This is a genomic window from Pseudoalteromonas sp. Of7M-16 (genome assembly GCF_022347805.1).
Classification (GTDB): domain Bacteria; phylum Pseudomonadota; class Gammaproteobacteria; order Enterobacterales; family Alteromonadaceae; genus Pseudoalteromonas; species Pseudoalteromonas luteoviolacea_F.
Genome location: NZ_JAKRFY010000005.1, coordinates 1 through 57,671 on the forward strand (window position 1 = coordinate 1; position 57,671 = coordinate 57,671).

The following is a 57,671-nucleotide window of genomic DNA, read 5'->3' on the forward strand; positions in this document are numbered from 1 at the left end:
CCGATACGTAGTTATCTTATGCAAAACGACGCTCTTCACCTGCTTTGTAAGAAGAAACCAAGTTCAGTGACGTTTTTAGTATTTTCGTCCATAAACACTGGACCCTGAAACAAGTTCAGGGTGACAGAAGTGCTCAAAAAATGTACTCACTGCATTCGCCGTCACGACCCCATTGCACCATACCGTCATCCCGGACTGGCTCCGGGATCCATGTAAAGCTTATAACCGATACGTAGTTATCTTATGCAAAACGACGCTTTTCATCTTGCCTTGTAAGAAGAAACCAAGTTCAGTGACATTTTTTGGTATTTTCGTCCATAAACACTGGAGCCTGAAACAAGTTCAGGGTGACAGAGGTTCTCTAATGAACAATAAAATTTCCCCTGCGCAACACGTAAAACTCAGCGCCAGCTAAAACCGCTCACTTAACCTTGCGCAAAAGTAACATTGCTCCACAATGTTACTTTTGCGCCCTACTTGATAATTATCTGTTTTTAAAGCAAACTCATCTTACCTCTTTATAAATATAAGGAAAGAGTATGGATACTGAGTTGTTTTCCTTTGCATTTAACCTGTTTTTGTTTATTGGTGTTGTTATTGCACTCAAAGATCGCGGTCAGATCAAAGAGCTCATGAAAAAGGTCACACACCTTCAAAAAATTATCGACTTTCAAACAACACAAATTGATAAGCTTAAGCAGGCGTTGCATGAGTCTTCTTCAGCGCCTTCCTCCACTGTTCAGCAAACAACACAAATAGAATCAACAAAGCCTGATACAGTGCAAGAGCAAATTGGTGGGGTGGATCAGTCACAATTATCTAAACCTGCTAAACCAACGGTCAAAAACCAATTTACACTGCCCGAATTTAACTTAGATACCCTGCTAAAAGGCAATGGTATTTTTTGGTTGGGCGCACTTATTTTATCTATTGGCGGTGTATTTCTCGCTAACTATTCCATCGAAGCTGGTCTGTTACCACCGGGTGTTAGGGTTATTTTAGGTGCACTATTTGGCTGTGCCTTGGTGGCGGGCGCCGAAGTGCTCAACCGCTTTAAAACCAAACTTAACGTCAATACCCCGTATATTTCCGCGGCACTCGCAAGCGGTGGAGTGATCACCTGTTTTGCCATGGTGCTGGTATCGTTTAACCACTATGACTTTATTCCTGCCAATCTTGCATTTGTTTTTTTGGCCATCATTGCATTGGGTGCCACATATTTAGCGCTGCGCTTTGGCCCTGTATTGGCAGGAATTGGTATCATCGGAGCTTACGCTGTCCCCGCGCTTGTCTCTACTGGGTCTAATAACGTAGGAGCATTGTTGTTATACGTGTCTTTTGTATCATTATCTGCGGTTTGGGTTGCCGATTATGTAAAACAAAAATGGGTTTGGTGGCAAAGCTTCGTAGGTAATTCCATTTGGTTTATTGGAGCCATTTTTTTCGCCGATAAAAACGACTTTGCAGTTGTTTTGCTATTTACCGTGGCGTCGCTGTACTTGTACGTATTATCACACCTTTTAGGCTGGCGACTCAATTTGGGTATGCATACACCGCTTTCAATCAAAGCGCTACTTATGCCAAGACGAGAGCAAGTGGCGACTTTAATCACTCTATTCTTGTTCGCCATGTATCTCACCATCAACCCAGCTTTCAGCCACTTGACCATCGCAGCTTTAGTTGTGGCAGTCATCGCAATTGGCGCTGCTTATAAACACAGTGCACTAGATACTTGGCCTTATTTAGCATTGTTTTTTGCACTTTACATGTTTAGCTTGATGACCGACAAAATTGAGTATGACAATATTCTCTACCCTTTTACTGGCAAATATTTGTTCGTTCAACTTGCTGTTATATTGGGTGTGGCATTTAGCGTTGTCATGGTCAAGCGCGACACCCAACGTGTAGCGTATCTACTGCTACTTGTTTTGGTCCCCCTCAGTCTTTTTGGTGTTAGCTACATCGAGTTACCGCTGCAAAGTGATGCAATTTTGTATCCTTTGTGGGCGTTTGAACTACTGCTTATTGCCGCAGCTGCATCTTTGACAGCGATGAAATCGCCCATACCTTTACAAAGGGTCACCTACCTCATCTTGGCAAACACCATGTTGACATTATGTTTTACCATGTTGTTATCAGCCAGTACGCTTACGCTCGCCATTGCGGCGCAGGTAGCCTCTATGAGTTATTTGAGCTGGAAATACAAAGTAGAGATCCCTGATTGGCTGTATAAAGCAGCATTGTTAGTTGTTGTTACACGTTTGTCCGTGTCACCTTGGATTGCCGATTATAAAAATGAGGCGATATTGGGAGTTCATTGGACACTCATTGTATACCCAATAACTCTAGGACTAGTTTGGTTTGCCGCAAAATACAACCCTGCCAAGTCATTAAATGCGTGGTTTACCGGGGTATTTATTCATTTATGTGCACTGCTCGTGACCACTGAGACTAGCTATTTCTTGATTGGTGACTACCCTAACTTTGCGCACCTATCGTACCAAGAAGCAACCGTACTATCTCTTAATTGGTTGATTTTAGCAGGGGTTTATTTCTGGAGAAGCCAGCTCACTACGCGCTTACAAAAACTATATATCATAGGCGGTGCAGTGCTACTGGCTGGTAGCGCTCTGATCCACTTAAATATATCGTTATTCGAAAGTCCTTATTTTATTGCTGAGCACATTGGCCGCGGTGTTGTAAACTGGCTTTGGCTGCAGTGGCTTACGCCTGCGCTTTGTCTATATGGCTTTATTCATTTTAAGCTCATCGCAAAACAGTTTTATCGTGTTGTATATGTGATTATAGCGTTGCTTGGATTTATGTTTATCAACGGTGAAATCCGCACGCTCTTTGGTGATGGGTTTATATATTGGCAGCAAGGTATGTCTGAAACCGAGTTATATACTTATTCCATTGTATGGCTATTGATTTCAACTGCAACTATTTTTGTAGCCCAACATTTGGGTCACAAGCAACTCACCAGCATAGGATTCATTGGTCTAGCCATGGTAATTTTAAAGGCCTTTATGATCGATATGTCTAACCTTGAAGGTTTACTAAGAGCACTGTCGTTTATTGGTTTAGGTTTATGTTTGGTTGGGGTTGGCTGGCTTTTCCAAAAAATGCAGCGCAAACCTTCATTGTCAACGCAAAGCAAAGAGGCGTAATTCCTGTATATCAAGCGAGTGCCCACCACTCGCTTGTCCTTCACTATGGCAACTATGAGCCCCAATTATTGATACTTGGCAAGACTTCAGAAAAACCTTGGTCATACAAATCAACAACGCTCTCAAAGCCATATTTCGGCTCCCAGTCCAATAGTTTTTGTGCTAATGATGAGTCATAAACTCTATCTAACCCTTTGGGTAACAACCACCCACGCTGTTCAAACACCGACACCAATTTTGGTGATCGTACACGTAAAACGGCCTCGCAATCATTAAATAATTGCTCGCAGCAGCTGGGATCAAACGGTGTTTTGCCCGACACAATAAAACGATTAAAGCCTGGCAGTGCTTTTTCAATGGCGTTGTAGTGCGCTGAGGCCACATCTCGGTAATCAACTCCTCGGCTGAGTCGGTACAGCGCCATTTGCTCAACTGGCTCAGGAAAGCATCTCGACATTTGTAGCACTGTTACGGGGAAAGCAAGCTCATTGCTTATTGTTTCAAGTGCTTTTTCCGCGGCAATTTTAGTATGGTGATAGATGGTTTTAGGAAAAGGTTTTGTCTGCACTGTCACCCACCCAGCTCTGCCATTGGGCGTCGATGCATGGCCATATAACGCAGTTGTGCTGGTAAACACTAGTTGCTTGACGCCGTTGGCGATTGCAAACTTTGCTAACTTAATGGTCGCAGTAACATTCACCTCATTAAATATTTCATCGCTTACATGGCTAATATGCGGCGCGTGCAATGCCGCGGTATGCACAACCACATCAACACCTTTAAGCGCCTGCTGTAAAAGCGTTTCATTGCGAATATCACCAACGAAATCTGCAGTTGAACAAGGTGTGCAGTCTAAACCCACCACGTTATACTTGTGTGCTAGGTGAATATAAATGGCTCGACCAACGCGCCCTGCGGAGCCTGTAACTAAAACCTTCATATGCCGCTCAGTATTAATATCATTGTTTTTATTGTAACAAATGAAAAAGGGCCTTTAAATCAGCCCTTGGGAGTGACTCAACAAAGTAGCTTTGAAGATTAGTTTAAGTTCTTTTTCTTAGTGACTTTGTCCGTATGGCCAAGTATACGGATTGACCAATTAGTGAATGTGCCCGGTTTGGTATTATTCTCGATGGTGTAGCGGCTGCGTGGTTGGCCAAACGGGTCGGTGACAATCGTGCGCTGTTGATCATTCATATCCGTAATATGTAGCTTCCATGTGCCAACAGATCTTTCATCCCAGAATTTATAACTGAGTAGTTTATGATCATCATAACCAAGCAGGCTCTTTTCAGATGGCGCGATATAATCTGTGTTTTGTCCAACCAGATTATTATTTGGCGACATCAATATACTGCGAGTGCCACTTGGTGATTCTAGCTCAACTTTTAAATCAGTAATACGGCCATGCTCTGCACTTAAACGTACTTGCACACCCTCAATAAACATATCTTCAGTCACTTCAATTTCTGAGGTGGTTGTATGTGTAATATCTTCTAAAATGGGCTTGCTAAAGGTGTCGTGCTCGCCAAACCATTTGGTTTTTACAAAGTCTGCCGGTAGATTTTCAACGGCATAACGGCGAATAAGCTCTGCAGCTTTATCAACATCGACTAGGCCAAAGCCATAATAAGGCGAAAACTCAACCCCTGCGGCATTACTAGACCAGCCTTCCAATGCCACCACATTAGACAACTTAATGTCTTCCATATCTCGGTTTACTTTGGTTGCCGTATTGGCCAGTAAGTGCCTGATATCTCTTGCGGTCAGGTTGTGACCTTGCTGCTCAGCTGCCGACATGAGCAACGCCACTGCACCTGTTACATTTGCTGCCGCAGACGATGTGCCATTTACGCTAAAATAATAATCTTGCGGACCTGTACATGCCTGTTGTTGGCCTTGATATTTCTGGTGCCAATCACAGCTTAATGTCGTTGTTACCATACCTGGTGTGTTTCGATCTGCTCCCGCCGGCGCTGTAACAAAGATATTACTGCCCACAGTAGAGCTATTGGTTAACCTGCCATCAGCACTCACGCCACTGACATTAATTTTCCAAAAACTGGTTAAATGGCCGCTATTTGCATTGTGAAATGGGAGACCGCCATTATTTATTGCATGGTGATATCCCGGCGTATCTATGCCATTAGGACCATACGCATTTATTAATGTCTGGTAGTGGCCGTTGCCCGCAGCCTGAACAAAAAGTGCGGTGCGTTTGTCTTGCTCTGTTGATAATGTGATGCGCTCCATCACCTCGTCTCTGAGCCTAAAGTTAACCATCTGAATGGTTTCGCCAGTATCAGGATCCGTGGTTGTATAAGCATAGTTATACGGCGTGCTATGCACAGGAGTTACCCCAAAGCTGGTATTAAAAACACGAGAGTTTTGCGCAATCGAGGTTTTGCCATTTTGCAGCCCAATGCCACGATGATAAGCCCACTGCTCATGACGGCTCATGTATGAGCCCAATCTATTGTGCACAATGACGTCTGCTTCAGGGGCAACACCTCTGATCCCAACATCGTTTTGCACAGCTGCGATCAAGCCAGCCATGTATGTGCCATGTGCTGATGCCCAGGGTTCTGTTGAATCAATACTGGGGTCAAAAATTAAGTTGTCGATCAAATCCGTATGAAGCTCGTCTACACCTGTGTCAATTAGGGATATTTGCACGCCTTGGCCTTTATGCCCCCAAAGGTGCGATTGCCACAAGTTCAAGTCGTGCCCTGCAACTGTATTATCAAGACTACCATCGTTGAGTAAATTCCATTGTAGAGATAAGTAGGGATCTCCATTTGGGTCTAACCAGCGGTGTTCATAAAGGCGATCTGTTGCACTTGCATTGACTTGGCAGGATAGCAAAATTGCTAAACTAATTGGAGCAAACTTATATTTCATAGCATTTTCCTTTCTTTTACTGATAATGCTAGAAACGCCGTTAAGATATAAAGATAACGATGAAATTTATTATCTATTAGTTTAATAAGTAACAAAACATTTATTTATGATTGAATGTAAACTTTACTTTTTAAAATAATTAAATAGATGATTTTAAATCAACAAGTCGTAACTTAAATTTGATATTTGGCAGGGTTTTAATAAATAACCTTCATAAATATACATAAAAAATATGAAGGTTATTTATAAATATGTGTATTACACACCAAGTAAGCTGTTCAGTGCTGAGTGCACTTGCATCTTGGCTTTCTCTTCAGAATAAGGCGTGACAGCTAAAAGCGGAAAATCAAGACGTTGTTTTAACGTCTCTAGGTTCGCGTCATACTCTGCCATATTTGGGTCAATTTGATTGGCAATCCAGCCAACACATTTTGCCCCTGACGCCTCAATGGCTTGGGCTGTTAAAAAGGCATGGTTTAAGCAACCTAACTTCATACCAACCACAAGGATAACGGGTAGGTTTTGCTCTGCAACCCAAGTGTATAAAAAGTCTGTATCATTGATTGGCAATGCCCAACCACCTGCACCTTCAACCATGGTAAACTCAGCACCTAGCGTAGACACATCAGCCAGTTTGTTGGTTAAATCCTGTTTTGAAATATGCACATCTACGCGGCTCGCCGCGATATGCGGTGCAATCGGTGGCGCAAAGCAAAACGGATTTATTTGCTCATAGGTACCGTGCACATTAGCCGCTTCCATTAAGGTTAAGGCATCTTCGTTGACCAGCTCGCCAAACGCCTCTTCGGCACCGGCTGCTATAGGTTTAAAACCTAATGCCTTTTTCTCCTTAGATACCAAATATTTTAGTAATAAACTGGTGACATAGGTCTTGCCGACTTCTGTATCTGTTCCTGTGATAAAAAACTGGCTCATCGTTTTAATAACTCCAAAAATGCCACTTCATAACTAACATGGGCAAAACCGTCTACTAGCGGGTACGAAGCGAGCAAAGACTGATAGCTTTTTTTGCCAACTAAACCACGGCGTGCATCCGTGTTGTTGAGCTGGTTTGCACCAATACTCTTTACTGACTTTAACGCTTCTCGTGGTGTATCGTAAATATCCACTAAACAGCGTTTACTCATCGAACGGATCGAAAACCCAGCTTGCCTTGCAATCTGCAGTATGTCTTCAAATCGCGTGAATTGGTTTACATGGCAATGACCATCTACACCTTGCCAAGCTTTGGCAATTTCGCGCAAAGAACCATCAATGACAATGGATAAATGTGCACTACCACCAGCCTTTAACACGGTATTCAAACGGTTAAATAAAGTCGGCAAGTCACTGCTCCACTGCATCGCAAAATTACTAAACACACATTCCACAGATTCAGCTTGCAAAGGCAGTGCATCCATATCTGCGCACACTTTCATTGCAGATGCTGGCCCTTGCTTTAACATCCCTTCACTCAGATCCAAAGCCACTAAAGTATCGCACTTTTGAGATAGCACACCATGATGTTGCATTGGCCCGGCCCCCAAATCCAACATAGTATTGTAGCGGCGGTTTAAACTTGCAAACAGGATTTCGGCAGAGCGCTGTTGCACGTTGGCGTGCTTGATATATTGAGCAGACGCGCGTGAAAACTTATCTGCAATATTCAGTTTTAACATCGCACTCATATTACCTCCTTGAGGCATTCAACCAAGTATTCGATGTCAACTTGCTGGTGTGCTGCGGTGAGCGTCACTCGTAATCTAGCAGTATTGTGTGGCACCGTTGGCGGCCTAATTGCAGTCAGCCAAATACCTTTTTGTGCAAGGCTTTGCTGCGCATTCAATGTGCTCTGCGCATCGCCCAAAACAACGGGTTGAATTGCACTATTAGAAGCTTGAACAGGAATACCCGCTTCAGTACATAGCATTTTAAACTGGGCAATATGCTCGTGCAGTGTGTCCCGCGCGTCATAGCTGTCGCATAAACGCGACAACTGCGTCGATGCAATCTCTGCTAAGGCCGGTGACATAGCTGTTGAATAGGTATATTCACGGTTAAACTGCACCATGTAATCAATCACCCTCTCACTAGACAACACTGCAGCACCTTGACAGCCCATCGCTTTGCCGAACGTGATCACCAGTATGTCAGGCTTCACACCTGACTCGACAGAGCCCAAGCCATGTTCACCACACACTCCAAAGCTATGAGCGTCGTCGATCATTAACCAGGCGTTGTGGGTATCAGACAAAGATTTCAGCTCTTGTAAAGGTGCACCATCGCCATCCATAGAAAAAATGCCTTCACTGACAATTAGCTTATTTTGCACTCTCGTTTTTTCAAGCCGAGCGCGCAAATGGCTTGTATCGTTGTGGTTAAATCGCACCAATTTGGCACTACTATTTAAACCACCATCGATCAAACTGGCATGATTGAGCTTATCTTGGAAAATCGCACTGTCTTGGCCAACTTTGGCGTCATGAAATAAAGTGCTAAGCACACTAAAATTGGCGCCAAAGCCGCTGGCAAATAGCATGGCTCGCTCATAACCAAGCAAATTACATAATTTGGCTTCTAGCAGTCGGTGAGTACGCTGATATCCTGTAACTAGTGCAGAGCTTTTGCTGCCGCCGACAAAATCACCGGATACAGCTTGATCTGCAAGCGCTAAATAATCATTACTGGCAAAGTTTAAGTACTGCTGCCCATCAACTTGGATATGACGAGCAGACACTTTATCTATGCAAATACGGCGACGCTGCAGCGCGTCACGTGCTTTGTCTTCTAGCGCTTGATCTATAAATTCAAACGCCATTTATTTTGCTTCGTAGAATAGCTCTGACGTTGCTTTATCTGCAATTGCAGAGTTTAAAGACGCTTCGTACGCTTCATCGGAGTAATCTTCGCGCGTCTCTGGCTTCATACCTAACTTTTTCAGTAGGTTCATATCCGCATCTGCTTCTGGGTTTTCGGTCGTTAGTAGCTTATCACCATAGAAAATTGAGTTTGCGCCAGCAAAGAAACACATTGATTGCATTTGCTCATTCATTGCTGTACGACCAGCTGATAAACGCACATAGCTCTCTGGCATCATAATACGCGCCACAGCAATAGTACGGATAAACTCAAAATGATCTAAATCTTCCACATCTTCAAGTGGCGTACCTGCTACTTTTACTAGCATGTTGATTGGTACACTTTCAGGCTGTTTTGGTAAATTTGCTAACTGCATTAATAAACCGTAACGGTCAGCTGCTTGCTCACCCATGCCTACGATACCACCAGAACAAACCTTCATGCCTGCATCGCGTACATGATCTATGGTATTTAGTCGGTCTGCGTATGTACGTGTTGTGATAATCTGCTCGTAATATTCAGGCGAGGTATCTAGGTTATGATTGTAATAATCAAGACCAGCATTTCTTAATGCATGTGCTTTTTGGTTGTCTAGCTTACCTAACGTCATACAAGTTTCTAGACCAAGTGCGCTAACTTCTTTAACCATTTTTTCAATGTATGGCATGTCTCTGTCTTTAGGATCTGACCAAGCTGCGCCCATACAAAAACGGGTTGCGCCTTTTTCTTTAGCTAGTTTTGCCTGGTTAACAACCTTTTCAACTTCCATCAGTCTTTCTCTTTCTAGGTCTGTTTTGTAATGACCTGACTGCGGACAGTATTTACAATCTTCTGGACAAGCGCCTGTTTTGATCGACAGAAGAGTTGAGATCTGGACTTCATTTTGTTTGAAATTTTTGCGGTGTACACTCGCAGCATAAAAAAGTAAATCGTTGAAAGGCATTTCAAATAATGCTTTTACTTCTGCGTGTTTCCAATCGTGACGAACGATGCCATATTCCATAACTTAATCTCTTCTTTTTCTGGTTTTTTTCGCCAGATAATTTGACGGTGATTGGCTTAGTCTACTTCTTGCTTTAGTATTGTCAACGAGTGATGAGCAAACAAGGTTTACAAATGAACAAAAATCAACCGATCGATCTCGATTTTGACAAGCAGCATATTTGGCACCCCTACACATCGATGATTGATCCACTGCCAGTTTACCCAGTGACACACACAGACAAAAACCGAATCTTCCTAGAAACTGGCGAATCGTTGATCGATGGCATGGCATCATGGTGGAGCGCTTTACACGGATACAACCACCCCAAACTGGTAAAAGCTATGACTGAGCAAGCTAGCCAAATGAGCCATGTGATGTTTGGCGGTATTACCCATGCACCTGCTGTGAACCTTTGTAAAAAGCTCGTCGAAATCACACCTGAGCCTTTGCAGCGCGTGTTTTTAGCCGATAGCGGTTCTGTGAGCGTTGAAGTGGCTATTAAAATGGCTTTGCAGTACTGGCTGAGTCAAGGGCGACAGTCTAAAAACAAATTAATGACAGCTAAAAAAGGTTATCATGGTGATACCTTTGCTGCCATGAGTGTCTGCGATCCAGTCAACTCGATGCACAGCATGTATCAAGGTTTTTTGCCTGAGCATGTCTTTGTGGAAGCACCAAAGTCTAAATTCAATGCACATCAAGAAGAGGCAGAACTCGCCACCTTGGAACAAGCATTTGCAGAGCATCATACCGAACTGGCAGCATTTATAATCGAGCCGATTGTGCAAAACGCCGGTGGTATGAACTTTTACAATCCCGCGTATTTGAAAAAGCTTCGCGCACTGTGCGACCAATACGATGTGCTGCTGATCCTCGACGAAATAGCCACTGGATTTGGCCGAACAGGCAAAATGTTTGCCTGTGAACACGCAGATATCTCACCGGATATATTGTGTGTAGGTAAAGCACTCACCGGCGGTTGCATGACTTTATCCGCCACACTCACCACAGATAAAGTGGCATTGGGAATTAGCCAAGGCGAGGCAAAAGTGTTGATGCACGGCCCGACATTTATGGGCAACCCGCTAGCTTGTGCTACTGCAATTGCAAGTCTTGAGTTGCTTGAACAAACAGACTGGCAAGCAAATGTCGAAAGAGTATACCAAGCCATGCAAAGCTTGCATCGATGCGAGACACTTGATGCTGTAAAAGAAGTCCGGACTCTTGGTGCCATTGGTGTGGTCGAATTATTCGAAACCGTTGATGTGGCAAAAATCCAAAAGTTCTTCATTCAAAAAGGCTTGTGGATCCGTCCATTTGGAAAATTAATCTATATTATGCCTCCATATATCACGTCAGATGAAGACATTGGGCATCTAAGCAACGGTATTTACCAAGCTATCGAGCTAAAAGCGTATTAAAATCGTGCTGTACCAGCACACTTTGTTGGATGCGCTGGTACAAAATATTTGCTAGGTGATTATTGTTCAAGCAAGTCTGTATATATTCCAACCACATACGATGAAAAGTATCATTTTTTCAGAATGTTTGACGAATTGTACCTGAAATTACTTCAGCTTTTTGATACAATACGCCTCTTATTTTTAATAATCTAGCAAGCTGAGAAGTAGTAAGTATGCAACAATCCGTCCAATTGCAGCCGGCAGAGGCCTATCAGCCACCTCGCTTTACTGTGTATCAACACCGTCAAATTGATAAAATCGAACAGCTCGATAAGCTACCTGAGCATCTTCGTTTTCAAATGAAGGTCGTTGCTAACGTTTTCCCATTTCGTGTAAATAATTACGTTATTGACGAACTGATTGATTGGGACAAGGTACCTAATGATCCAGTATTCCAGCTCACATTCCCTCAGCGCGGCATGCTTGACGATGAGTCTTATGATGAAATGGCTGCTTTATTAAAGCGCGATCACACACCAGAAGAGGTGTTCGAGCTAGCAACCAAACTAAGACAAAAGCTTAATCCACATCCAGCAGGTCAAATGGACAAAAACGTACCGTCTTTTGAAGGCGAAAACGTCGCTGGTGTTCAACACAAGTATAAAGAAACTGTGTTGTTTTTCCCTGCGCAAGGCCAATACTGCCACTCATACTGTACTTTCTGTTTCCGTTGGGCACAATTTGTTGGTAAGGCAACGCGTTTCAACAATAACGATGAAGAGCTACTGCACAGATATCTTGAAGAGCACACTGAAGTTACCGACCTACTTATGACTGGTGGCGATCCTATGGTTATGCGTACTGTTAAATTACGTAAATACCTAGAGGCACTTAAAGAGCCAAGATTTGATCATGTCCGCACAATCCGCATTGGTACTAAGTCTTTAACTTTCTGGCCATTCAGATACGTAACTGACCCAGATGCAAAAGACTTACTCGCACTTATCAAAGAGCTTGTTGATGCGGGCAAGCATGTATCGTTCATGGCACACGTTAACCACAAACAAGAGCTACGCACTGATGTCGCCAAAGAAGCGATCAAGCTTATCCGTAAGACAGGTGCGCAAATCAGAACGCAAGCGCCTTTGCTTAACCACCTGAACACAGATCCAAATATGTGGGCAGAAATGTGGAAAGAGCAAACACAAATGGGCATGATCCCTTATTACATGTTCATTGAACGTGATACAGGTGCAAAACGCTACTTTGAACTACCACTTCACAAAACGTGGGAAATCTTCAAAGATGCATATAAGCAAGTATCAGGTGTAAGCCGCACGGTTCGAGGCCCTTCTATGAGTGCAGGCCCTGGTAAAGTTGAAATTTCAGGCGTTACTGAAATTAACGGCGAAAAAGTATTTGCACTGCGCTTTATCCAAGCACGTAATCCTGAGTGGGTACAACGTCCATTCTTTGCGAAGTTTGACGAGAACGCACACTGGCTAGATGACTTAAAACCAGCATTTGGCGAAGAAAAATTCTTCTGGCAAGAAGAATACGAAGCGATGTAACGCAGAAAAAAGCCGACTTTAAAGTCGGCTTTTTACCATTCAAACATATGTGCCATTTTACTTATGGTTTTTAATGCAACGCCATGTTGGTTTCGCTTGGCATATAGATGCTGCATTGATTTATCTTTAACCTCTCCCACGATCACCTCTTTAACTTGGTAACCCATTGCATGTGCAGCACTGACGTAAGCGATAAATTCCCACTTTTTAATGTTGGTATTATCAAGAATAACCAGAGGTATACCTTCAGCCATTGCATTTATAAAACGTGCAATGTTCAGGTTGTGAAACTGAGGTAGTTTGGCCTTATTAAACTCATAATGGCCTTGTTCGTCTGTGAAATAATCATCGGTAGAGCAAATGGTATACCTTGATTCATCACCCGAGACAAGTTCATCGGCCAATGTGTGTGCATAGTGTGTTTTGCCTGAGCCCGGCAACCCTCTAAGAATAAAAGCTTGTTTCATTTAGTGAAAATTCATTCCGACTATTTTTATTTATAACCGAGCTATAATGCCATAAAAATGTGCCGTCGCACAGTCTTCTATACCCCGTAAAACAAAGTGATAAGTCAAATATTGGTCGCAATCGTCAAATTTTTTTGAAATAGCGTCATTTGGTAGTTTTTTTATGTAGCCATCAGAGGTAAGATACCGATCACGTGACTCCAAACACAACAAGCAAATTGCGTTAAAAAACCGAGTCACAACAGAATTTGCGCTCAGTGCATTGAAATCTGCGCTGATGCGCATATATAGACAAAAACAAGCTGGGCACTTTTAGCCCTTTTTACAAATCATTTTGGAGTAAAGATGAGCCACATAGCGATAACGGAGCTACTAGCAGGCACCGTTGCGGTAGACAGCCAAGTTACAATCAAAGGCTGGATCCGTACACGACGCGATTCAAAAGCGGGTATTTCATTCCTTGCCGTCCACGACGGTTCTTGTTTCGACCCTATTCAAGCAGTAGTACCTAATTCGCTTAATAATTATGAAGAAGTAACGAGCCTAACTGCTGGTTGCTCTGTGGCTGTAACAGGTGTGCTTGTTGAATCACAAGGTAAAGGCCAAAGCTTCGAGCTACAGGCTAACTCTGTAGAAGTACTTGGTTGGGTAGAAAATCCAGACACATACCCTATGGCTGCAAAGCGCCACTCAATCGAATATCTTCGTGAGCATGCACACCTTCGTCCTCGTACGAATGTAATTGGCGCGGTAACACGTGTTCGCAACTGTTTATCACAAGCGATTCACAGATTCTTCCACGAGCAAGGTTACATGTGGATCAGTACACCTATTATCACTGCCAGTGACTGTGAAGGTGCAGGTGAAATGTTCCGTGTATCTACTTTGGATATGAACAACCTACCTCGTACGGACAAAGGCGACGTTGACTACAATGAAGACTTCTTCGGTAAAGAAGCCTTCCTTACTGTATCTGGTCAGCTAAACGGTGAAACTTACGCAAGTGCGATGTCAAAGATCTATACCTTTGGCCCAACATTCCGTGCTGAAAACTCAAATACATCACGTCACCTAGCTGAGTTCTGGATGGTAGAGCCAGAAGTTGCATTTGCTGATCTAGATGATGTTGCAAACTTAGCAGAGAGCATGTTGAAGTATGTGTTTAAAGCAGTATTAGAAGAGCGCCGTGATGACATGGAGTTCTTCGCTCAACGTATTAACAAAGAAGCAATTTCTCGCCTTGAAAACTTTGTAGATAAAGATTTTGCTCAAGTAGACTACACAGATGCAATCGACATCTTAAAAGCCTCTGGTAAAAAGTTCGAATTTGACGTTGAGTGGGGTGTAGACCTTCAGTCAGAGCATGAACGCTACCTAGCTGAAGAACACTTTAAAGCACCTGTGGTAATCAAGAACTACCCGCGTGATATTAAAGCATTCTACATGCGTCAAAACGAAGATGGCAAAACTGTCGCTGCAATGGACGTTGTTGCACCTGGTATCGGCGAAATTATCGGTGGTTCTCAGCGTGAAGAGCGTTTAGACGTACTTGATGCGCGTTTAGAAGAAATGGGCTTAGACAAAGAAGACTACAGCTGGTACAGAGACCTTCGTAAATACGGTACTGTGCCACACTCAGGCTTCGGTCTGGGCTTTGAGCGCCTAGTTGCATACGTTACTGGTATGGCAAACGTTCGTGACGTTATTGCATTCCCGCGTACAAAAGGCAGCGCAACTTACTAAACTAACCTAGTTTAAAAATGAAAGCCCCGTTTTTACGGGGCTTTTTTGTTTCCACGCTTTGCTCGTTGATGAACAATAGTTTGTTGTGATTTTTCTTTTGCTTGCACACAACTTAAAATGGATTCTGAGGCAAGCTCAGAATGACGGAGGTATGTATACAACAAACACATTGTGTTAAACCGCCAGCGGAGTTATCACCAGTTTCAAAATGAGCACAAAGACTATATGGATTCTGAAGCAAGCTCAGCATGACGGAGGTATGTATATAACAAACACATTGTGTTAAACCGCCAGCGGAGTTATCGCCAGTTTCAAAATGAGCACATAGACTATATGGATTCTGAGGCTAGCTTAGAATGACGAGGAATATATACGCCTGTAGCTCAGCGTTAAAACTCTCGCAAGGTTACCGCTAACTTCAAAATGAGCATAAAGACTATATGGATTCTGAGGCAAGCTCAGAATGACGGAGGTATGTATACAACAAACACATTGTGTTAAACCGCCAGCGGAGTTATCGCCAGTTTCGAAATGAGCATAAAGACTATATGGATTCTGAGGCAAGCTCAGAATGACGGAGGTATGTATACAACAAACACATTGTGTTAAACCGCCAGCGGAGTTATCACCAGTTTCAAAATTAGCACAAAGACTATATGGATTCTGAGGCAAGAATAGAATGACTGGCGTTTTAATGCACCAAAATGCTCAGAATGACGAAGAGGAATAAGCCCTCGTCACTCTGAACTTGATTCAGAGCCCAATTTCTTAGGTTAAACCACTAACGTTTACGTATTATGGCAAGAGTTCCAATTGTAAAACCTATTTTGCCTATTAATTGTTCAATACGTAAGTCTTACATGCACCAAGATCTGTATAGCGATGTGCATGGCCTAAAGTTTGAGGTGCCACACCGTGCAATGGGCCGCCATTTACCTTCCAGTTTTTCCCTTCAAAGCTCACTACATCACCAGCACTATAAACGCTCGGGTAAGGCTGCCACTGCTGTGCACATGGTTGACACTTCGGTAGCTCTTTGGCGATTACATCCAATAGCTTGTAGTCTTCGTCGCGTGAGTCTTGGTGTAGCTCCCAAATAAAAATTCCGGGATAACCGTTTTCTGATACAAAATCTGTTTTCGTCTTCAGTAACTCAGGTGTTTCCCAAAAATGCACATAGTTATCTAGCTCGTAAAAGCCTTGATTGTAATCAATGCCCTCTCCTTTAACGATAACATCGACTATTTCTCTGGCTGTAAGTGTTTTCACAGGTCCACTTACCACGGGGAAAGATTTATTGTAAAAAGGGATCCCAAGGCTCGTCTTCGCTACTTCATATTTCGTTATCATACTTTGACTCCAAGGTGCTGGATGCACCAGTCCACCATGGATATACTCCCATGCAGCATGGTGATTTTTAGGAGAACCGCCCCAACCGCCAGTGTAGTCATAAGCCATAAAACGAATAATATCTGCATATTCATCCAGATCTTTATGGAAGTTGATCCCTGACCAACCACCGGCCTGAACATCTACTGAGACCTCCAAATGCTGAGGTAACTTTTCACGTAGTTCTTTAACTAAGTTTAACAAGTAAGCACTCTCAATCGGGTTTGGCTGGTTATATGTACTCCAGTCTTCCCAATCAACATCAATACCATCTAGCTGATGCAGCTCAGCGTACGCAACTAAATTGTCAACCAGGTTGCTTCTGGCCTGCGCATCCATAGATAAGAAGTCTACCCCTGCTCCACCAACAGACAACATTACGCCTGTATTATTTGCATGCGCATGCTCCACGATATCATCAATATAACGATCAGCTTCAGTGGTATCCATGGTGCCATCAGAACGAGGATAGGCAAAAGCAACTATAATATGCGTAAGCTGTTCGGTCGCAAGATCACTTACGTCAAGCTCTCCACCTGCGGGGTAATCCCAAGTCGAGTAAAAACCTTCGACTCTAGGGCACGACTCTGCACTGACAGCACTTGTTGCTATGGAACCAATACATGCGACAGTCAATGCCGCGATGCAATTTCGTTTAAACATAACCTTCTCCATGTTGTTAAAATATGTATCCTTACTTTAAGTAACACGAATAACCTTTATAGAGTATTGAATATTTTTACGGTAAATATGTACCTTTTTTATTAGGCTTATATTGTTAAAAACAACATATAAAATGACTTAGTGCTGTCGCTTTTGAACCAAAAAAACCACAGTCATCTAGTGCTTTGTATTGAATGCATGATTTTTCATCACCGTTGCGACAACTTTAAACACATCGATCCAAGCTTGTCTCAACTCCGAGTTCCAATCGCTACCCAGCCCTTTTTTCAGGGTATAAAGCAATGCATTTCCAACAAGTGTGAAATGCTCTGGTTTAACGCCATAGTTGACGTGCCGCTCGGCCAGTTTTTGCAGCACAGGGACCAATGCGTCTAAATCGTCTAAAGAATTGACGGCAACTTTTAAAGTCGCCATTAACTTTTGACCTTGGCTTTTCATGCTATTTTTAAATAATGATTTAAGTGATGGATCATATTCGAACAGTGTTGTATAAAAAATATCAGCCGCTTGCTCTGAAATAGGCTCAACTTTTACAAAACTTGCTTGTACTAACTGTTTTTGTCTCTGTGATATGCTCATATTAACATCCGAGATTTATGGCTCTGTTAACAACTCTAGACCGTATAGCTCAATCTGGCTAATAATACGTATTATCACAATAAAATTGGTTATTCCCCCGCTTCAACAAACACTTTAAATCATGAAAAAAAATCAAGCTAATCATTAGTCATCGATGAGTTCATCGTTTTTCGATTAGACACAGTCCTCTGTAAGACATCAAGCCATGAACAAACAACAACAAAACGTTTCTATGAATTTACACAACAGCGCCGACAAATTCTAATTGTACATATAAATGTATGTAAATCAGCGTGATTACCACTCCTCTTTTTTTCACAGTTTTAATACCACAATCTGATTAAGTAGAATTTGAAGTCCAAAATTGAAACCAATCACTGCAGAGTAAAAATATACTCGCGAAGACATCAAACCAAATAACTCTGCTGTAGCGAACTTAGCGGCTAAACTCTTTTGTCTCTCTCGCAAGGCAATTACGTATGTGCCATATGAATCTGCAAACTTGCATATCGAAATTTATACTTTTTTACTTTTGTTGGACGTTTTTATTGTCTGTCTAAGAACAAAAAAATTTGTCATTCAGTAAAACAGGGATCAGCAGTCATTAGAGGTGGAAGTGATAGAGGCTGCGAAGAATTACATCACAGCCTGCGTAATTACATCACTATTTTTTTCTAGAATAAAAATTAGCGAATATGAAATCGCGCTCTTCAATGCTTGCATGACAGTTTGAACACATTTGCTTTATCATTGGTTCACTGCCTTTCCCAGCTAAAACAATATTGCCTTCTTTATCAAATTGAACGTATTCCCAATCCCCAAACCCTTTAGAATAGCCTTTTTCTCGCTTAATCATCATCGTAATAGTCAGGGCATCATGGGGCGCTCCAGAAACCGATGAAAAGTTCTCCTTCAAAACAATGGTGCCAGGGCTATAAACCTTAAAGTTTGGCTCAGCAATTTCGTCTTCATCCTCTTCTTCTTCATCATAATCTTGATAATATCTTAAATATTCTAGATAGTTTTGCTCATATACTTTCGCATCTTGATTAAGAAAAACGACAATAAACTGCTGCCAGTGAAGTCCTGAGTGCTCAAAACCCGTCATACGATGCCACTTGGTTCGGTAATTTTTTAAAGCAGCTTTGTATTTATCAGGTACTTTAAACGGGTACACGTTAAACGGATCTGCCGATACAGTAAAAGAATGTAAGCTGAGTAACACACACAGCAATTGTATAATACGTGTCATTGATGGCTCCCTAATTTAGAGCAAGCTTTAATGTCGCACGCTTTTTGCCTTTATACATCACATCAACGCTCGTTTCTTGTCCCTTTGCCAACTTTAGTTCGACGGGATCGTATTTTGGGATTTGGAGCACAAATTCAGTATGAGAACCAACGTCTAGTTTAATTGGGTATACTTTTTGTTTTTTGGTAAAAGGCAGCACCTGATAGGCATCAGAGTTTACATTTGCAATATAGCTGCGCATTTTAGGATGAATTTTACAACCAATTCTGGTTAGCGTATTTTCGGACCAATCAGCTGACACCTTTGTTGTCTGTCCATGGTTCATAAGCCCTACGTCAAATTTGACGCCTGAGTTCGGGTCATTAGCAAAAATATTATGTTGAAATTCATCGGAATTTTTAAACGTAATCTCTCCACTTTTTCCAATCACTACCGCTTTTTTATCGAACACTTTATTGGACTGATCCAACTCTGCAGAACTTGGTCCTTTGCCACCTTTAGCATAGACTAAACCGACAAATGAGGGGCGTTTAACAAACTCTAACTCCCCCGTTAATACCGCTGCTTCGGCAGAAAATATCGAACATAGCCCTATACTTATTAACATATATTTTTTCATGGCCACTCCTTAGTTTGGTAATTTGGGACGGGTGATAACAACCGGATCTGTTAAAGCCGCCATAAATGCAATGAGATCCGCTTTTTCCTGTGGATTTAAATTAAGCGGCACGATCAAAGGGCTAACATTTTTCACGTTTACCGCCCCTTTGTCATAGTGTTCAACAACTTCTTCTAGGCTGGCTAAAGAGCCATCGTGCATATATGGTGCACTCATGATGATGTTTCTAAGCCCTGGAGTTTTAAAAGCGCCTTTTAGCTTACTATTTGGGTCAACGGCAAATCGACCATCGTCATTGTCTTCAATGCCGATATTGTGAAAACTGTCATCAGTAAAGTTTGCGCCGTCATGACACTTGACACATCTTGCTTTACCGACAAACAGTTTGAGTCCTCTAATTGCTGAATGCGACATCGCCTCTCTTTGACCAGCGAGATATTTATCAAATGCCGAGTCGTCACTAATTATAGTCATTTCAAACGCGGCAATTGCGCGACCAATGTTTTCGAACGTTAAGGCTCCATATACCTCTTTAAATTCTTTTTTGTAAAACGGTACTTTTTCTAACCTTTGTAACGCTTCTTTAGGTGTCATTTGCATTTCAACATCAGAAACTATCGGCCCTAAAGCTTGTTCTTCAAGACTTTTTGCCCTACCGTCCCAGAAAAAGATAGCAGACCAAGCTAGGTTATATAGGTGTGGCGCGTTACGCCCCAAAATATCTCCTCCGCTTCCAATGCCTTTTGCTAAACCGTCACTAAAGCCCAACTCTGGGTTGTGACATGTCGCACATGACTGATTTTGATGTTTTGACAATCTGTTATCAAAAAATAGCATTTTACCGAGGTTTACTTCCCTCTCGCTGGGCTCTTCATCATCGATGTACTCTATGTCATCAATATCCGGCGTTGCCAAATTACCATATGCGGGTGAATCCACCGCCCACGCTCCCGAACAAAGCGTCAGAGCACAAGAGAATAAAAGCCATTTGTTACAATCCATTACCAGCCCCCAAGTAATCAATAATCATTTGTAAATATTTAGATATAAACTTTGACCTTACCGAAGGATTGACTATATTTTTCAATAAATCAAAAAATTAGTAGCTTTTAATAAAAGTTTTTAAATCCAAGGAATTAGGTACAAACACCAAAGTACCTTGCTACTAAAATAAATCAGAGCTCATAACAAAATATGAAAATTTCTCGTTTCGTTCCAGGCATTGCTGCGCAGATGTTACTGGCTTTTGGTGTGATTACATCACTGGGCATTTTTAGTAACTTTTTTGTTTACTTGAGCACAGGTACATTGGCCAGCAACTTCACTCAAGTATCCTCAGTGTCGATCCCACTGGTGAATGTCAATTCTGATCTAAAAATGAAAATCCTCGATTCATTAATCGCACTTGAAGAGCAAATTATTACAGGTAGTAACGTGCAAGCACGTAATAGTACAGTTGCGAGAAGAGAGAATGCATGGGAAGACATTGAGCGAAACTTTACACAATTGAGCCAACTCGCGAATCAGACTGGGTTTAGCGAGGATAAGCTACGCGTGATTCAATCTAATCTAAAGCGGCTCAAGCAAGAGCAACAAGTTACTTCCAACATCGCAAACACGCTTGAGAATGAGCCTGCGGTTAAACTACTGGTGACACAGGCTATCCCGCTTGCTGAGTCCATGGTGCAGTTACTAGCACAAATGATCGAAATTGAAAGTGAACAAGACTTGGATGAAGACCGCATTGAGCTGTTCAAATTGTTAGTCGATTCTGAAGTCAGTTTCGCCACTGCCATTTCAGAGTTACGGGCTTTTTTATTGACTCGCGAACAAAAGAACATCGATGGATTTGATCAAGCTTGGTTTAAAAATAGTGATGCATTTGTATCTATCCTAGATGACTTCGAAGACTTATTTACCGATGAGCAATTAGACTATTGGAGTTCGTACAGTGAAGAGCGGGAAAAACTCGCGCCTATCACTATACTAGCCTTTGAAAAACAAGCTAGTGAAGAAGCCAATTTTGCCACCCACCACCTCAGTACAACGATAAAGCCACTAACTGAAACTATTTTCAGTGAGTTGCAAGAAATGAACGAGCACGTTGAGTTTGTCACTAAGCAAGGGATTGATGACACCCAACATGCGCTCTCCAATATGCTAGTTGTCCTTGCGATCAGTTCTATCCTCACTATCTTAATAGCCAGTGTGATCAGCGTGATGTTCAGCAGCAAGCTCAAAAACCGAGTTAAGTCTTTGTTGACAAGAGCGAAAAATATCTCTGTGGGAGATTTTAAAACACAACAATCGTATTTTGTTATTCGTTCTGATGATGAGCTAAACCAACTGTCGGAAAGTTTTAACCACATGACGCTCTCTTTATCCTCAACCATTGCGACAGTGAGACGCCAATCTAGACAAGTTGGCCACTCAGCACACCAGGTGGCTGCAATTGCAACAGAAATAAGCACTGTTGCCAAAAATGAGAACGCAAGTTATTCAGAAGTAATGCGCGTAATAGAGTCCTTTATGGACTTGTTAGTTGAATCTGGACAAGCCATAGAACAAAGCCAAGTAGTGCTAGAGCAAGCCAAAACAGAAGCGGACACAGGTATACAAGCAGTCGAGAGTAACCTTAGTGAAATGGCAAAAACAGTTGAAGTCGTAACGCTTGCTTCCGAAGGTGTTGAAGAGCTCAAAGCTGCGAGCGAAGAAATCGAATCTGTGACTGACGCCATCTCTACTGTCGCAGATCAAACTGCACTGATAGCGCTCAATGCCGCAATTGAAGCTGCAAGAGCTGGTGAACAAGGCAGAGGTTTTGCCGTAGTTGCTGACGAAGTAAGAAATTTGGCACAGAGAACTGCCAACTCTACAGACGAAATTAGAACTGTGATCTCTCAGTTGACTAACAAAGTGGGCGATGTGATCAGGTTAATGTCGGATATAATTCATCAAGTTGATGTCAGTAAGATGCGTTCAGATGAAAGCGGCCAAGCACTTAGAGCGATGACAAGCACGATTGATTCTATTATTTCTGCCAATGACCAAATTGCTCAGCGATCTAATGAACAAAGTAATCAGATGCACGAAATGCAACACAAACTACAGCACCTATTCTCATCATTGCAGCAAAACGCTGAGAAAGCGCAGATGGTTTCCATGATTGGGGCCGATTTGTATCAGACATCTGAACTTGTGAACAACCTAATGGATAGTTTCCATTTTGACGAAGATAAAGATGCCATTAAAAAGCGCCATGAAAAAAGGCGTTCAGACAGATTGGAAGCAAAAATTAAGATCCAGCTCATCGCCCAAGACATATCGTACTCTACCATCACAAGGGAATTAAGCTGTGTTGGCTGTGGTGTCACACTTAGTAAACAATTGAATCAAGAGTTAGACATTGACGCAAATTTAACTTTGGTAATGTATCTCCCTAAAAAGAATTACAAAGAGTATATGGATCAAACTCCTATGAAGATATCAGCACGTGTGGTAAGGAAAGAGGAAAAGAACCAAGAATATACTTACTACGGTATGGAATTTATAGTTGAAAATGAAGAGAGACGTGGCACTTTGTCGGAACTATATGAGTTCTTTGACCAGTAATAATAGAATAAGTATGCTCAGTGGTTACTGAGCATACTGCTTTTCAAGACAACCTAACTTATAGGATCTCTAGAAGCTCAACATCAAAGATAAGTGTTGAGTAAGGTGCGATTGATGCGCCAGCACCACGCTCACCGTATGCTAGGTCGTGTGGAATGTATAGACGTAGTTTAGAGCCAGCAGTCATAAGCTGTAGTGCTTCAGTCCAGCCTTTGATCACGCCATTTACAGGGAATTCAGCAGGCTGACCACGGTCGTATGAGCTATCAAATACAGTGCCGTTGATTAAAGTACCGTGGTAATGAACACGTACTGTTGAATCGGCAGAAGGCTTGTCACCCTCACCTGTAGTGATAACTTCGTACTGAAGACCAGACTCAGTTACAGTTACTTCAGCGCGCTTTGCGTTTTCTTCTAAGAAAGTAGTGCCTTCAGCAGCTAGTACTTTTGCTTCTTCTTCACGACGAGCTTGGATTTCGCTATTGATCTTTTCGAAAGCAGCTTGGATCTCTGGGATCTCAACGCGGAACTCACCGCCAGTGTATGCGTCTTTCATACCTTCAAAAACTGCATTTAAGTCTAGACCTTCGAAAGGGTTAGCTTTCAATTGCTCGCCCATCTGTAGACCAATACCGTAGCTCGCTTTACCAGCGTCTGTGTTGAATAAATCTGACATATAAATTCACTTTATTTATCATTTTAAAAGGACGCGCAGTTTAGCACAGAGAAAGGATAACTTATAGGGCGCAAAGAAAATACACGCCCTATAAACTACTTATCATGAGTTAGTATCAAAATTTTTTGATTTTAGTTCTTTAACTAAGAATGTCGCAAATGGAAGAGATAACACTAAACCTATAACCAGCTCATTACTGTAACCGGCAAGTTTGTCGCCAAAAAAGATCCCAAAACCAATCACACCAAATAATGAAATAACAATTGATGCTAAAAATGGCCATAGCTTTTCATACTTCGTAATGAGATGTCCAATCAGGGCATTAAATAAAAAAGTATATAACAGTGTTTGCCAAAGTGTGGGTTCAGACTGGCCATCAATTGACATAATCACTGCCATTTGCAGACCACTTAAATAGAAAAAACTAAAGACAATCCATAACGAGCAATGTTTTACAACATCTTGGGCCATTGAACTCTCCTAACGAAAAAAACCGCCGTTAGGCGGTTTTGGGAATGAGGTGGCGGAGAGATAGGGATTTGAACCCTAGATACGCTATTAACGTATGCCGGTTTTCAAGACCGGTGCTTTCAACCACTCAGCCATCTCTCCGTTGTTGGCGCGCATCTTAAGGGCTATTCATAAATATGTAAAGTACTTTTTTGAACTTTTGACAATTATTATAAAATACCGAGCTTAATAATATTGTTTTGGACGTCGCGCCAAGAAAGCACAGACAATGCTTACAAAAACGATGCACAGAAACACAGCGCCAGAATCAATAGCAATATGGATCAGCTTTTCCCAACTGTTAAACTTTTCTGCCATTAACGGAATTACCGAAATAGATGCAACGACCATAAAAATCTTTAATGCTGCGAAAAAATCAAAACGCCGATTAAAGTTCATCCATGTGGTAATCAAAACAAGTAATAAAACAGGCGATGATAACGACACCCAAGCATTGCTAACATATATGAGCAAATAGTGGCAAATGATACACCCGAGTACACCCCATGTGATCCACACCCACCAATTTTCTCGTCGCTTTAGAAACAAATCTCCCATAACCTATCTTCTTATATTTATTCACAGGTAACAAACTAGGTACATCTATACTAAGAATTACTAGACTAACAAACACAGTTTAAAAAACAACCAGCATACGATGAATTATTTTGCTCATCAGTAGTAAGGTTTTTATTAGGGTTTAGTAATGAACATAGCTTTAAGAGAAATTACTTTTTGAACGGGAAAATACCTCGCTGATAATCATAGACTCCGCAAATAAAACAAAATTTAAGTAAAACCCCTCTATTCCATTAAAAACTTAATATATGGCAATTTTTCAAGTTGTTATATCTAAATCAGCTTGACTTCATAACGGCCATAACGATAATGCAAACCATTATCAGTTAACACCATATTTGGTACAAGCGTATGGACCGCATATTCCTTAACTGACTTCAGTTGCACCATTTATTGGTGTGGCATTCACTTGTTCTTCTGGATAGGATTTTATGGACAACTCAACTTTTCAATCTTCTATTAAGCGCCGTGGTACTCTCCGCTTGGCTCCTATTGCTATCGCGCTTGCTTCAGCTATAACGGGTACTCATGCCTTTGCCGAGACCGAATCAGATAGTAGTCAATCTGCAAATGAAATTGAACGCATCTATGTGACAGCGTCAACGGCAGGCAACTACTCTGACGCAGCGACCAAGTCTGCGACAAAGATGATTCTTTCTTTGAAAGAAACGCCGCAGTCGGTGTCGGTTATTACTCAGCAACAATTGGAAGACTGGAAATCAGTTAATATCAAGGACATTTTGCAACACACCACAGGGGTTTATGCCAGTACATCTCGCAGCCATGACCGTCCATTTTTCATGGCGCGTGGCGAGCGAGTCAACTTAGTTCAAGTTGATGGCGTTCAGCAATTTCCGGGTGGCCGCCGTTCAGATGTAAATGGTGACGCCATTGCCTACGAACGTGTCGAAATTTTGCGTGGTGCAAACGGTTTAATGACTGGTGTGGGCTCCCCTACAGCAACCATTAACTTAGTTCGCAAACGTGCTATTAGCAAAGAACTAGACGGTCATGTAGGTGTAACCACTGGACGCTGGAACAATAACCGTGTCGAGTTAGATGTTTCTACTCCACTTAGTAGTGACGGCAGTATTCGTGGCCGTGTTGCAGCAGCACACTATGATAGAGACTCTTTTGTAGACAGATATAGTCAGGAAAAAACTTCTGTTTATATGACAGCTGAAGCAGACTTAACAGAGTCTACACTTTTGCGTATCGGTTACGAGTATGCAGACACAGAGTCTTTGGGTGCAATGAATTCACACGCTGTTCCTTACTATTTCAGCGATGGCTCTTTGTTTAATGCTGACAGAAGTGATACGGGCCTTGCCGCGAAGTACAGCTCCTGGCCGCTTGAAGAAAATACTTATTTTGCAAGTATTAACCACGGTTTTGACAACGGGTGGCAGCTAAATACTATTGCAACGTATAACACCATTGAGATGGAAGGCGGCAACCTGTTCTTTGTGTGGACAGATGACTATTACAATCCAGACGGAACCAATACACTAGGGCACAGCTACAATTTTGTGATCAGTGACTCAAAAGACACGCAAAAGACATTTGATATTAACTTACAGGGTGGCTTCGAGTTTTTAGGTCGAGAGCATGACCTTATCGTCGGTTTTAATTTGTTTGATAGAGAGCGTGTTGGTTACAACAAAAAAGATGGTCAGCGCGATATCTCAATCGACAACATTAACTATTTCAAGTGGACAGGCGACGTACCGCGTTATTCATACACTAATTTAGGCACAGCTAACTACACCACAAATCATGATAGTAGCGGTATATATATAGCCACACGCCTTTCTCTTACTGATAATTTAAAGTCTATCATTGGTGTTCGACAAACCGATTGGGAAGTAGTTGAACATAGAACCAACCGCAAAACGGGTGAGTTTGCTCACAGCAAAGGCGGCAGCTATGAATTAAGCAACGAAATTACACCATATGCAGGCCTCATTTATGATGTGAACGACGAGTTCAGTATTTACGCAAGCTATACCGATGCATTCGAGCCTCAAAACAAATACGACAAAAATGATAACCTGCAAGATCCTGTAGTCGGCGACAGCATTGAAGCTGGTTTAAAGGCCGAAGTCGGGCTTTTAAACTTTTCTTTCGCAGTATTTGAAAGCAATAAAAACAATGTTGCACAAGATGACCCAACTCAAAAGCAGCTCACACCAAATGGTAATACAGCAACCATTCTTATCGATGGTGCCAGAACCAGAGGCTTTGAGTTAGAGCTCAGTGGTGAAATCTCTCCAGGGTTTAACATCTATTCAGGTTATTCATACGCTAAGACGGAAGATGAAACTGGTTACCCCCTGAATACCGAAGTACCAAAGCAACTATTTAACTTATACACAACATACGAACCAACTGAATTGATAGAAAATTTAACGGTTGGTTTAGGTGTCAACTGGAAAGACGGTTATTGGGTAAATAGTACCCGCCCTGCTGGCAATGGCGAATATTACGAAGCACCTTGGGGACCAATGCCTGTAGAGGTTAAAGAGCTTCGTACTCACGGCTCTATCGCATTATTTAATTTGATGGCCCGTTACGATGTAACCGACAACTTAAGCGTTTCACTTAATGTAGACAACCTGTTTGATAAGAAATACTACAACGCCATTTCTAAAAACCAAGGTTATGTCACGTGGGGTGAACCAAGGAATTGGAAGCTATCAGCAAGATATAACTTCTAAACCGTTCTCTCTTTCTCTCTAACAAGCGAGCTGATCGGCTCGCTTTTTCGCACACACTAAAGTTAACGCTAAAATCGCAACGCCGTCATGTAAATTTATTGTTACACCCAATTGTTTGTTATTAATACTTATATTAACAATCTGTTTTAGAAACAAAGTGGTCAAACCTCTGTTTATTTATCCGTCAAATCTTGAAATCTAGGTGTATCTCAGATTATTCCTATATTAGCTCAATTCCGAGCTATTAAAGGAAACGATACATCATGAAAAAGGTTAATTTACTCCTGTCAGCGCTCACAATAATGACAGCTAATGCGTATGCTTCTCCACCTACAGATGTCCAACCAAATGTGGTTGGTGGTATAGAAACGCCAGCTTACTCAAGACCATATCAAGTTGCTCTGCTTATGAATGGCCGCCAAGGGTGCGGCGGAACACTGATCAGCCCAAATTGGGTATTAACAGCCGCCCACTGCCTCGATAGCGCTTCGACTTCGAGCTTAACCGTACGTGTCGGCGCACACTCAATCAGTCGTGGTGATGGTCAATCCATCAGAGTATCTCAGATTATAAACCATGAGCGTTGGCGCGGTGCAAATGGTATCCGCTCGGGCTACGACATTGCTCTTCTAAAACTAGCCTCACCTGCATCGAATCAGTATACACCGGCAAAACTACCAACTGCCGCCATTGAATCTCAATATGCAAATGTCGGCGATTATGTCACTGTCTCTGGTTGGGGTCTTACCTCAAACCGAGGCAGACCGAGCGATGTATTGCGAGAAGCAGACCTACCGGTGATCAGCAATAGTAGCTGTAGCTCATTGCTAAACTTCTCTATTCCAGGTTCGGTGATTTGTGGTGGTGGCGAAAGCGGTCGCTCTGCCTGTAATGGCGACAGTGGCGGCCCGTATGCGGTGCGTGTAGGTAGTGACTTCTATAGCATTGGTACAGTCAGCTGGGGGATTGGTTGCCAAGGGGCAACTGCTTTTACGCGTACTACTAGCTATATAGACTGGATAAAACAAAAAACCGGGATTGGCGAAGACAACCCGCCAGTAGCAGATTTCTTATACGCAGTGAATGGAACTTCAGTCAACTTTACTAGCAAATCGACCGATGACAATGGCATCTCTGGTTTCGATTGGCAATTTGGTCAAGGAAACGCCTCTTCATCGTTAGAAAATCCAAGCCATGATTATAACTCAGAAGGTAGCTTTAACGTTACTTTGACAGTAACTGATACCAAGGGACAAACCGATAGTATTTCAAAACTCGTTACTGTAGGCAAACCGACTGATTGCGCCGCGCAATGGCAAGCAACACAGAATTACTCGCCTGGTGATAAAGTGACATTTAATGGTGTGGTCTATGAAGCTATTTGGTGGTCACAAGGTGCGCAGCCTGATCTATACAGCAATGTATGGAAATCCAGTGGCAAATGTGATGGTTCAACAGGCCCGCTGCCTGTTGCTGATTTTACCGTAGTAAAAAACAATCTTACCGTCTCGCTACAAAACCAAAGTACAGGGGCAGTTTCATACTCATGGGACTTCGGTGATGGCGCTACTAGTAGTCTACAATCACCAACACATACGTACGCAGTAAAAGGTCAGTACACTATCACTTTAGTTGCAAAAAATAACAAGGGTGAATCAGCAACGTCCAGCAAGCTTGTAACAGTTGGAGAAGTTACAGGTGGGTGTGGTGGTTTACCAACATGGTCTGCCGATGCTGTCTACCTAAAAGGTGACCGAGTTGCACACAATAATGCTATCTATGAAGCGAATTGGTGGGTACAAGGAGAAAACCCGGCTAATTCAGGTAACTGGGGTCCATGGACATATATCCAACCATGCAATTAACAAACTGATAGTAAAATGTAAATTTTACTTTTAAAGCCATTCAGTCCCATGTAATCTTGTAGGAAAAATTAGTCATACAGAGAGCATGGGACTTAATCAACAAGATAGAACAGAACTCACCCGGTTAGGTGAAAGGATCCAAAAAACCTTTAATGCAGTAAAAGATACGTTACCCGATCATGCACAAACAATTGGCGGATTTACAAAGCACCTAGATTATAACCGCTCAAATAGCCAACGGTTTTTCTCCGCATGTAAAGCCAACAGTGGTTTGCAAGTGCTCGTTGAGTTGCCTGGTATCCACGCTCTAAAACTGCTATCACAAAAGCTCTCCCCTGAAATATCCCACTCGCTAATGAGCCAAGTAAATCAAGTTGTCACTTTGTTTATTCAGTGCATTGAAAATAATGCGAAAAGTCATGCAGACTTAAAACGTCGTATTCTTGCGCCATTGCACCAAATAGATAACGGTGACGAAAACACTAACCACAAAGCCCAATTATATAAAGCGGCACAAGCACTTCTAAAATTTAGTGTTGAAGAAATATTTTGCGTCTATATTTTGCGTAAAAATCAGAACGATCCAAGATATTTACAAGAAGTCGCACTTATTAGTAAATCCGGTATAAACCGACAAGTTGGTGCAGTACCTTTCGTGCAATTTTACACCCACCCTCACCCAGAACACTTTAAAGGTCCCATCACCATTACGCGCTCTAGCACTTTGCAAACAAACGAGTTCACCCTTGGTGTCTCTAAAGAATATTCAAGCACTGGGTTTATAGAGGCTTTCAGTACTTATTCACCTAGCAATTCTGGACTGGTATTTGACCCTTTACCTAGCAATAATTGTAACGTCACATTTGTGTTTAATAACCCCGACGAAGTAGTCAACCCGTTACATCAAAACAGCCCTTGCAGTTCCACAAGTCTATCGATTAAAAACCCAGCGAAAAAGCTCACTATGCTTGTTTTACTTGAAAAGCAAATAGATAAATGCAGTACCGTAAACATTGGCTGCTATCACAGCAACCAAAAAGTAGAGGAAGGTAAACTCAAGGCCAGTGACTTATGGACAGAGCGCTTTCCTGAGTTTCCCGAGCTTAAAATTACGTCTTTAGAAGAGCGCTTCGCGCACAGTCAATTGCAACCGGCTCAAAAAGAGAAGCTGCGCTATTTGCTTGACGTCAGTGACACCAATACAAACGACTTTATCTGTTACGCAACAGAAGTAGATTATCCTATTTGGTCAAGCACCTATAGAATATACTTCGAACATCAGTGATCACAGCTTGTCCAAGTTGCATAGAAGGTCTGAAGCATGCTTCAATATTTCGGCCTGTTGCTCAGGTGACTTTTTACGCCATGTTGCGTAGACCATTCGGTTACGAGGATTAGCAGAAAACGGCTGTTCATGCTCGTTCATAAAGTGCCAATAGAGCGAGTTAAGTGGGCAAGCATTGTGCCCGGTAATAGATTTAATGTCGTAGTGGCAATTGGAACAGTAATCGCTCATTTTGTTGATGTAGTTACCGCTGGCTGCATATGCTTTAGAGCCAACAATTCCACCATCTGCAAACTGGCTCATACCACGAGTGTTTGGCATTTCTACCCATTCAATCGCATCAATATATACGCCCAGATACCACGCATCAACTTGAGATGGTTCGATACCAGCTATCAAACAAAAATTACCTGTCACCATTAAGCGCTGAATATGATGAGCATAGGCATAATCGAGGGACTGTTTAACAGCATGTTTTTGACAATTCATTTTGGTTTCTCCATGCCAAAACCAAACTGGTAAGTCTCGCTTTGCTTCAAGCGTATTTAATTGTCCATATCGCGGCATATTGAGCCAATAAATACCGCGTACAAACTCTCGCCAGCCAACAATTTGCCTAATAAAACCTTCCACTTGTGCAATATCTATTTCATCTTCATGTTGATGAAAATAAGCTATAGCAGTATCTACAACAAATTTTGGACTGATAATTTTGCTATTCATAGCAAATGACAGTCTAGAGTGGTACAGACTCCATTGTTTTTTTACATACATATCGTCAGCTTTGCACGTCATGGCATCTTGAAAAAAACCAAATTTACTTAATTGCGTTTCACAAAAAGAAACAAGAAGCGCCTTAGCTTGTTGTCTATTAATAGGCCACAGACATTTTGCTTCATAGGTACCAAAGGTGCTGACCTGATGCTTTTGTAATCTAGCAAACACATCACTCACATCATTTGCGAACACCAAAGGTTCTGGGATGTGGGATAAGTCTTTTTGCTTCAACTTATTACGGTTATTAGTATCAAAATTCCACTCTCCTCCCACAGGCTGTCCATTGTCCATGAGAATATTAAACCTAACCCGCATTTTTCGATAAAAAGCTTCTAACCGATGCTTTTTTCCAGCGCAGAAATAGGTCGCTAATTCACTATCGGATAAATAAAAGTGCTCTGTTTCATAACCTCGAGTACTCAATTTACTGTGTGCACAAAATTCACTAAGCTGTGTGCGGAGCCGATACTCATCAGGCAGCTGATATTCAAAAGTCTCTATCGCATATTTTTCAAAAAGTGTATCTAATAACGCAGGTAAATCCTCATGGGGCTGAGTGTCATCTAGTATTAAATGGACAACATGATGACCCGCTTTTTGAAGCGCAAGCGAGAATGCCTTCATTGCTGCAAAAAATGCACAAACTTTCTGGATATGGTGTTTTACATAATTTGTCTCTTGGTGCAACTCTGCTATCACGTACAAGGTGTTATCGTTTATACACTTGTACCATGAATGACAGGCATTGAGTTGATCGCCCAATATAAGTCGTAGCGTTTGGTAAGTTTTAGCCATGGTTTTTTAACTCTCTTTAACGCGGCTCAAAGCACAGCGTTTCGAACAATATTTCACATTCGGCCAATCCCTTGCCCACTTTTTGCGCCAGGAAAACGAGCGCTTGCATACAGGGCAGGTTTTTGTAGGTAAGTTCAGTTTTTTGTGCATCACCCTTCCCTTACATGCGTCGCCAAAATACGTTTTGACTCTCTTTTAACGTCTTCTCGATTTTTCCAGTGCCATAACAAGGCTTGTGCTTTGGTATAACTTTCTTGTAAATTTATTATCGGTAACGGGTAATCAACACCAACCTCAATGCCGTACATCAATTGCTCCATGTCCGTTAATCCCCAAGGCGAATGCACCAAAGGTGCTGGAATATTGTCAAGCTCCGGCACCCATTTTTTGACAAATATGCCCTCGGGATCTTTTTCTTCACCCTGTTTAACTGGGTTATAGATCCGTATCGTATTTATCCCGGTTACACCGGCTTGCATTTGAAACTGACTGTAGTGTATCCCCGGTTCAAAATCTAAAAATAACTTTGCCAAATGCGCGACCCCAGCTCGCCAATCTAGCTCTAAGTGGTGACATAAAAAACTCACTAACATGGCTCGCATTCTAAAGTTTAAGTATCCTGTTTTTATTAAGCATCGCATGCAAGCATCAACCATGGGTATGCCTGTAGTTCCTGTTTCCCAAGCACGAAGCCTCTCGGAGGCTTCATTACCATCAATCCTAGGCATGCATTCATATGCGCGGTTAACACATCTAAACTCCATCTCGCATTCACTCTCAAACTTCTGAATGAAGTGACAGTGCCAATGTAGCCTTGATGCAAAAGCCACAAGCGAGCGCCGCCATTGTGGCTTTTTCCAATTAGCCAAAACTGATTGGTATACCTGTTTCAAGCTCACATTTCCCCAAGCAAGGTGAGCTGAAAGCCTAGAACAATGTTTATGCGACTTCTCAGGGCTAGACAAAGAAAAAGCATACTCTTTTCCCCGACTGCCAAAAAAAGAGTCGATCATATGCCAAGCTTGAGTTTCTCCGCCGCTTTGAAAGTCAGCTGCACCGCTTTCATATTTAAAACGTGCTATGTCAACATGCCTATCGAATAGGTTGCTAGCTGAAAACCAGTTAACCTGGCTACAATTAACGTCGTAAAGCGGGCCACGCATGACTTGTTGCCAATGCTTGTCCCAGCAAGCTCGTGCTTTCAGTCCTCTGGTCACCGCCCCTTGAGGAAATTCGCGCCAAGTAATATCGCGTTCATCGCACCACTGTGAGACTTGCTTATCTCTATCATATGTAAAACCAACTCCAATCTCCTGATGAGAATACAAGCCATCTATACCCACCTCTTGGTTGATCTGCTCTAGCACTTCAAGGATCTCTCCATAAGCGCAATATAAACTTTCGGACGGGATATTGTGTGCGATGTCTTCCAAAGATTGTGCAATAAATCTAAGATGACGACGTGAGGTATGCTTATCTTTTACCGCGCTTGGCTCAAAGCAATAAAACAGTAGTATCGGGTTGCCCGATTGGCTGGCCTCATACAATGCTGCATGATCCTTAAGGCGCAAGTCTCTCTTTAACCACACTAGGTTAACGCCCATTTTCGGCTCTCATAACTGGCCAATCTACCATATCAACGCTTTCAAAACTTGGCTTTGATCCACAGAGCCATTTCTTTTGAAATGACCCGTCTTGATCATACATCTGAGTTTGTTTTTCGATATTGAAATGCCTACCGCCTCTGGGGTCATCGCCAACACCTGCAATGTACTGCCAATTCCCCCAATTTGAAGCAACATCATAGTCAATCAGTTGCTGTTGGAAATACGCTGCGCCATAACGCCAATCTACTTGAAGCTCGTTGACCAAACAGCTAGCAACTATTTGACGACCTCGATTAGACATGAACCCAGTCTCATTTAACTCTTTCATACAGGCGTTCACGAGCGGATACTGAGTTGTGCCGCAACACCAACTTTTAAATCGCTGTGGGTAATAGCTTGTCAAAGGCCGCCCCCCTTGCGAGCCTGTAAACTTAAACAACATAGCACCTTTTAGCATAGCTTTATGATGGAAGAAATCTCGCCACATCAACTCAAAGCGTATCCAATAAGTCGATTCATTTGCTCCATTCTCTTTTTCATACTGAGTTAAATGGTTAATTATTTGCCTTGGCGAGAGATTGCCAACGCTAAGATAAGGGCTAAATTTAGTTGAATTGTATTTTCCATCTAGCGCATTTCGGGTCTGTTTATATATAGAAGCAGCGGGCTTTAAAAAATATTCTTCAAGGTGGTTTTGCGCTGCTCGCTCCCCCCCTAAAAAATGGCTCAGGTCTGTTGAGTTTGTGCTTTCTAGCTGATAGTTTTTTGAATTAAATGCTTTTAAATTTAGGGGCAATGGCAATGTATCTGCAAAAACATCTTCTGACGACTCAGAGATAACCAGTTTGTCCGCCTTTTTTCTAAATTTCGAAAAAGAGCCTCTTAAGTCTTGGTCATTTACCTGCTGAGGGCCAAACAACAAGTTGTTGTGCTGATGTATAAAGCGTACATCCCCGTTATCGGATTTAATATCTCTCAGCAATACCTGTTCATAATAACCAGCTCCAGCATGACAGCCCACTATGTCTATATCTGCTTGTGAGATTACTTGATTTAATACTTCTCTTGAGTTCCCTTTAAACACTTGTAACTCATACCCCAATTGTTGCAACTGCTCAGCTAAATCAATTAGGCTGTCTTTTATAAACTGCTGCCGCTTTGGGCCGAGGTGGACATGACTATAGTTGGTAGGCTCAAAAAGTGCTTGGTCAAACACATAAATAAAAAGGATGTTTTTACACGCATATAGAGTGGAATTTAATGTAAGGTTATCTTGAAGCCTTAGATCATCGGTAAACCAATATAGTGCATTATTCATGACGCGTTAGTACTCTGCCCATAAAATCAATATTTGACAGAGATATACGTATCAACAAGGAGATTAGATTTACATACTTGTTAGAGATTGCGAGGAAAAGGGTTAAGGCTATAGACAGCCTTAACCAAAAGTCTTATGTTGTTTAAGCAATGCTCAGGTTGATCTCTCGAAGCGCCTGCGCAGGATTTTCTGCTTTAGTAATTGGTCTGCCAATAACCAAATAATCACTGCCTGCGGCAATTGCTTTTGCAGGCGTCATAATACGCTTTTGATCACCTGCATCACTGCCTGCTGGCCTAATACCTGGCGTGACCAACTTAAACTCGTTACCTAGCTCAGCCTTGAGAGATTCAGCTTCTTGAGCAGAACAAACAACGCCATCTAATCCCGACTCTTTAGCAAGCTTTGCTAGATAAAGCACTTGCTCTTGCGGTGTTTTATCAATTCCAAGCTTATCCAGCTGAGCTTGATCCATACTGGTCAGCACGGTTACGGCGATAAGTAATGGCGCTTTTTCACCATATATGTTCAAAGCTTCTTTCGCTTTACTCATCATTTCAGTGCCACCACTTGCATGCACGTTAACCATCCATACGCCCAACTCTGCAGCCGCAGTCACAGCCTTGGCAACCGTATTCGGAATGTCGTGGAACTTCAGGTCTAGAAATACGTCAAATCCAAGATCTACCAGCTTTTTAACAAACTGAGGTCCAAAATAAGTAAACATCTCCTTACCTACTTTTAGTCTACACTCGTTTGGAGAAAGCTGAGACACAAACGCTAACGCTGCATTTTCGTCATCATAATCCAATGCAATTAGCACTTTTTTCAGTTCAATATTTGACATAATTACCTTAATTTTCTTTTAAAAGAATCACATACAATATTAATATCCATCTAAACCTCGACTTGGTACAACTGACTCCCATGTCTTACAAGATGGGCATAACCAGTATAGTTTATGGCTCGTAAAGCCACATTTATTACACTGATAGTCAGGTTTTGTGGATATATAAGATGTCACTAGATGATCTATCTCTTCTAGCACATCTTGCATTTTTACATTTTTGGAACTCAATAACTGTAGTAAATAGCTGAAGCCTCTAATTGAGGGTTCTCTTTTCAAGCTATCAGTCAAAAACTCTATCGCTTCGGCTACTCTTCCTGATTCAACTAACCCCTGACAGTGTTTTATTTTTATTGTGACACCAGCGTTAGGTAGTAGCTCTTCAATCAACCCATAAAAATCATCTGAAATATTTAAGGATACATAGCAAGATTGAAGATCATGAATAACAAGAGGTGCAATTTGTGGAAACTCTGAGGTTAATTTTCGCCAATAATAAATGGCTTTAACATTGTCTTGGCGCCCATGCGCATCCAAACCTAGTTCATAAAGCGGCCTGATCGCCTGATGATTAAGTTTGGTTGCCCTTTCTAAATATTGGGTATCATTAGACTCAAGGGCAACTTCACAATAAAAGTTTGCTATCGCAGCGCAGCTTGCCTTATCGCTAAAAAGCTCTGAATACGCCTCATACATATTCACGCCTTTTTGCCAGTCCCGTGTTTGCGAGTACAGCTGAATAGTCGGTTCCAAAGCTTCTTCAAAACCCGCTTTAACCAAAACAACTAAATTTGATTCAGCTCCGTCTAACAAGCCCGCCATTATATAATCTTTTGCGAGTTCAAGCCGACATGACTTAACCAGCTCAATGTCTAAATTGGGCTGCTCAATAAGAAGTTCATGGATTTTAATTGCTCTATCCAGTTCACCGCGTTTTCTAAATAGCGTAGCTAAGGTGAGGTAGTGCTCGACGGAGTCTGCGGATACTTCTAATAATTTAATTAAATGCTCAAGACCCTGATCTTCTTCTCGGTCGAGCAAGAATTTCAGGCCTTTACTATATTCGGATGTGATTTTTCTATTTTGCTCATGTGCTAAGTTTTTAGCACTGTTCTTCCCCATTACATAACCGTAAGCGGCAGCAACAGGAAGCAGCAAGAACAAAAGCTCGATCATGGCTGGCTTTGATCTTTATTCAATAATAAGTTGTTTGTTTTATGTAACTGACTATTCTTTCGTTTTAACCTTACTATTGAGCCTAAGTTAAACAAAACACCAAGAATTATACCTGTAAATAGACATAAGCTCAGTAGTGTCGCTAACGGCATTTCGGCACTTGCAACGATAAAGTTTACTTCAACAACATTCGGATTTTGTGTGCCTACTACAAACGCCACTAAAAGCAACACCAAAAGTAGTCCCTTTTTTACAACTCGAACCAAACTAGGTACTCCAATTACCCTTCGAGACTGGCGTTAACGCGATCTCTTAATTCTTTACCAGGCTTAAAATGTGGCACGTACTTACCGTCTAGTTCAACCGTTTCGCCTGTTTTAGGGTTGCGACCAGTTCTTGGTGAGCGATAGTGCAGAGAGAAACTGCCAAAGCCACGGATTTCAATTCTATCAGAGCCAGATAGTGAACCCGCCATTTGTTCTAAAACTTCTTTTACTGCATTTTCTACGTCTTTTACAGGAACATGTGCATGCTGTTCAGCAAGTTTTTCTATTAATTCAGACTTTGTCATAACGTTTCCTTTAAATAAAAAAAGAAGGGCTAAAGTGCCCTTCTTGATTAGACTTAAAAATTAGTCTTTTTGAGCATTTTTGAAAGCTGCTGCCATTGCATTTTCGAATGCTGGCTCTTCTTTCTTCAGCTTCTCTAGCGCTTCTTTCTCTTCAGCTTCGAAGATAGCTTTAACTGATAGGCTGATCGCACGATTCTTACGGTCAACACCAACAAATTTAGCTTCAATTTCGTCACCTGCAGAAACAACAGAAGTTGCATCTTCAACGCGCTCTTGAGCGATGTCAGCTACACGGATGTAACCTTCAACACCTTCAACAAGCTCTACAGTTGCGCCTTTCGCGTCAACTTCAGTCACTTTACCTTTAACAATAGCACCTTTTTTGTTTGCGTCTAGGTAGTTATTGAAAGGATCTGCTTCGATTTGCTTAACGCCTAGTGAGATACGCTCACGCTCTGGGTCAACTTGAAGAACGATTGCAGTGATCTCGTCGCCTTTCTTGTACTCACGTACAGCTTCTTCACCTGGAGTGTTCCAAGAGATGTCAGAAAGGTGTACAAGACCGTCGATGCCGCCGTCAAGACCGATGAAGATACCGAAGTCAGTGATTGACTTGATCTTACCAGTAACTTGGTCGCCTTTGTTCTGTAGACGAGCAAATTCCTGCCAAGGGTTAGCTTTACACTGCTTAAGACCAAGAGAAATACGACGACGCTCTTCGTCAATTTCAAGAACCATTACTTCAACAGTATCACCTAGTGAAACAACTTTTGAAGGGTGGATGTTCTTGTTAGTCCAGTCCATTTCAGAAACGTGTACTAGACCTTCAACGCCTTCTTCGATCTCAACGAAACAACCGTAATCAGTTAGGTTAGTTACGCGACCAGTAAGCTTAGCGCCTTCTGGGTAACGACCAGCGATTGCTGCCCAAGGATCTTCGCCAAGTTGCTTAAGACCTAGAGAAACACGAGTCTTCTCTTTGTCGAATTTAAGTACTTTAACAGCGATTTCGTCACCAACATTTACGATCTCAGATGGGTGCTTAACACGCTTCCAAGCCATATCAGTGATGTGAAGTAGACCGTCAACACCGCCTAGATCTACGAATGCACCGTAGTCTGTAAGGTTCTTAACGATACCTTTAACTTCTTGACCTTCAACAAGGTTAGCAAGAAGTTCTTCACGCTCTTGTGAGTTCTCAGATTCGATAACTGCACGACGAGAAACAACAACGTTGTTACGCTTCTGGTCAAGCTTGATTACTTTGAACTCAAGCTCTTTACCTTCAAGGTGAGCAGTGTCACGTACAGGACGAACATCAACAAGTGAACCAGGTAGGAAAGCACGGATTGAATCAACTTCAACAGTGAAACCACCTTTAACTTTACCGTTGATAACACCGATAACAGTCTCTTGGTCTTCACATGCTTTCTCAAGACGGATCCAAGCTTCGTGACGCTTCGCTTTCTCACGAGAAAGGATAGTTTCACCGAAACCGTCTTCGATTGCGTCTAGTGCTACGTCTACTTCGTCGCCTACAGCAACTTCTAGTTCACCAGCAGCATTTTTGAATTGCTCTGCAGGGATTGCACTTTCAGACTTAAGGCCAGCATCAACAAGAACGATGTTGTTCTCGATTGAGATAACAGTACCTTTAACGATAGAGCCTTGCTCTGCTTCAAAACCCTTTAGGCTTTCTTCAAATAACTGCGCAAAATTTTCTGACATACTAAATACGTCTCATATATAAATGTACCAATAAGCAACCATGCTGCATGGGGTAGTTAAAAAAACACCGGCAGCCTTGCCAGTGCTATGAAAAATTAGCTAACTTTTGGAAGTTTACCTGCCAATACAGCTTCATCAACAAGTTTAAGTACTTGCTGGTACACTTGGTCGGCATCTAAAGTCGTGGTATCAATATGAATAGCATCATCAGCTGGCACTAGCGGCGCCACCTTTCTATTCATATCTCGCTCATCACGTGCTTTAATATCTTCTAAAAGGCCCTCAATTGTAACATCAAGGCCTTTTTCCTTCAACTCATTAAAGCGTCTCTTAGCTCGTTCTTCGGCACTCGCTGTGAGATAAATTTTTAATTCAGCTGATGGAAAAACAACGGTACCCATATCTCGGCCATCTGCGATAAGGCCGTTTTCTGTTCTGAACGCACGCTGCCTGCGAAGGAGCGCTTCCCTAACGCGTGGAAGCATTGCAATTTTAGAAGCTGTGGCACCTACTTCTTCATTTCGAATAGTGTTCGTTACATCTTCACCTTCTAGTACGATTTTAGACTTCTTTGACGCACTATCAATCACAAATTGGACATCCAGATTCGCAGCCAGTGGCACAAGCGCTTCTTCATTATCCAGAGCGATTTGATGATGTAACACTGCAATAGATAACACGCGATAAATTGCGCCACTATCTAATACATCCCAATTTAGTTTCTCAGCCAACAAGCGACAAACAGTCCCTTTGCCAGAACCGCTTGGGCCGTCTACGGTGATTACGGGCATTGCAGCCTGCATTAAAACCTCCTGAAATGCACACCTTATATAAATCGGCGCCCATTATACGCAAGTTTGCTGAATAGATCCTTATCAACATGTAACTTTTTGTTCTATTGTCGGATTTGTATCTTTTATAGGTATGAGAGCGTGTAAGAAACACGCTCTTTTTGCAGAAATATTAGTGATGTGAAATTGATGCCAATACGTCAAAGTAGGTCGGGAAAGTTTTAGCAGTACAACCTGGGTCGTTAATGGTAACGGGTTGCCCACCCACAGACACCATCGAAAAGCACATTGCGATTCGATGATCGTTATAAGTGTCGATCTCAGCAAGTTTAAACTCTTCTGGCGGCGTAATTTCAATAAAATCCTCGCCTTCAACAACTTCAGCGCCGACTTTACGAAGTTCTGTGGCCATGGCATACAATCGGTCAGTTTCTTTAACTCGCCAGTTGTAAATATTTCGAATGGCAGTTTTACCTTCTGCAAATAATGCCACTGTCGCAAGTGTCATTGCCGCATCTGGGATCGCATTTGCATCAATATCCACCCCTATTAACTGGCCCTTTTTGACAATAAGCTTCTCGTCAAACCATTCAATTTTTGCACCCACTTGTTCCATGACTTTTGCGAAGCCAATATCACCTTGTACACTCGATTTACCAACGCCATTGATCTCGATTTCACCACCGGCAATAGCAGCAGCTGCAACAAAGTAAGAAGCAGACGACGCATCGCCTTCAACCATTATACTTTTAGGCGATGTATAACCTTGCTGTCCTTTGACATAAAAAATTTGGTAGTCATCGTGCTCAACGACCACACCGAATTGCTTCATAACACCAAGCGTAATATCAATATATGGCTTAGAGACCAACTCTCCAGAGATTTTAATTTCACTGTCTCCGTCAAATATCGGCGCAGCCATCAACAAAGCAGTTAAAAATTGACTTGAGATACTACCGTCAATTTCAACTGTTCCGCCTTGCAGCTTTTTGCCTGTGATATCTAGTGGTGGGTAGTGCTCATTTTTAAGATAAGTAACATCAGCTCCTAGTGCATCCAAAGCATCTACAAGGTGACCAATTGGGCGCTCTTCCATTCTCGGCTCACCCGTAAGCGTGAACTTACCTTGTGTCGCCGCCAAAACCGCTGTTAAAGGTCGAAATGCAGTGCCTGCGTTACCTAAAAATAAAGGTTCAGATGGCGTTTTAAACTGTCCGCCATTACCGTGCACCAGTGCAACCGTTTTGTCGTCGTTTAGTTCGACTTTAACACCCATGACGTCAAGTGCTGCGAGCATATGACGAATATCGTCACTATCCAGTAGATTTCGCACCTCAGTGACGCCGTCACACAAGGCTGCGAGCAATAATATACGGTTTGATAAACTTTTTGAGCCAGGTAATGTAACTGAACCAGACACTTTCTTAATTGGTTTTAAAGGTAACTGTTCCATCAACTATGCTCCTTGGCAAACTTTTCCATAAATGCAATAAGTGCTTCAATACCTTCTTTTGGCATAGCGTTGTAGATGCTTGCACGCATACCACCTACAAATCTGTGGCCTTCAAGTGCCATTAAGCCGTTTTGTTCAGCTTGCTGTAGGAAGCTGTCATTTAATGCATCATCTTTTAACCAAAATGGGACGTTCATCAATGAACGACAAGACTCTGCCACTTTGTTGTAGTAAAAATCAGAGCTATCAATATAGTCGTATAGAAGCGCTGCTTTTTCCTTATTATGTTTCTCCATCGCAGGCACACCGCCTATAGACTCAAGATACTTAAATACTTCGGCAGCTAAATACCAAGCATAAGTTGGGGGTGTGTTGTACATGCTATTTTGCTTTGCTTCGATGGCATAATCTAAAATTGCAGGCTTTGGCAGGCCTTCTCTTTCTAATAACGTCTTGCGAATAATTGCGATACTTAAACCAGAAGGACCAATATTTTTTTGTGCACCAGCATAAATCAAATCAAAGTCATCTACGTTGATTTCGCGAGAGAGAATCATTGAAGACATATCGGCAACAATCGGCGCTGTAGGATGTTTAGGCACTTCAAATATTTCGATACCATCGATGGTTTCATTCGGGCAATAATGAATAAATGATGCGTTTTGTGGTAGTGACCATTCTGAAACTGGTAAAATATCAAATTGACCATCTTTGTCGGTGCGAATATCAACTGATTCTACTTGTGTAAATTTAGCGCCCTCTTTGGTCGCACCCACAGACCAAATACCATTTTCTACATACACGCCTGGCGCACTATCTAAATGCAGATTCAAAGGTACAGCAGAGAAGTGCCCTCTACCACCACCATGCATAAATAGCACTTCAAATTCATCCGAGATATTCATTAATCTTCTCAGGCTCGCTTCACATTCTTCTGCCAGTTTTAAAAATGGCTTTGAACGGTGGCTGATCTCCATAACAGATACGCCCAACCCCTGCCAGTTAATGAACTCAGCTTGCGCTTTCTCCATGACGGCGGGTGGCAACATAGCAGGACCTGCACAAAAGTTATAAACAGTCATATTTTCCTCATTCCAAATAAAACGTATCGCTCAAACAACACAAATAAAGTTTGTACAACGCGACACGGAAATAAAATTTTCAATCTATGAATTTACATCAAATACGGAGTCAGATAAAACAAAATTCTGGACTAAATCATCTTGGTTGGTTGAATTTTTTTAATAAAAAAGCGGCCTAAGCCGCTTTTGTATTATTCAGAATCTTGTTCTGGTGCACTTGGTGGTGCTTCTTCGCCAGTTGCATCATCTACAACTGCATCATCAATGTCATCTACTTCAATTTCTTCGATGCGCTGAAGCCCAACAACTTGTTCGTCTTCTATAGTACGGATCAAAATAACACCTTGCGTGTTACGACCGACTGTAGAGACTTCATTTACGCGTGTTCTAACCAAAGTACCACGGTTAGAGATAAGCATAATCTCATTGTTATCTTCTACTTGTACTGCACCAACCACGTTACCATTACGTTCAGTTACTTTGATCGATACAACACCTTGTGTTGCACGACTCTTAGCAGGGTACTCGTCAAGTGGTGTGCGCTTACCATAACCATTTTCTGTTACAGTCAAAATTGCACCATCATTTTTCGGCACAATTAAAGATACAACTTTCACGCCATCAGGCATCTTGATGCCGCGAACACCTGTCGCAGTACGACCCATTGGACGCAAGGCTAACATTTCTTCACCCGTTTCAGGGTCAAGTTTCACTTCACCAGTCTCAGAATCGCGTAACTTTTCATTGAAACGCACAACCTTACCGTGATCAGTAAATAGCATGATGTCATTACTGCCATCAGTGATATCTGCACCAATTAGGTTATCACCTTCATTAAGGTTGATTGCAATGATACCACTTGCACGTTGTCGACTGTACGCAGTCAATGGTGTCTTCTTAACTGTGCCATTTGCCGTTGCCATCAAGACATATTTGTCTTCTTCGTACTCTCGAACTGGAAGAATTGTTGTAATTCGCTCGTCAGCTTCCAATGGCAATAAGTTTACTATCGGCTTACCACGTGCTTGACGTGACGCCAATGGTAGTTGATAAACTTTTAGCCAATATAGTCGGCCAGCTGTCGAGAAGCACAATATCGTGTCATGGGTATTGGCAACAAGTAGACGCTCGATAAAGTCTTCATCTTTCATCTTAGTTGCCGCTTTACCTTTACCACCACGGCGCTGTGCTTCGTAGTCTGATAATGGCTGGTATTTTACATACCCTTCGTGTGAAAGTGTTACTACAACGTCTTCTTCATTAATCAGGTCTTCTAAGCTGATGTCATGAGCGGCTGCTGTGATTTCTGTCCGGCGTTCATCGCCATATACTTCTTTAATTTCAACCAATTCGTCACGGATTACTTCCATTAGACGCTCTGGTGAAGAAAGAATAAATAGTAGCTCAGCAATCACATCAAGAAGTTCTTGGTACTCACCTAAGATCTTCTCATGCTCTAGACCGGTTAGCTTATGTAAACGTAAGTCTAGAATTGCTTGTGCCTGTTGCTCGGATAGGTAGTACTGACCATCTCTAATACCAAGTTCATCCGCTAACCAGTCAGGTCTAGCAACATTTTGCTCGCCAGCACGCTCTAACATTGGTGCTACTGAACCTAGCTCCCATGCGCGTGAAGTTAACGCAGCCTTAGCCTCTGATGGAGTTGGTGACTTTCGAATAAGTTCGATAATAGGATCTATATTCGCAAGGGCGATTGCCAAGCCTTCAAGTGTATGTGCTCTGTCTCTAGCTTTACGCAAGTCAAATACAGTACGACGTGTGACAACTTCGCGGCGGTGGATAACAAACGCCTCTAGCATTTCTTTCAAGTTGAAACACTTAGGCTGGTTATTGTCTAGCGCAACCATGTTCATACCGAACACAGTTTGAAGCTGCGTTTGAGCGTATAGGTTATTTAATACAACCTCACCCACTTCTCCTCGCTTGATCTCAATGACGATACGCATTCCGTCTTTATCAGACTCATCACGTAACGCACTGATGCCTTCGACTTTTTTATCTTTTACTAACTCGGCAATTTTTTCAATAAGGCGAGCTTTGTTAACCTGATAAGGGATCTCATGGACAATAATTGTTTCTTTGCCCGTTTTTTCGTCCGTCTCAATTTCAGCACGAGCACGGATGTAAACTTTACCACGACCCGTTTTATAAGCTTGCTCAATCCCTTTTTTACCACTAATGATTGCCGCTGTTGGGAAATCTGGGCCTGGGATATATTCCATTAGCTCTTCAATGGTGAGATCTGGGTTTTGAATAATAGCCAAACAGCCATTGATAACTTCAGTTAGATTGTGTGGCGGAATATTTGTCGCCATACCAACTGCAATACCCGATGAACCATTTACCAATAGGTTTGGAACCTTGGTCGGTAATACATCAGGAATTTGCTCAGTGCCATCGTAGTTTGGCACATAATCAACAGTTTCTTTCTCTAAGTCAGCAAGTAGTTCGTGAGACATTTTAGCCATACGTACTTCGGTATAACGCATTGCCGCAGCTGAGTCACCATCTACAGAACCGAAGTTACCTTGACCGTCTACCAACATATAGCGCAACGAAAACGGCTGAGCCATACGTACGATAGTATCGTATACCGCACTATCACCATGAGGGTGGTATTTACCGATGACGTCACCGACTACACGAGCTGATTTTTTATAAGGTTTATTCCAGTCATTACGTAGCTCGTTCATTGCGAAAAGTACACGACGGTGAACTGGTTTTAGTCCGTCACGTACGTCTGGCAATGCACGCCCTACAATTACGCTCATCGCGTAATCTAGGTATGAATTTTTCAATTCATCTTCAATATTGACCGGGAGGATTTCATTGGCGAGATCAGTCATTTGATACCACTTTCCTTCAGAGTCTTGCCCTTTTGTGTCAAACTATTAGCAACAAAGGGTTAAGTTATTATTTATTCGGCTGCCGATAGTAACACAGTTAAATTCAATTTGCAGTCGTAAAATGTCTGGTATTTTTATAAATAGCCAATACAATGCGCCCAGATAAACGAGGAAGCTTTTTATGACCGAACATCAAAATGTAGATCACCAAGAAATCGCAAAATTTGAAGAAATCGCCGAGCGATGGTGGGATACCGAGGGAGAATTTAAACCGCTACATGACATCAACCCATTGAGATTGGACTTTATTAATGACAAAAGCACAGGCTTGTTTTCTAAAAAAGTACTAGATGTCGGTTGCGGAGGTGGGATCCTGACAGAAAGCATGGCAAAGCTTGGGGCACAAGCCACTGGCATTGATATGGGTCAAGAGCCATTAAACGTTGCCAAGTTGCACAGTCTTGAAAGCGGCGTAGATGTGGACTACCAGAAGATCCCTGCCGAAGTATTTGCACAGCAGCATACAGAAGAGTTTGATGTAGTTACTTGTATGGAAATGCTTGAACACGTGCCTGACCCAGCTGCGATTATTGGCGCCGTTGCACAGGCAGCAAAACCAGGTGCCAGTGTCTTTTTCTCTACGTTAAATAAAACACACAAAGCCTACTTACTTGCAGTGGTCGCGGCCGAAAAAGTATTAAAAATGGTTCCTGAAGGTACGCATGATCACAACAAATTCATTCGACCGTCGACGCTAATTGGCTGGGCCGAAGAACATGGTTTAAAAGTGCGTAATGCAGCTGGTATCAGTTATAACCCATTTACTAAGACATTTACGCTTACTAAAGACGTCAGTGTTAACTACCTACTTCACTTTGAGAAATTAGCATGACCAAAGCCGTTCTGTTCGATTTAGATGGTACGCTATTAGATACCAGTGACGACCTCGGGGCTGCGTTAAATCACGTGCTCAAAGAGCACGGATTACCGACTTTACCCAAAAATGAATATAGTCCGGCAATCTCTAATGGGGTAAAAGCCCTGTTAGAAGTAGGCTTTAAAGACAAGTTGGTCGACTACGACTTTGCCTCATTAAGGAAGCAAGTTTTAGACTATTATGAACAAAATATTTCTGTTCACAGCCATTGCTTTGACGGTATTACCGATATGCTAAAATCGCTCTATGCGCAAGATATCGCTGTTGGTATAGTAACAAACAAGCCTGAGTTTTTGACTTTCCCACTTCTTGCAAAAATAGATGCATTAAAAGATATTAAAGCAGTTGTGTGTGGAGATACGTTAAAAGTCGCCAAACCCCACCCTGAACCACTGCTATATGCTGCTAAAAAACTTGGTGTTACGGCAACACAGTGTACTTATGTAGGTGATGCACAACGTGATATCGAAGCAGCTAAAGCAGCAAAGATGCGCTCAGTCACAGCTTTATGGGGGTTCATTCCTTCTCTTGACGAAGCACTTTCCTGGCAAGCCGAGTTAAACTTAAAGCAACCAAATGAGTTAATTTCGCACATATAGTGAAAAATTTAAATTTGAGACACTACATATTGTGTCTTACACTTAGTTGGGCAATAAATTGAACATAAAAAAATCATTCAGTTTTTTTGTTAAAAAAAGACAAAAATTGCCGAACTAACGTTGATTTTTTTACGCACGCAGACTTCGTGGATAACAGAAGGTTAGTAAACACTAACACGCTAATTTTATCCCAATGTTATCCACAATTTGAGTGAAGTTGTTCTATTGCAAAATACAAATAACCACACTATCTTGTGATGCACTTTCAAATAGGCACCATATCTAGTGGTGATTTCCTAGCCAATATAAGAATTTGGGAATACAGGCATAGCTTATGAACCAACAATTATCTGTCAGTAAAAGAAACGGTCGTAAAGAGCCGCTTGATTTAGATAAAATCCATCGTGTGATAACTTGGGCTGCCGAAGGCCTAGACAATGTTTCAGTCTCTCAAGTGGAATTGAAGTCTCATATCCAATTTTACGATGGGATCCGTACTGAAGATATCCATGAAACAATCATTAAAGCAGCTGCTGATTTAATTTCAAAAGATACGCCAGATTATCAATATCTAGCAGCACGTCTTGCAGTGTTCCATTTAAGAAAGAAAGCTTACGGTCAATTTGAGCCACCACATTTATATGATCATGTAGCCAAGTTGGTTGAAGATAAGCGCTACGACGAACACCTATTGAAAGACTACACCCGCGAAGAGCTTCACGAATTAAATGAGTATCTCGACCACAGCCGTGATATGACATTCAGTTACGCAGCGGTTAAACAACTTGAAGGTAAATACTTGGTACAAAACCGAGTAACTGGTGAGATTTATGAGAGCGCGCAGTTTCTATACATGCTAGTTGCAGCAAGCCTATTCTCAGATTATGAAAAAGAGACTCGTCTAGACTATATTAAGCGTTTTTACGATGCAGTTTCACAATTCAAAATTTCATTGCCAACGCCTATCATGGCAGGTGTGCGTACACCAACGCGTCAGTTTAGCTCATGTGTACTAATCGAATGTGATGATAGCTTAGATTCAATCAACGCGACCTCTTCTGCAATCGTAAAGTATGTGAGTCAGCGAGCTGGTATTGGTGTTAATGCCGGTCGTATTCGTGCACTAGGTAGCCCTATTCGCAACGGTGAAGCTTTCCATACTGGCTGTATTCCATTCTACAAGCACTTCCAAACAGCCGTTAAAAGCTGTTCACAAGGCGGTGTGCGTGGTGGTGCTGCGACCCTTTTCTACCCATTGTGGCATTTAGAAGTAGAAAACCTACTTGTTCTGAAAAATAACCGTGGTGTTGAAGAAAACCGTGTTCGCCATTTAGACTATGGTGTGCAATTCAACAAAACAATGTACACGCGTCTATTAAAAGATGACTACATTACCCTATTCAGCCCTTCTGATACACCGGGGTTGTATGATGCATTCTTCGAAGATCAAGCACTATTCGAAGAGCTATACCTAAAGTATGAGCAAGACGAATCTATTCGTAAAAAACGCATCAAAGCGATTGAGCTGTTTTCAATGTTCGCACAAGAGCGTGCAAGTACAGGTCGTATTTACTTACAGAATGTTGACCACTGTAATACACACAGCCCGTTTGACTCAAAAGTTGCGCCAATCCGTCAATCAAACTTATGTTTAGAAATAGCACTTCCGACTAAGCCTCTAAACAATGTAAATGATGCAGAAGGCGAAATCGCACTTTGTACCTTGTCTGCATTTAACTTAGGCGCGATTAACGATCTTTCAGAGCTTGAAGAACTCGCTGAGCTAGCGGTACGTGCACTTGATAACCTGCTTGATTTCCAAGATTACCCAGTACCAGCAGCTCACACTGCAACAATGGGACGTCGTACGCTAGGTATTGGTGTTATCAACTTCGCTTACTACCTTGCTAAAAATGGTAAAAAGTACTCAGACGGCAGCGCAAATGGCCTGACACACAAAACATTTGAAGCAATACAGTATTACTTAATGAAAGCTTCAAACGAACTTGCAAAAGAGCGCGGTGCTTGTCCTAAGTTCAATGAAACGACGTATTCACAAGGTATTATGCCAATCGATACATACAAAAAAGACATCGATGCAATTTGTGATGAGCCGTTACACCTTGATTGGGATTCGCTAAGAGCAAGTATCCAAGAATATGGTATGAGAAACTCTACGCTATCAGCATTGATGCCTTCAGAGACCTCTTCTCAAATCTCTAACGCAACGAATGGTATTGAACCACCTCGAGGCCATATCAGCGTAAAAGCAAGTAAAGATGGTATCTTAAAGCAAGTTGTACCTGAGTACGAAAAGCTTAAAGACCAATATGAATTGCTATGGGATATCCCTTCAAATGATGGCTACCTTGGTCTAGTTGGTATTATGCAAAAGTTTGTCGACCAAACTATTTCTGCAAATACAAACTATGATCCAACTAAGTTTGACGGCGGTAAGGTGCCAATGAAGTTGTTGCTAAAAGACTTACTAACAGCATACAAGCTTGGTGTTAAAACTCTTTACTACCACAATACTCGCGATGGTGCAGCCGATGCACAAGATGAGTTAAAGCCTGAGCCAGAAGATGATGGCTGCGAAGGCGGCGCTTGTAAGATTTAACAAGCTTTAAAATAATAAAAGCCCAGTTATTGCTGGGCTTTTTTGTCAAAAAAGACACTGCTTTCACTCTCACTTCAGCAATCAACCCATTACATCAGATCCAACACAATATTAATCGCTCTAAATTATTCAGCCCAATTGACGTAACCAGCTATTTTTTCGTAAGCAACCTTCTTTTTGATGCCAAAATGCTCTTTCAAAGCTTGATTAAACAGCTGCTCACTGTCCAATATTGTCTCTATGGTTTCGTCTTGCGTGTCAATTTTTAACCTATTATTAAATAATATGTTTTTCCCATATTTTGTACGTTTTACCATCACTATATTCGATGTAAATAGAGAGCTAGAACCGGTAGAAGCAAAGTGATTGCCATACTCAATATCTCCCTCACAGACATAGCTCATGTCAAGGCTGTAAAGATTTTGCCAGCCATCTTCAATTTTACTTTGTAGCATCACACCAAAAGTAGTGTCTTTGACAAATCGAAAAACTTGTTTGTCGGTATCAAACTCCTGATCAAATATCAAAGGTAATGGCTTTCTCGGTGTATTAGCACCAAATCCTGCATCAACAACCCATTGCTGGCCATCTATTGACACTAAATTGACAAGGTGCCCACGACCTGTAGGCTTATCTGACAAATGAACTCTACCTAATGCTTGCGTCACCTCAAAACCAATGGTCTTTAATACTTGGTATAACAAGCCATTTAATTCATAGCAGTATCCTCCCCGCTGCTTGTCCACAAGCTTTTTAAATACATGCTCATTTGATAAGTCTATGGATTTACCATCAATAATGTCGAGGTTCTCAAAAGGAATGAACTCATGTTGTAATTGATGAATATGGAAAAGCGAATCAATATCCACAATCGCGTCAGTTTTAAGGTTAATTCTATTAAAATACTTTGCTAGTAATTCACTATTCATGGGTATACCTCTGCTTTATTACTGGATCTGGCTTAAACTGATAGGCTCAATGTCATTACTCTTAAACGAATTTAATAACTGAGTATTAAACTCATCACTCGTGACCGTGTTTGTTTCCAAATCAAAATTGTCATAAAAACTAGGAAGAGATATTGCGCCAATAAGGTTAGCACTGAAGCTACTAGCTGAAGATTGTGCTGATGATAACACTCTTTTTGCCCCTCCAGCACCCGGTGATGTGGCCAGCATGAGCACCTGCTTTTGCTGAAAAATATGCATGCCAACTCTCGATGTCCAGTCAAGCAAGTTTTTATAAGCGGCAGTATAAGAACTATTATATTCTGCGAATGAAACCACAATTAAGTCGGCCTCTGCTATTTTGTTGTAAAAGCAAGTTGCGAGCTCGGGTATACCAGACTCCTTCTCTCTATCTTCACTATAAATTGGCATTTCATAGTCATTGAGATCGATGAGAGAAATAGACGCGCCACTTACTTGTGAAGCCGCATAGAAAGCCAGTTTTTGATTTATTGATTTTTTACTATTGCTTGCACCAAATGCCAGTATATTCATTTAAAGCCCTCATTAATTAATCATTAGTTATCGATTTAAGTAGCAATTCTTTAAAGCCCTACATGCCTCAAACCGTGTAATGCAACTCTAAAACCTGAAGTTAAGTTGAGGTCAAGCACTTAAAATAACTTTTAGCTACAAGAGCAAAAAGCTAGAGAAAAACACGGACACTAACTGAGTCGTAACACAGTCAAATATGGCGACTCTGTAATACCTAGTAAAATAATTCGAAATTAATTTGAAGGTCTTAATAAATTACAGCGTAGATGTAAGCTCAAATAAAACACTATTATATTGCGATATGGTTTAGAGAAGGCGATTGCAGACATGCTAGTCAGATATAATACGACAACGGTCAGGTAAAAGAGATGCAAAGTACTTATTTTACCTGACCATCACGATTAATTATCCGCTGTGAGAAGTTGATTGTTTTCACTTTTTATCTGCTGAGCGTTTTTTGCAAGCAACATATAAACCGTCGGTAGCACAAATAGCGTGAACACTGTGCCTATCAACATACCAGCAACTAAAATAATCCCTATACTGTTTCTTGCTTCGGCACCGGCTCCAGAAACCAACACCAGAGGAAAATGACCCAACACGGTCGCTGCGGTTGTCATCATGATTGGCCTCAATCTAACCACAGCTCCTTCAATAATCGCCTCACTCTTGGACTTTCCTTGCGACAATAATTCATTTGCAAACTCTGTGATCAAGATGCCATTTTTTGCGATTAAACCAACCAATGTAATAAGTCCAATCTGGGCGTAGATATTCATACTTGTTAGATTGAAAAAGCTAAATGACATAGCGCCAGAGATCGCTAACGGCACTGACCCCAATAAAATCACCAATGGCGATCTAAAACTGTTAAATTGCACAGCTAGTACCAAGTAGACCACTAGAATGGCGACGCTCAATGTCGCTAAAAAGCTATTGCCTTGCTTTCTAAGCTGACGACTGTTTCCAGCATAATTTAGCGAATACCCATCGGGTAATATATTTCGAGCTTGTTCTTCAAGCGCTTGAAGTGCCTGCTCAGCCGTCACCCCGGGCGCCACTCCGCCAAGAATTCTAAATGCATTTTGCTGATTAAATTTCCCCATTTGTCTTGGCCCAACCGCCTCTTTAAGCGCCGCAATTGAACTCAACTGGATCAAATCACCGCTGGGAAGTTTTATATGTAGTCCCAAAGCAGCTTCAGCGAAACGGCGGTCTTTATGTTCAACCATAGGTATGACACGGTATGCCCTACCGTCAGCATCAAAGCGATTCACCGCCTGCTCAGAAAGTAAAGATGACACTTGATTGACAACATTTGATACATCCAACCCCAAATCAGCCATTTGTTGATGATTAAATTCAAAATGTGCCAGCAAACGATCCACTTTTAAATCAGTATCTACAAAAAGAAACATGTTCGTTTCATATGCCGCGCCAACCAATTGATACGCATAATTCAACATTTCTTCATAACTATCTTGAGATTGCACCACTAGCTCCACATCAAACTGTCCAGCAGTTGGTAAAGGCATGGGCAAAACAGGAAATACTTTAATACCAGAAACCTGAGATAACTGCCCGTATATTGTCGGTAACATCGATTGAACTGACTCATCCCTTTGTTCAAAATCAACAAAGTTGATACCACTGAATGCATTACCTGGGCGTATAATTTGCCAAATAGCTTCAACCCCTTGGTTTTGACTCAAAGTATCAACGGCTTTAGACATATATTCAGTACCATAAGCCAACGTAGAAGCGGGAGGTGCATCCGAGACAATGTATACTGAACTTTGATCTTCAACAGGCGCTAACTCTTTTGCCGAGTACAAATAAAATGGCACCATCAAAGTGCTCAAGACAATTGATGCGAAAACGATTTGTACTTTATACCTAAAGCTTACTTTTAATGCCTTGGCATACATCAATCCGAGTCTGTCAAAAAACTGGTTTACCCGTTTGGTGAAATTACTCTCTGCACCGCCTTCTTTGAGCACAAATGCGCTCATTACGGGAGATAAAGTGACCGCAACAATACCGGAAATGAAAACAGCGATTGCCAAGGTAAATGCAAACTCTTTAAACAAAGCGCCCGTGAGGCCCGAGACAAAGCCAATTGGCGCATACACTACGGCCAAAGTTATTGTCATTGCTACGATTGGTGAAAATAGCTCTTTGGAACTTATCAGCGCAGCTGCGAGACGAGATTTGCCTTGACGCATGTGTCTGGCAACATTTTCAACAACTACGATGGCATCGTCAACGACCAGTCCCACAGAGAGAACAATCGCTAAAATCGTCAGTAAATTAAGTGAAAAGCCCATCGCTAAAATCACAGCAATACTGCCTAGAATTGAAATGGGTATCGTCACTAAAGGAACAATCGCCGAGCGAAAAGATCCCATAAGAAACAGAATAACAATACCGACAAGCACCACAGTTTCCAGCAAGGTTGTAAAAATTTCCTGCAAGGCATCTCGCATATAAAGTGTACCGTCAAAGCTAATATTGATTTTGATGCCTTGCGGTAAACTTGCATTAATTTGCTCCAACTGTGCATACAGCGCATCACCGATTTCGATTTCATTCGCCCCCGGCAACGGATAAACAGACAGGTAAATGGTTTGGCGTTGGTTTATTCGAGCATCTACCCTGCCCCTATCTTCTCCTTTCTCTACCCTCGCTATATCAATTAACCGAATGAATCCGCCATCAAACTTTTTAATGATCATCATTTCAAAATCATTAACCGTTTTCATGGTTGCATTGCTTAAGAAATCTATCTCATGAGCATTATTTTTCGCACGACCTAACGAAGCGACTACGTTATTGCTTTTCATCGCTTCATATACTTCATTACTGCCAATGTTAAATGCGGCCATTTTTATCGGGTCTAGCCACACTCTCATCGCCGGGTTTCTTGCCCCTTCTAAATCTACTTTTTGAACACCATTAATACCCGATAGTAATGGCGTGATTTTACGACTAAGAAAGTCAGTGAGTTCAGCTCGGCTCAGATTAGGTGCTTCAACATCTAAATAAAAGGTTGCACCGGGTCTGTCGACTCGAGAAACGGTAACAGCTGGGTCTTCCGCGCCTTCTGGAAGCTCAAACTTTATTTGGCTAAGCCTTGAATTGAGTTCAGCCATTGCGTCTGTGCTATTTTGATTCAGTTTAAGCCACGCTGTTACCGTAGATGAGCCTGCAATGGTAGTCGAGTCAACAAAATCAACGCCAGGAACCGTCATCGCGACCCGTTCAATGGGATCAGTTACAAACCCTTGCACGGTTTGCGCTGATACACCACTATATTGAGTAGAAATAACCAGTGAGGTGCTCTCAATCTTAGGAAACTGAGAAACGGAAATTTTAGTCGCGGCGAGTAGACCGCTTAATAAAATGACGACAGATAAGACAATCGCCAAGATTGGCTTTTTTACGAAAATTTCCATCTTATAGCTCCTTGTCCAACGGGATTGATTTACCAGCCAGAGCACTTGGTTGACTGACAATATTTACCAACACGCCATCAAACAACTTAAATGCACCAGGTGCTGCAACCAAACTGTTAGGTGCCACACTCGGCTTCAAAAATGTCACACGTTCATTCGCGGCAATAATTTCTACCTGTCGACGTTTAGCTCTGAATTGTTCGTTACCACCTGTAGGTATTAATTCGAAAATATATCCTCCTGAAACATCCCTTAGAACTGACATGTTAGGCACGCTAATAACATTGTCATATTGTCTCACCGGCACATGAACCGACAGGGCTTCATTTGCATCAACTTCCAAAGCAGAACGCCATACTTTCGCTCTGTACTTGCGGCTTCGGATCCCTGCTTGAAGCGCGTCTTCCACTGCGACAATACTTGCGTTTGCCTGTAATGGAGCCGTTGAATCTTCCACTTTTAGTAAATGAACTTCACTCCCTGCACTTAGCTTGTGATATGTCTGCGGAATATAAAAGTCGACCCACATATAACCGAGATCGCCAGTGACTGACACAACACGTCTATTGGCATCTAAAAACTCTCCCACTTTCGCTGAGTGGATACCCAATACACCGTCAAATGGCGCTGTGATTGTCTTTTTTCTAATTATGTTTTTGATTGCTTCTATTTCGGCTTCAATGACTACTAGGTTGGCCTGTGCGGTATCCAACTCTTCTTGGCTGATCGCTTGGTGAGCACTAAGCGCTTTGACACGATTATAATTCGAAGACACTAGTTTCTTCTTTGCAATAGCAGCCTTGAGATTAGCTTGTTCGCTGCGAATATCTAATTGAATGATAACCTCGCCTCTTTTAACTCGCTCTCCAGATGAATAGTTGACCGCTTTGATCACGCCTGATGTTTCGCTCAGCAGCACAACATGATCAGGCGCAACAGCATTGCCTATTACAGTAACGGATTGTGTATACATTGCCTTTTCAACTCGGGTAGCCTCCACGGTCTCAGAGTATTCCGGGGTGTTTGAAGCTGCTGCTAAAATAGCAGACATTTCAATCCATTTTATGTACCCCATGGTGCCTATTAGTGCAGCTATCATGACAACAGTTGCTATCCAAGCTCTTATTTTCATTCGTCAAACCTCTTTTAATGGATATCAATTCATAAAGTACGCGCACAATAAAACCTCAAGCTAAGTTGAGGTCAATAACGATATTGAAAAAATTAAAACCGGATTTTTTGTTTAGCGAGCTAGATAAAATTTAATGTTATGAGGGAGTTTGTACGCTTGCAAAAACACATACTTGATTGCTTTCTCGCGAGATTTGATAAAAAGCACCGTGACTGGACAATTGGAAACAATTGAAAACTTGATTGTTGGGCAGCTGCCAAAATGCCGCCAAAAGCGGTGCAGCGGATCCGGTTGCAGAATCTTCCTTGACCCCATATTGCGGTGCAAAATATCTAAAATATAAAGTGTTTGAGTGATTATCATCTCGTGTAGTAACAACAAGCGCTCTGCGCGTAGTTTGACAGTATTTATCTACTGCAAAATCAAACTTCAATAGACTATCTCTATTTGGTAACTGAGCTACGAAATAGCCATTTTCAGACTTCGTTTGTTTTAAATTTCTTACCTCTTGCCCAAAAATATTGTGCATATCATGCGTTAGTGAGCTTATTCTCAGTTCAGGCTGAGGAAGAAACATAATGTATTTACTTGAAGCCGTCCTTTTCACACAAATTGAGTGACTTGCAGATTGAAAGTTTAGGGTCTCTTGTGAGCTATTCAGGGCCGTTATCAATACATCTGCGGCTGCTAAAGTTCCATGACCACAAAATTGAATCTCACCATGGGGTGAAAACCAGCGAATTAAATGTGGACCGTCAGGTTGAACAAATATAAAAACGGTTGCAGCCACCCCGTTTCGGATAGCAACTGATTGGAGGTACACATCATTGGTAAACTCTGCTAAGTTCACACACAGTTTTACATGAGCAGTATTTCCTTTATAACGGCCAGAGCAAAACACCTGACGAACAAAAACTGCATTCTTATGGGTGTCTTCAATGTGTTTTTTTAACAACGTATGTTCCCACCTAAAAATACTGTAATTGCTCGTCAAAGGTATATTCGCCAGAGGCTACTCAGCCTGTGTTACAAGCCATCTTTAACAACTTGCCACAGAGAATCAACGAAGTCATGCTGTTCATCCGAAAAATGCTTGGTGACTTTAAAGCCCGTTTGTTGACACAAACATTCAATATCACTTGGTGTAAATTTAAACGAGTACTCTAAATGAATGGCTTCATATGCATCGAAATGAAACGTTCGTTGCAACGCCTCTATATATACATCCTGTTTTTCGGTTGATAACACGTAACTTTCCATAGCGCCCAAAATAGGGTTGTAAACGCCAAAGTGTTGAAACTTTTCCAACTGAAAGTTGCCACCCAGTTCTCTGTTGATGCGATGCAGTAAGTTGAGATTAAATTTTGCTGTAAGTCCAGCTCTATCGTTGTATGCTGCAGTGAGCTTATTCACGTCTTTTTTCAAATCGTAGCCGATCAGTATGTAATCTGATGCATTTAAGCTCATCCAAAGTTTTCTAAGAAATCCTTGGCTCTGCTCACGATTAAAATTACCAATATTAGAGCCTAAAAATAGCACCAACTGCTT

Annotated in this window: 45 protein-coding genes and 1 tRNA gene (1 of these 46 running past the window's edge); 12 read left to right on the top strand and 34 right to left on the bottom strand. The window is 41.9% G+C overall.

All coding sequences use genetic code 11. The features are described 5' to 3' along the window. Window positions 1–539: 539 nt before the first annotated feature. Complete coding sequence (locus MHN81_RS06485) at window positions 540–3,170, top strand: DUF2339 domain-containing protein (protein ID WP_239425333.1); 2,631 nt, start codon at window positions 540–542, stop codon at window positions 3,168–3,170. A gap of 52 nt (window positions 3,171–3,222) precedes the next feature. Here MHN81_RS06485 and MHN81_RS06490 read toward each other — a convergent pair whose 3' ends face one another. The 6 genes from MHN81_RS06490 to bioB form a co-directional block, all read right to left on the bottom strand. Further along, a complete protein-coding gene (locus tag MHN81_RS06490; RefSeq protein WP_239425334.1) occupies window positions 3,223–4,110 on the bottom strand; it encodes an NAD(P)-dependent oxidoreductase in 888 nt (295 codons plus the stop codon). A gap of 98 nt (window positions 4,111–4,208) precedes the next feature. Then, window positions 4,209–6,071 (bottom strand): S8 family serine peptidase, encoded by a 1,863-nt coding sequence (locus tag MHN81_RS06495; RefSeq protein ID WP_023401732.1) that lies wholly within the window; start codon window positions 6,069–6,071, stop codon window positions 4,209–4,211. Window positions 6,072–6,329: 258 nt separating this feature from the next. Then, window positions 6,330–7,007 carry a dethiobiotin synthase gene (gene bioD, locus MHN81_RS06500; RefSeq protein ID WP_239425335.1) on the bottom strand — a complete coding sequence of 226 codons (678 nt, stop codon included), beginning with the start codon at window positions 7,005–7,007 and terminating at the stop codon, window positions 6,330–6,332. After that, entirely contained in the window at window positions 7,004–7,759 is a 756-nt protein-coding gene (locus MHN81_RS06505) for a methyltransferase domain-containing protein (RefSeq protein WP_239425336.1), read from the bottom strand. Before MHN81_RS06505 ends, bioD begins: the two co-directional genes overlap by 4 nt. Then, a complete protein-coding gene (locus MHN81_RS06510; protein ID WP_239425337.1) occupies window positions 7,756–8,889 on the bottom strand; it encodes an 8-amino-7-oxononanoate synthase in 1,134 nt (377 codons plus the stop codon). Before MHN81_RS06510 ends, MHN81_RS06505 begins: the two co-directional genes overlap by 4 nt. Next, window positions 8,890–9,933, bottom strand: a complete 1,044-nt coding sequence (gene bioB, locus MHN81_RS06515; RefSeq protein ID WP_023401728.1) for a biotin synthase BioB — start codon at window positions 9,931–9,933, stop codon at window positions 8,890–8,892. A 113-nt stretch (window positions 9,934–10,046) separates the two neighbouring features. Between bioB and bioA the strand changes: the two genes are divergently transcribed. After that, window positions 10,047–11,336 (top strand): adenosylmethionine--8-amino-7-oxononanoate transaminase, encoded by a 1,290-nt coding sequence (gene bioA, locus MHN81_RS06520; RefSeq protein WP_239425338.1) that lies wholly within the window; start codon window positions 10,047–10,049, stop codon window positions 11,334–11,336. Window positions 11,337–11,551: 215 nt separating this feature from the next. Next, complete coding sequence (locus MHN81_RS06525; RefSeq protein ID WP_023401726.1) at window positions 11,552–12,889, top strand: 4Fe-4S cluster-binding domain-containing protein; 1,338 nt, start codon at window positions 11,552–11,554, stop codon at window positions 12,887–12,889. A gap of 32 nt (window positions 12,890–12,921) precedes the next feature. Here MHN81_RS06525 and MHN81_RS06530 read toward each other — a convergent pair whose 3' ends face one another. After that, complete coding sequence (locus MHN81_RS06530) at window positions 12,922–13,356, bottom strand: ATP-binding protein (protein ID WP_023401725.1); 435 nt, start codon at window positions 13,354–13,356, stop codon at window positions 12,922–12,924. A gap of 345 nt (window positions 13,357–13,701) precedes the next feature. Here MHN81_RS06530 and asnS point away from each other — a divergent pair, with 345 nt between their 5' ends. Then, entirely contained in the window at window positions 13,702–15,099 is a 1,398-nt protein-coding gene (asnS, locus tag MHN81_RS06535; RefSeq protein ID WP_023401723.1) for an asparagine--tRNA ligase, read from the top strand. 834 nt (window positions 15,100–15,933) lie between these two features. Here asnS and MHN81_RS06540 read toward each other — a convergent pair. From MHN81_RS06540 to MHN81_RS06560, 5 genes are all read right to left on the bottom strand, one after another. Then, window positions 15,934–17,151: a glycoside hydrolase family 18 protein gene (locus tag MHN81_RS06540; RefSeq protein WP_239425339.1), complete on the bottom strand. Its 1,218-nt coding sequence runs from the start codon at window positions 17,149–17,151 to the stop codon at window positions 15,934–15,936. A 177-nt stretch (window positions 17,152–17,328) separates the two neighbouring features. Continuing rightward, the gene (locus tag MHN81_RS06545; RefSeq protein ID WP_023401721.1) at window positions 17,329–17,751 is read right to left on the bottom strand and encodes a globin family protein; all 423 of its coding nucleotides are present in this window, start codon (window positions 17,749–17,751) and stop codon (window positions 17,329–17,331) included. Between the two features lie 664 nt (window positions 17,752–18,415). Further along, the gene (locus MHN81_RS06550) at window positions 18,416–19,003 is read right to left on the bottom strand and encodes a cytochrome P460 family protein (protein WP_239425340.1); all 588 of its coding nucleotides are present in this window, start codon (window positions 19,001–19,003) and stop codon (window positions 18,416–18,418) included. Window positions 19,004–19,013: 10 nt separating this feature from the next. Further along, window positions 19,014–19,622, bottom strand: coding sequence for a hypothetical protein (locus MHN81_RS06555; protein WP_023401719.1), 609 nt, complete (start codon window positions 19,620–19,622; stop codon window positions 19,014–19,016). A gap of 9 nt (window positions 19,623–19,631) precedes the next feature. Further along, window positions 19,632–20,624 (bottom strand): cytochrome c peroxidase, encoded by a 993-nt coding sequence (locus MHN81_RS06560; protein ID WP_023401718.1) that lies wholly within the window; start codon window positions 20,622–20,624, stop codon window positions 19,632–19,634. A gap of 192 nt (window positions 20,625–20,816) precedes the next feature. Between MHN81_RS06560 and MHN81_RS06565 the strand changes: the two genes are divergently transcribed. Continuing rightward, window positions 20,817–23,234 carry a methyl-accepting chemotaxis protein gene (locus tag MHN81_RS06565; protein ID WP_239425341.1) on the top strand — a complete coding sequence of 806 codons (2,418 nt, stop codon included), beginning with the start codon at window positions 20,817–20,819 and terminating at the stop codon, window positions 23,232–23,234. Window positions 23,235–23,292: 58 nt separating this feature from the next. Here the strand turns inward: MHN81_RS06565 and MHN81_RS06570 are convergent, their stop codons facing one another. The 3 genes from MHN81_RS06570 to MHN81_RS06580 all read right to left on the bottom strand — a co-directional run bounded on the left by MHN81_RS06570 (window position 23,293) and on the right by MHN81_RS06580 (window position 24,522). Next, entirely contained in the window at window positions 23,293–23,910 is a 618-nt protein-coding gene (locus MHN81_RS06570; RefSeq protein ID WP_023401716.1) for an FKBP-type peptidyl-prolyl cis-trans isomerase, read from the bottom strand. 102 nt (window positions 23,911–24,012) lie between these two features. Beyond that, window positions 24,013–24,381: a hypothetical protein gene (locus MHN81_RS06575; protein ID WP_239425342.1), complete on the bottom strand. Its 369-nt coding sequence runs from the start codon at window positions 24,379–24,381 to the stop codon at window positions 24,013–24,015. 50 nt (window positions 24,382–24,431) lie between these two features. Next, window positions 24,432–24,522 (bottom strand) — tRNA-Ser (locus MHN81_RS06580). 127 nt (window positions 24,523–24,649) lie between these two features. Between MHN81_RS06580 and MHN81_RS06585 the strand changes: the two genes are divergently transcribed. The 4 genes from MHN81_RS06585 to MHN81_RS06600 all read left to right on the top strand — a co-directional run bounded on the left by MHN81_RS06585 (window position 24,650) and on the right by MHN81_RS06600 (window position 30,866). Next, on the top strand, window positions 24,650–24,898 hold the full coding sequence (locus tag MHN81_RS06585) for a hypothetical protein (protein WP_239425343.1): 249 nt from the start codon (window positions 24,650–24,652) through the stop codon (window positions 24,896–24,898). 532 nt (window positions 24,899–25,430) lie between these two features. Continuing rightward, a complete protein-coding gene (locus MHN81_RS06590; protein WP_023401713.1) occupies window positions 25,431–27,716 on the top strand; it encodes a TonB-dependent siderophore receptor in 2,286 nt (761 codons plus the stop codon). Between the two features lie 263 nt (window positions 27,717–27,979). Then, on the top strand, window positions 27,980–29,581 hold the full coding sequence (locus MHN81_RS06595; protein WP_239425344.1) for a trypsin-like serine protease: 1,602 nt from the start codon (window positions 27,980–27,982) through the stop codon (window positions 29,579–29,581). 85 nt (window positions 29,582–29,666) lie between these two features. After that, the gene (locus tag MHN81_RS06600; RefSeq protein ID WP_023401711.1) at window positions 29,667–30,866 is read left to right on the top strand and encodes a hypothetical protein; all 1,200 of its coding nucleotides are present in this window, start codon (window positions 29,667–29,669) and stop codon (window positions 30,864–30,866) included. On the opposite strand, the gene MHN81_RS06605 is transcribed toward MHN81_RS06600, so the two are convergent. The 13 genes from MHN81_RS06605 to gyrA form a co-directional block, all read right to left on the bottom strand. Further along, window positions 30,867–32,438 carry a cryptochrome/photolyase family protein gene (locus MHN81_RS06605; RefSeq protein ID WP_239425345.1) on the bottom strand — a complete coding sequence of 524 codons (1,572 nt, stop codon included), beginning with the start codon at window positions 32,436–32,438 and terminating at the stop codon, window positions 30,867–30,869. It abuts the gene before it with no gap. A 6-nt stretch (window positions 32,439–32,444) separates the two neighbouring features. Further along, on the bottom strand, window positions 32,445–32,591 hold the full coding sequence (locus MHN81_RS06610) for a DUF2256 domain-containing protein (RefSeq protein WP_080672666.1): 147 nt from the start codon (window positions 32,589–32,591) through the stop codon (window positions 32,445–32,447). Beyond that, window positions 32,588–34,042 carry a deoxyribodipyrimidine photo-lyase gene (locus tag MHN81_RS06615; RefSeq protein WP_239425346.1) on the bottom strand — a complete coding sequence of 485 codons (1,455 nt, stop codon included), beginning with the start codon at window positions 34,040–34,042 and terminating at the stop codon, window positions 32,588–32,590. The genes MHN81_RS06610 and MHN81_RS06615 overlap by 4 nt, the downstream gene beginning before the upstream one ends. After that, window positions 34,032–35,363, bottom strand: a complete 1,332-nt coding sequence (locus MHN81_RS06620; RefSeq protein ID WP_239425347.1) for a DASH family cryptochrome — start codon at window positions 35,361–35,363, stop codon at window positions 34,032–34,034. The genes MHN81_RS06615 and MHN81_RS06620 overlap by 11 nt, the downstream gene beginning before the upstream one ends. A gap of 142 nt (window positions 35,364–35,505) precedes the next feature. Further along, complete coding sequence (gene pyrF / locus MHN81_RS06625) at window positions 35,506–36,210, bottom strand: orotidine-5'-phosphate decarboxylase (protein ID WP_239425348.1); 705 nt, start codon at window positions 36,208–36,210, stop codon at window positions 35,506–35,508. 39 nt (window positions 36,211–36,249) lie between these two features. After that, the gene (locus tag MHN81_RS06630) at window positions 36,250–37,386 is read right to left on the bottom strand and encodes a lipopolysaccharide assembly protein LapB (RefSeq protein WP_239425349.1); all 1,137 of its coding nucleotides are present in this window, start codon (window positions 37,384–37,386) and stop codon (window positions 36,250–36,252) included. Beyond that, a complete protein-coding gene (locus MHN81_RS06635; protein ID WP_331245862.1) occupies window positions 37,383–37,619 on the bottom strand; it encodes a LapA family protein in 237 nt (78 codons plus the stop codon). The genes MHN81_RS06630 and MHN81_RS06635 overlap by 4 nt, the downstream gene beginning before the upstream one ends. 47 nt (window positions 37,620–37,666) lie before the next feature. Further along, the gene (gene ihfB / locus MHN81_RS06640) at window positions 37,667–37,957 is read right to left on the bottom strand and encodes an integration host factor subunit beta (protein ID WP_023401704.1); all 291 of its coding nucleotides are present in this window, start codon (window positions 37,955–37,957) and stop codon (window positions 37,667–37,669) included. 60 nt (window positions 37,958–38,017) lie between these two features. Beyond that, a complete protein-coding gene (rpsA, locus tag MHN81_RS06645) occupies window positions 38,018–39,685 on the bottom strand; it encodes a 30S ribosomal protein S1 (RefSeq protein WP_239425350.1) in 1,668 nt (555 codons plus the stop codon). 95 nt (window positions 39,686–39,780) lie between these two features. After that, a complete protein-coding gene (gene cmk, locus MHN81_RS06650; protein WP_023401702.1) occupies window positions 39,781–40,488 on the bottom strand; it encodes a (d)CMP kinase in 708 nt (235 codons plus the stop codon). A 160-nt stretch (window positions 40,489–40,648) separates the two neighbouring features. Next, entirely contained in the window at window positions 40,649–41,929 is a 1,281-nt protein-coding gene (gene aroA / locus MHN81_RS06655; RefSeq protein ID WP_239425351.1) for a 3-phosphoshikimate 1-carboxyvinyltransferase, read from the bottom strand. Beyond that, window positions 41,929–43,011, bottom strand: a complete 1,083-nt coding sequence (serC, locus tag MHN81_RS06660) for a 3-phosphoserine/phosphohydroxythreonine transaminase (protein ID WP_063383347.1) — start codon at window positions 43,009–43,011, stop codon at window positions 41,929–41,931. Before serC ends, aroA begins: the two co-directional genes overlap by 1 nt. A 191-nt stretch (window positions 43,012–43,202) precedes the next feature. Continuing rightward, complete coding sequence (gyrA, locus tag MHN81_RS06665; protein ID WP_023401698.1) at window positions 43,203–45,878, bottom strand: DNA gyrase subunit A; 2,676 nt, start codon at window positions 45,876–45,878, stop codon at window positions 43,203–43,205. 181 nt (window positions 45,879–46,059) lie between these two features. On the opposite strand from gyrA, the gene ubiG reads away from it, so the two are divergent. The 3 genes from ubiG (at window position 46,060) to nrdA (ending at window position 50,034) form a co-directional block, all read left to right on the top strand. Then, window positions 46,060–46,770, top strand: coding sequence for a bifunctional 2-polyprenyl-6-hydroxyphenol methylase/3-demethylubiquinol 3-O-methyltransferase UbiG (gene ubiG, locus MHN81_RS06670; protein ID WP_023401697.1), 711 nt, complete (start codon window positions 46,060–46,062; stop codon window positions 46,768–46,770). Then, window positions 46,767–47,414, top strand: coding sequence for an HAD-IA family hydrolase (locus MHN81_RS06675; protein WP_023401696.1), 648 nt, complete (start codon window positions 46,767–46,769; stop codon window positions 47,412–47,414). The genes ubiG and MHN81_RS06675 overlap by 4 nt, the downstream gene beginning before the upstream one ends. A gap of 334 nt (window positions 47,415–47,748) precedes the next feature. After that, complete coding sequence (gene nrdA, locus MHN81_RS06680) at window positions 47,749–50,034, top strand: class 1a ribonucleoside-diphosphate reductase subunit alpha (protein ID WP_023401695.1); 2,286 nt, start codon at window positions 47,749–47,751, stop codon at window positions 50,032–50,034. A 125-nt stretch (window positions 50,035–50,159) separates the two neighbouring features. Here the strand turns inward: nrdA and MHN81_RS06685 are convergent, their stop codons facing one another. From MHN81_RS06685 to MHN81_RS06710, 6 genes are all read right to left on the bottom strand, one after another. Continuing rightward, a complete protein-coding gene (locus MHN81_RS06685; protein WP_239425352.1) occupies window positions 50,160–50,963 on the bottom strand; it encodes an arylamine N-acetyltransferase in 804 nt (267 codons plus the stop codon). A gap of 18 nt (window positions 50,964–50,981) precedes the next feature. Then, window positions 50,982–51,536 carry an NAD(P)H-dependent oxidoreductase gene (locus MHN81_RS06690; RefSeq protein WP_023401693.1) on the bottom strand — a complete coding sequence of 185 codons (555 nt, stop codon included), beginning with the start codon at window positions 51,534–51,536 and terminating at the stop codon, window positions 50,982–50,984. A 401-nt stretch (window positions 51,537–51,937) separates the two neighbouring features. Next, window positions 51,938–54,991, bottom strand: a complete 3,054-nt coding sequence (locus MHN81_RS06695; protein WP_239425353.1) for an efflux RND transporter permease subunit — start codon at window positions 54,989–54,991, stop codon at window positions 51,938–51,940. Between the two features lies 1 nt (window position 54,992). Beyond that, window positions 54,993–56,123: an efflux RND transporter periplasmic adaptor subunit gene (locus MHN81_RS06700; protein WP_239425354.1), complete on the bottom strand. Its 1,131-nt coding sequence runs from the start codon at window positions 56,121–56,123 to the stop codon at window positions 54,993–54,995. A 136-nt stretch (window positions 56,124–56,259) separates the two neighbouring features. Then, window positions 56,260–57,078: a PhzF family phenazine biosynthesis protein gene (locus MHN81_RS06705; protein WP_239425355.1), complete on the bottom strand. Its 819-nt coding sequence runs from the start codon at window positions 57,076–57,078 to the stop codon at window positions 56,260–56,262. A gap of 71 nt (window positions 57,079–57,149) precedes the next feature. Beyond that, on the bottom strand, window positions 57,150–57,671 hold the 3' portion of the coding sequence (locus MHN81_RS06710) for an L-histidine N(alpha)-methyltransferase (RefSeq protein WP_239425356.1). The gene runs 477 nt beyond the window's last position; the window shows 522 of its 999 coding nt (coding positions 478–999); the start codon falls outside the window, past its right edge; the stop codon is at window positions 57,150–57,152.

Coding starts and splice junctions, on each gene's coding strand:
- MHN81_RS06490 (WP_239425334.1), bottom strand. CDS start 4,110: ATGAAGGTTTTAGTTACAGGCTCCGCAGGGCGCGTTGGTCGAGCCATT.
- MHN81_RS06530 (WP_023401725.1), bottom strand. CDS start 13,356: ATGAAACAAGCTTTTATTCTTAGAGGGTTGCCGGGCTCAGGCAAAACA.
- ihfB (WP_023401704.1), bottom strand. CDS start 37,957: ATGACAAAGTCTGAATTAATAGAAAAACTTGCTGAACAGCATGCACAT.
- MHN81_RS06600 (WP_023401711.1), top strand. CDS start 29,667: ATGGGACTTAATCAACAAGATAGAACAGAACTCACCCGGTTAGGTGAA.
- gyrA (WP_023401698.1), bottom strand. CDS start 45,878: ATGACTGATCTCGCCAATGAAATCCTCCCGGTCAATATTGAAGATGAA.
- MHN81_RS06510 (WP_239425337.1), bottom strand. CDS start 8,889: ATGGCGTTTGAATTTATAGATCAAGCGCTAGAAGACAAAGCACGTGAC.
- asnS (WP_023401723.1), top strand. CDS start 13,702: ATGAGCCACATAGCGATAACGGAGCTACTAGCAGGCACCGTTGCGGTA.
- nrdA (WP_023401695.1), top strand. CDS start 47,749: ATGAACCAACAATTATCTGTCAGTAAAAGAAACGGTCGTAAAGAGCCG.
- MHN81_RS06570 (WP_023401716.1), bottom strand. CDS start 23,910: ATGTCAGATTTATTCAACACAGACGCTGGTAAAGCGAGCTACGGTATT.
- MHN81_RS06615 (WP_239425346.1), bottom strand. CDS start 34,042: ATGGGCGTTAACCTAGTGTGGTTAAAGAGAGACTTGCGCCTTAAGGAT.
- serC (WP_063383347.1), bottom strand. CDS start 43,011: ATGACTGTTTATAACTTTTGTGCAGGTCCTGCTATGTTGCCACCCGCC.
- MHN81_RS06525 (WP_023401726.1), top strand. CDS start 11,552: ATGCAACAATCCGTCCAATTGCAGCCGGCAGAGGCCTATCAGCCACCT.
- bioA (WP_239425338.1), top strand. CDS start 10,047: ATGAACAAAAATCAACCGATCGATCTCGATTTTGACAAGCAGCATATT.
- MHN81_RS06590 (WP_023401713.1), top strand. CDS start 25,431: ATGGACAACTCAACTTTTCAATCTTCTATTAAGCGCCGTGGTACTCTC.
- MHN81_RS06485 (WP_239425333.1), top strand. CDS start 540: ATGGATACTGAGTTGTTTTCCTTTGCATTTAACCTGTTTTTGTTTATT.
- pyrF (WP_239425348.1), bottom strand. CDS start 36,210: ATGTCAAATATTGAACTGAAAAAAGTGCTAATTGCATTGGATTATGAT.
- cmk (WP_023401702.1), bottom strand. CDS start 40,488: ATGCAGGCTGCAATGCCCGTAATCACCGTAGACGGCCCAAGCGGTTCT.
- MHN81_RS06540 (WP_239425339.1), bottom strand. CDS start 17,151: ATGTTTAAACGAAATTGCATCGCGGCATTGACTGTCGCATGTATTGGT.
- aroA (WP_239425351.1), bottom strand. CDS start 41,929: ATGGAACAGTTACCTTTAAAACCAATTAAGAAAGTGTCTGGTTCAGTT.
- ubiG (WP_023401697.1), top strand. CDS start 46,060: ATGACCGAACATCAAAATGTAGATCACCAAGAAATCGCAAAATTTGAA.
- MHN81_RS06575 (WP_239425342.1), bottom strand. CDS start 24,381: ATGGCCCAAGATGTTGTAAAACATTGCTCGTTATGGATTGTCTTTAGT.
- MHN81_RS06690 (WP_023401693.1), bottom strand. CDS start 51,536: ATGAATATACTGGCATTTGGTGCAAGCAATAGTAAAAAATCAATAAAT.
- MHN81_RS06630 (WP_239425349.1), bottom strand. CDS start 37,386: ATGATCGAGCTTTTGTTCTTGCTGCTTCCTGTTGCTGCCGCTTACGGT.
- MHN81_RS06685 (WP_239425352.1), bottom strand. CDS start 50,963: ATGAATAGTGAATTACTAGCAAAGTATTTTAATAGAATTAACCTTAAA.
- MHN81_RS06595 (WP_239425344.1), top strand. CDS start 27,980: ATGAAAAAGGTTAATTTACTCCTGTCAGCGCTCACAATAATGACAGCT.
- MHN81_RS06605 (WP_239425345.1), bottom strand. CDS start 32,438: ATGGCTAAAACTTACCAAACGCTACGACTTATATTGGGCGATCAACTC.
- MHN81_RS06565 (WP_239425341.1), top strand. CDS start 20,817: ATGAAAATTTCTCGTTTCGTTCCAGGCATTGCTGCGCAGATGTTACTG.
- MHN81_RS06505 (WP_239425336.1), bottom strand. CDS start 7,759: ATGAGTGCGATGTTAAAACTGAATATTGCAGATAAGTTTTCACGCGCG.
- MHN81_RS06550 (WP_239425340.1), bottom strand. CDS start 19,003: ATGACACGTATTATACAATTGCTGTGTGTGTTACTCAGCTTACATTCT.
- MHN81_RS06675 (WP_023401696.1), top strand. CDS start 46,767: ATGACCAAAGCCGTTCTGTTCGATTTAGATGGTACGCTATTAGATACC.
- MHN81_RS06495 (WP_023401732.1), bottom strand. CDS start 6,071: ATGAAATATAAGTTTGCTCCAATTAGTTTAGCAATTTTGCTATCCTGC.
- MHN81_RS06555 (WP_023401719.1), bottom strand. CDS start 19,622: ATGAAAAAATATATGTTAATAAGTATAGGGCTATGTTCGATATTTTCT.
- MHN81_RS06560 (WP_023401718.1), bottom strand. CDS start 20,624: ATGGATTGTAACAAATGGCTTTTATTCTCTTGTGCTCTGACGCTTTGT.
- bioB (WP_023401728.1), bottom strand. CDS start 9,933: ATGGAATATGGCATCGTTCGTCACGATTGGAAACACGCAGAAGTAAAA.
- MHN81_RS06620 (WP_239425347.1), bottom strand. CDS start 35,363: ATGAATAATGCACTATATTGGTTTACCGATGATCTAAGGCTTCAAGAT.
- MHN81_RS06700 (WP_239425354.1), bottom strand. CDS start 56,123: ATGAAAATAAGAGCTTGGATAGCAACTGTTGTCATGATAGCTGCACTA.
- MHN81_RS06585 (WP_239425343.1), top strand. CDS start 24,650: ATGCTTACAAAAACGATGCACAGAAACACAGCGCCAGAATCAATAGCA.
- bioD (WP_239425335.1), bottom strand. CDS start 7,007: ATGAGCCAGTTTTTTATCACAGGAACAGATACAGAAGTCGGCAAGACC.
- MHN81_RS06695 (WP_239425353.1), bottom strand. CDS start 54,991: ATGGAAATTTTCGTAAAAAAGCCAATCTTGGCGATTGTCTTATCTGTC.
- MHN81_RS06545 (WP_023401721.1), bottom strand. CDS start 17,751: ATGAGCATATCACAGAGACAAAAACAGTTAGTACAAGCAAGTTTTGTA.
- rpsA (WP_239425350.1), bottom strand. CDS start 39,685: ATGTCAGAAAATTTTGCGCAGTTATTTGAAGAAAGCCTAAAGGGTTTT.